The sequence below is a fragment of the Streptomyces sp. NPDC001153 genome (genome assembly GCF_053598315.1).
In genome coordinates this window covers 30399-77431 of record NZ_JBSFJZ010000048.1, presented here as the reverse complement: position 1 = coordinate 77431, position 47033 = coordinate 30399, and the positions used below count along the sequence as shown (strand labels likewise).

At 71.8% G+C, this 47033-nt stretch carries 44 protein-coding genes; 13 read left to right on the top strand and 31 right to left on the bottom strand.

Going from position 1 to position 47033, the window contains the following annotated elements; all coding sequences use genetic code 11:
* Nucleotides 1–50: 50 nt before the first annotated feature.
* Nucleotides 51–1772, bottom strand: coding sequence for a 2-isopropylmalate synthase (leuA, locus tag ACWDEN_RS39295; protein ID WP_351608590.1), 1722 nt, complete (start codon nucleotides 1770–1772; stop codon nucleotides 51–53).
* Between the two features lie 339 nt (nucleotides 1773–2111).
* Between leuA and ACWDEN_RS39290 the strand changes: the two genes are divergently transcribed.
* Genes ACWDEN_RS39290 through ACWDEN_RS39275 form a run of 4 tightly spaced genes read left to right on the top strand, consistent with a single transcriptional unit; the run spans nucleotide 2112 to nucleotide 6111 of the window.
* The gene (locus tag ACWDEN_RS39290) at nucleotides 2112–3182 is read left to right on the top strand and encodes a M4 family metallopeptidase (RefSeq protein WP_450862714.1); all 1071 of its coding nucleotides are present in this window, start codon (nucleotides 2112–2114) and stop codon (nucleotides 3180–3182) included.
* Between the two features lie 18 nt (nucleotides 3183–3200).
* Entirely contained in the window at nucleotides 3201–3467 is a 267-nt protein-coding gene (locus ACWDEN_RS39285) for a protealysin inhibitor emfourin (RefSeq protein WP_450862712.1), read from the top strand.
* Nucleotides 3468–3524: 57 nt separating this feature from the next.
* On the top strand, nucleotides 3525–4847 hold the full coding sequence (locus ACWDEN_RS39280; protein WP_351608582.1) for a GH1 family beta-glucosidase: 1323 nt from the start codon (nucleotides 3525–3527) through the stop codon (nucleotides 4845–4847).
* A gap of 10 nt (nucleotides 4848–4857) precedes the next feature.
* Entirely contained in the window at nucleotides 4858–6111 is a 1254-nt protein-coding gene (locus tag ACWDEN_RS39275) for an MFS transporter (RefSeq protein ID WP_450862710.1), read from the top strand.
* Between the two features lie 22 nt (nucleotides 6112–6133).
* Here ACWDEN_RS39275 and ACWDEN_RS39270 read toward each other — a convergent pair whose 3' ends face one another.
* Nucleotides 6134–6988 (bottom strand): NAD-dependent epimerase/dehydratase family protein, encoded by an 855-nt coding sequence (locus ACWDEN_RS39270; RefSeq protein WP_450862708.1) that lies wholly within the window; start codon nucleotides 6986–6988, stop codon nucleotides 6134–6136.
* Between the two features lie 123 nt (nucleotides 6989–7111).
* Here ACWDEN_RS39270 and ACWDEN_RS39265 point away from each other — a divergent pair, with 123 nt between their 5' ends.
* Nucleotides 7112–7966, top strand: a complete 855-nt coding sequence (locus tag ACWDEN_RS39265) for a helix-turn-helix transcriptional regulator (protein ID WP_351608576.1) — start codon at nucleotides 7112–7114, stop codon at nucleotides 7964–7966.
* Here the strand turns inward: ACWDEN_RS39265 and era are convergent.
* On the bottom strand, nucleotides 7963–8916 hold the full coding sequence (gene era, locus ACWDEN_RS39260; protein WP_351608573.1) for a GTPase Era: 954 nt from the start codon (nucleotides 8914–8916) through the stop codon (nucleotides 7963–7965). The genes ACWDEN_RS39265 and era overlap by 4 nt on opposite strands.
* A 175-nt stretch (nucleotides 8917–9091) precedes the next feature.
* Here era and ACWDEN_RS39255 point away from each other — a divergent pair, with 175 nt between their 5' ends.
* Nucleotides 9092–10408 carry an ammonium transporter gene (locus ACWDEN_RS39255; protein ID WP_351608570.1) on the top strand — a complete coding sequence of 439 codons (1317 nt, stop codon included), beginning with the start codon at nucleotides 9092–9094 and terminating at the stop codon, nucleotides 10406–10408.
* Nucleotides 10405–10743, top strand: coding sequence for a P-II family nitrogen regulator (locus tag ACWDEN_RS39250; protein ID WP_351608567.1), 339 nt, complete (start codon nucleotides 10405–10407; stop codon nucleotides 10741–10743). The genes ACWDEN_RS39255 and ACWDEN_RS39250 overlap by 4 nt, the downstream gene beginning before the upstream one ends.
* On the opposite strand, the gene ACWDEN_RS39245 is transcribed toward ACWDEN_RS39250, so the two are convergent.
* The 5 genes from ACWDEN_RS39245 to ACWDEN_RS39225 form a co-directional block, all read right to left on the bottom strand.
* On the bottom strand, nucleotides 10637–11647 hold the full coding sequence (locus ACWDEN_RS39245) for a WxL protein peptidoglycan domain-containing protein (protein ID WP_351608565.1): 1011 nt from the start codon (nucleotides 11645–11647) through the stop codon (nucleotides 10637–10639). The two genes, ACWDEN_RS39250 and ACWDEN_RS39245, sit on opposite strands and share 107 nt — an antisense overlap.
* 59 nt (nucleotides 11648–11706) lie before the next feature.
* Complete coding sequence (locus ACWDEN_RS39240; RefSeq protein ID WP_450862704.1) at nucleotides 11707–13044, bottom strand: beta-xylosidase; 1338 nt, start codon at nucleotides 13042–13044, stop codon at nucleotides 11707–11709.
* Between the two features lie 152 nt (nucleotides 13045–13196).
* Entirely contained in the window at nucleotides 13197–13673 is a 477-nt protein-coding gene (locus ACWDEN_RS39235; RefSeq protein WP_351608560.1) for a hypothetical protein, read from the bottom strand.
* A gap of 205 nt (nucleotides 13674–13878) precedes the next feature.
* On the bottom strand, nucleotides 13879–14232 hold the full coding sequence (locus ACWDEN_RS39230; RefSeq protein WP_351608557.1) for a cytidine deaminase: 354 nt from the start codon (nucleotides 14230–14232) through the stop codon (nucleotides 13879–13881).
* Between the two features lie 28 nt (nucleotides 14233–14260).
* Entirely contained in the window at nucleotides 14261–15121 is an 861-nt protein-coding gene (locus ACWDEN_RS39225; protein ID WP_351608608.1) for a helix-turn-helix transcriptional regulator, read from the bottom strand.
* A gap of 124 nt (nucleotides 15122–15245) precedes the next feature.
* Between ACWDEN_RS39225 and ACWDEN_RS39220 the strand changes: the two genes are divergently transcribed.
* On the top strand, nucleotides 15246–16676 hold the full coding sequence (locus ACWDEN_RS39220; protein WP_450862702.1) for an MFS transporter: 1431 nt from the start codon (nucleotides 15246–15248) through the stop codon (nucleotides 16674–16676).
* A 78-nt stretch (nucleotides 16677–16754) separates the two neighbouring features.
* Here the strand turns inward: ACWDEN_RS39220 and ACWDEN_RS39215 are convergent, their stop codons facing one another.
* The 7 genes from ACWDEN_RS39215 to ACWDEN_RS39185 all read right to left on the bottom strand — a co-directional run bounded on the left by ACWDEN_RS39215 (nucleotide 16755) and on the right by ACWDEN_RS39185 (nucleotide 23562).
* A complete protein-coding gene (locus tag ACWDEN_RS39215) occupies nucleotides 16755–17114 on the bottom strand; it encodes an MmcQ/YjbR family DNA-binding protein (RefSeq protein WP_351608551.1) in 360 nt (119 codons plus the stop codon).
* A complete protein-coding gene (locus ACWDEN_RS39210) occupies nucleotides 17111–18412 on the bottom strand; it encodes a hemolysin family protein (protein WP_450862700.1) in 1302 nt (433 codons plus the stop codon). Before ACWDEN_RS39210 ends, ACWDEN_RS39215 begins: the two co-directional genes overlap by 4 nt.
* Before the next feature lie 9 nt (nucleotides 18413–18421).
* Complete coding sequence (gene ybeY, locus ACWDEN_RS39205; RefSeq protein ID WP_351608546.1) at nucleotides 18422–18919, bottom strand: rRNA maturation RNase YbeY; 498 nt, start codon at nucleotides 18917–18919, stop codon at nucleotides 18422–18424.
* A gap of 12 nt (nucleotides 18920–18931) precedes the next feature.
* Nucleotides 18932–20014, bottom strand: a complete 1083-nt coding sequence (locus tag ACWDEN_RS39200) for a PhoH family protein (protein ID WP_351608543.1) — start codon at nucleotides 20012–20014, stop codon at nucleotides 18932–18934.
* A gap of 143 nt (nucleotides 20015–20157) precedes the next feature.
* The gene (locus ACWDEN_RS39195; RefSeq protein WP_351608540.1) at nucleotides 20158–21315 is read right to left on the bottom strand and encodes a carbohydrate kinase family protein; all 1158 of its coding nucleotides are present in this window, start codon (nucleotides 21313–21315) and stop codon (nucleotides 20158–20160) included.
* Nucleotides 21316–21379: 64 nt separating this feature from the next.
* Nucleotides 21380–22669 (bottom strand): glucarate dehydratase family protein, encoded by a 1290-nt coding sequence (locus ACWDEN_RS39190; protein ID WP_351608538.1) that lies wholly within the window; start codon nucleotides 22667–22669, stop codon nucleotides 21380–21382.
* The gene (locus ACWDEN_RS39185; protein WP_450862724.1) at nucleotides 22666–23562 is read right to left on the bottom strand and encodes a 5-dehydro-4-deoxyglucarate dehydratase; all 897 of its coding nucleotides are present in this window, start codon (nucleotides 23560–23562) and stop codon (nucleotides 22666–22668) included. The genes ACWDEN_RS39190 and ACWDEN_RS39185 overlap by 4 nt, the downstream gene beginning before the upstream one ends.
* A gap of 274 nt (nucleotides 23563–23836) precedes the next feature.
* Here ACWDEN_RS39185 and ACWDEN_RS39180 point away from each other — a divergent pair, with 274 nt between their 5' ends.
* The gene (locus tag ACWDEN_RS39180; RefSeq protein ID WP_450862697.1) at nucleotides 23837–25066 is read left to right on the top strand and encodes an MFS transporter; all 1230 of its coding nucleotides are present in this window, start codon (nucleotides 23837–23839) and stop codon (nucleotides 25064–25066) included.
* On the opposite strand, the gene ACWDEN_RS39175 is transcribed toward ACWDEN_RS39180, so the two are convergent.
* The 5 genes from ACWDEN_RS39175 to ACWDEN_RS39155 form a co-directional block, all read right to left on the bottom strand.
* A complete protein-coding gene (locus ACWDEN_RS39175) occupies nucleotides 25018–26022 on the bottom strand; it encodes an adenosine deaminase (RefSeq protein ID WP_450862696.1) in 1005 nt (334 codons plus the stop codon). The two genes, ACWDEN_RS39180 and ACWDEN_RS39175, sit on opposite strands and share 49 nt — an antisense overlap.
* A gap of 20 nt (nucleotides 26023–26042) precedes the next feature.
* Entirely contained in the window at nucleotides 26043–26948 is a 906-nt protein-coding gene (locus ACWDEN_RS39170; protein ID WP_450862695.1) for a ribonuclease Z, read from the bottom strand.
* 6 nt (nucleotides 26949–26954) lie between these two features.
* Complete coding sequence (locus ACWDEN_RS39165; RefSeq protein WP_351608529.1) at nucleotides 26955–27308, bottom strand: histidine triad nucleotide-binding protein; 354 nt, start codon at nucleotides 27306–27308, stop codon at nucleotides 26955–26957.
* Nucleotides 27309–27357: 49 nt separating this feature from the next.
* Nucleotides 27358–30504 (bottom strand): S41 family peptidase, encoded by a 3147-nt coding sequence (locus ACWDEN_RS39160; RefSeq protein ID WP_450862722.1) that lies wholly within the window; start codon nucleotides 30502–30504, stop codon nucleotides 27358–27360.
* A 94-nt stretch (nucleotides 30505–30598) separates the two neighbouring features.
* Nucleotides 30599–31111: a hypothetical protein gene (locus tag ACWDEN_RS39155; RefSeq protein ID WP_351608523.1), complete on the bottom strand. Its 513-nt coding sequence runs from the start codon at nucleotides 31109–31111 to the stop codon at nucleotides 30599–30601.
* A gap of 134 nt (nucleotides 31112–31245) precedes the next feature.
* Here ACWDEN_RS39155 and ACWDEN_RS39150 point away from each other — a divergent pair, with 134 nt between their 5' ends.
* On the top strand, nucleotides 31246–31623 hold the full coding sequence (locus ACWDEN_RS39150; protein WP_450862694.1) for a hypothetical protein: 378 nt from the start codon (nucleotides 31246–31248) through the stop codon (nucleotides 31621–31623).
* Here ACWDEN_RS39150 and ACWDEN_RS39145 read toward each other — a convergent pair.
* From ACWDEN_RS39145 to hrcA, 5 genes are all read right to left on the bottom strand, one after another.
* A complete protein-coding gene (locus ACWDEN_RS39145) occupies nucleotides 31565–31957 on the bottom strand; it encodes a VOC family protein (protein WP_351608521.1) in 393 nt (130 codons plus the stop codon). The genes ACWDEN_RS39150 and ACWDEN_RS39145 overlap by 59 nt on opposite strands.
* 15 nt (nucleotides 31958–31972) lie before the next feature.
* A complete protein-coding gene (locus ACWDEN_RS39140) occupies nucleotides 31973–32725 on the bottom strand; it encodes a 16S rRNA (uracil(1498)-N(3))-methyltransferase (RefSeq protein ID WP_450862693.1) in 753 nt (250 codons plus the stop codon).
* Nucleotides 32722–33798, bottom strand: a complete 1077-nt coding sequence (locus ACWDEN_RS39135) for a nitronate monooxygenase (RefSeq protein ID WP_450862690.1) — start codon at nucleotides 33796–33798, stop codon at nucleotides 32722–32724. Before ACWDEN_RS39135 ends, ACWDEN_RS39140 begins: the two co-directional genes overlap by 4 nt.
* A gap of 99 nt (nucleotides 33799–33897) precedes the next feature.
* Entirely contained in the window at nucleotides 33898–35034 is a 1137-nt protein-coding gene (gene dnaJ, locus ACWDEN_RS39130; protein ID WP_351608513.1) for a molecular chaperone DnaJ, read from the bottom strand.
* Nucleotides 35035–36051, bottom strand: a complete 1017-nt coding sequence (gene hrcA, locus ACWDEN_RS39125) for a heat-inducible transcriptional repressor HrcA (RefSeq protein ID WP_351608510.1) — start codon at nucleotides 36049–36051, stop codon at nucleotides 35035–35037.
* 171 nt (nucleotides 36052–36222) lie between these two features.
* Here hrcA and ACWDEN_RS39120 point away from each other — a divergent pair, with 171 nt between their 5' ends.
* Nucleotides 36223–36945: an MBL fold metallo-hydrolase gene (locus tag ACWDEN_RS39120; RefSeq protein WP_351608508.1), complete on the top strand. Its 723-nt coding sequence runs from the start codon at nucleotides 36223–36225 to the stop codon at nucleotides 36943–36945.
* 34 nt (nucleotides 36946–36979) lie between these two features.
* Nucleotides 36980–37798, top strand: coding sequence for a DUF3097 domain-containing protein (locus tag ACWDEN_RS39115; protein ID WP_450862688.1), 819 nt, complete (start codon nucleotides 36980–36982; stop codon nucleotides 37796–37798).
* On the opposite strand, the gene ACWDEN_RS39110 is transcribed toward ACWDEN_RS39115, so the two are convergent.
* The 5 genes from ACWDEN_RS39110 to lepA all read right to left on the bottom strand — a co-directional run bounded on the left by ACWDEN_RS39110 (nucleotide 37776) and on the right by lepA (nucleotide 45748).
* Nucleotides 37776–38354, bottom strand: coding sequence for a Uma2 family endonuclease (locus ACWDEN_RS39110; RefSeq protein ID WP_351608504.1), 579 nt, complete (start codon nucleotides 38352–38354; stop codon nucleotides 37776–37778). The two genes, ACWDEN_RS39115 and ACWDEN_RS39110, sit on opposite strands and share 23 nt — an antisense overlap.
* A 100-nt stretch (nucleotides 38355–38454) precedes the next feature.
* Nucleotides 38455–39687 carry a radical SAM family heme chaperone HemW gene (hemW, locus tag ACWDEN_RS39105; protein ID WP_450862685.1) on the bottom strand — a complete coding sequence of 411 codons (1233 nt, stop codon included), beginning with the start codon at nucleotides 39685–39687 and terminating at the stop codon, nucleotides 38455–38457.
* Nucleotides 39688–39714: 27 nt separating this feature from the next.
* Complete coding sequence (locus tag ACWDEN_RS39100; protein WP_351608603.1) at nucleotides 39715–41544, bottom strand: ATP-binding SpoIIE family protein phosphatase; 1830 nt, start codon at nucleotides 41542–41544, stop codon at nucleotides 39715–39717.
* A gap of 182 nt (nucleotides 41545–41726) precedes the next feature.
* Nucleotides 41727–43601 (bottom strand): AMP-dependent synthetase/ligase, encoded by a 1875-nt coding sequence (locus ACWDEN_RS39095; protein WP_351608501.1) that lies wholly within the window; start codon nucleotides 43599–43601, stop codon nucleotides 41727–41729.
* 272 nt (nucleotides 43602–43873) lie between these two features.
* Nucleotides 43874–45748, bottom strand: coding sequence for a translation elongation factor 4 (gene lepA / locus ACWDEN_RS39090; protein ID WP_351608498.1), 1875 nt, complete (start codon nucleotides 45746–45748; stop codon nucleotides 43874–43876).
* A gap of 226 nt (nucleotides 45749–45974) precedes the next feature.
* Between lepA and rpsT the strand changes: the two genes are divergently transcribed.
* Nucleotides 45975–46241 carry a 30S ribosomal protein S20 gene (gene rpsT / locus ACWDEN_RS39085; protein ID WP_067006864.1) on the top strand — a complete coding sequence of 89 codons (267 nt, stop codon included), beginning with the start codon at nucleotides 45975–45977 and terminating at the stop codon, nucleotides 46239–46241.
* Between the two features lie 192 nt (nucleotides 46242–46433).
* Here rpsT and ACWDEN_RS39080 read toward each other — a convergent pair whose 3' ends face one another.
* Nucleotides 46434–46628, bottom strand: coding sequence for a hypothetical protein (locus tag ACWDEN_RS39080; RefSeq protein ID WP_450862683.1), 195 nt, complete (start codon nucleotides 46626–46628; stop codon nucleotides 46434–46436).
* Nucleotides 46629–47033: the final 405 nt, after the last annotated feature.

Sequence of the window (47033 nt, the reverse complement as noted above, 5' to 3'; positions counted from 1 at the left end):
CCGGCCGCCGTATACGGCGGCCGGGGCCCCGAAACTCCCGGTCAGAGCGGTCAGCGGGCGGCGCGGTTGACGGCCGAGACGACCGCCTTCAGCGACGCACGCGTCGTGTTCGCGTCGATGCCGATCCCCCACAGGACCTTGCCGTCGATCGCGCATTCGATGTAGGAGGCGGCCTGCGCGGAGGCACCCTCGCTCATCGTGTGCTCCTGGTAGTCCAGCAGGCGTACGTCGATGCCGATGGACTCCAGGGCGTCGAAGAAGGCCGAGATCGGACCGTTGCCGGTACCGGTCAGGACCGTGTCCTCGCCGTCCACCGTCGCCTCGACCGTCAGGGTGTCGACCCCGTCGGTGTCCGTCGTCGACTGGCCCGTCCGGACCTGGATGCGGCCCCAGGGGTTGTCCGGGTTCGGCAGGTACTCGTCCTGGAAGACCGCCCAGATCTCCTTCGGCGTGATCTCGCCGCCCTCGGCGTCCGTCTTGGCCTGGATCAGCTTCGAGAACTCGATCTGCATCCGGCGCGGCAGGTCCAGCTTGTGGTCGTTCTTCAGGACGTAGGAGATACCGCCCTTGCCGGACTGCGAGTTGACGCGGATGACGGCCTCGTAGGAGCGGCCGACGTCCTTGGGGTCGATCGGCAGGTACGGCACCGCCCACTCGATGTCGTCGACCGTGACGCCCTTGGCCTTCGCCTCGGCCTCCATGGCGTCGAAGCCCTTCTTGATGGCGTCCTGGTGGGAGCCGGAGAAGGACGTGTAGACCAGGTCGCCCACGTACGGGTGGCGCGGGTGGACCTCCATCTGGTTGCAGTACTCCCACGTACGACGGATCTCGTCGATGTCGGAGAAGTCGATCTGCGGGTCGACGCCCTGGGAGAACAGGTTCATGCCCAGGGTGACCAGGTCGACGTTGCCGGTGCGCTCGCCCTGCCCGAACAGGCAGCCCTCGACGCGGTCGGCGCCGGCCATCACCGCCAGCTCGGCCGCCGCCACGGCCGTACCGCGGTCGTTGTGCGGGTGGACGGACAGGCAGACGTACTCGCGGCGGGAGAGGTTGCGGTGCATCCACTCGAAGCGGTCCGCGTGCGTGGACGGGGTCGAACGCTCCACGGTGGCGGGCAGGTTGAGGATGATCTCGCGGCCCGGGCCCGGCTGGTAGACGTCCATCACCGCCTCGCAGACCTCCAGCGCGAAGTCCAGCTCGGTGTCGGTGAAGATCTCGGGGCTGTACTGGTAGCCGAACTCGGTCTCCGGGCCCAGCAGCTTCTCCGCGTACTCCATCACCAGGCGGGTGCCGTCGACGGCGATCTGCTTGATGTCGTCCTTGGAGCCGCGGAAGACGACCCGGCGGAACACGGGAGCCGTCGCGTTGTAGAGGTGGACGGTGGCCCGCTTGGCGCCCTTCAGGGACTCCACGGTCCGCTCGATCAGGTCCTCGCGGGCCTGGGTCAGCACGGAGATCGTGACGTCGTCGGGGATCGCGCCCTCTTCCTCGATGATCGAGCGCACGAAGTCGAAGTCGGTCTGGCCGGAGGCGGGGAAGCCGACCTCGATCTCCTTGTAGCCCATCTTCACCAGCTGGTCGAACATCCGGCGCTTGCGCTCGGGTGACATCGGGTCGATCAGGGCCTGGTTGCCGTCGCGCAGGTCGGTGGAGAGCCAGCGGGGGGCGACGGTGATGCGCTGCTCCGGCCAGGTGCGGTCCGGGATGTCGACCTGCTCGTAGCGGCCGTACTTGTGGATCGGCATGGAACTGGGCTGCTGGCGGTTGGCCATGGTGGCGTGGGCTCCTCAGGGTGTCCGGAGATTCCGGATGTCCGGGTGGACGGCCGACGACGCAACGCCAAGCTCCGCGGGGAGGGAGTCGGCCTCGTGTCTACAGGCCCTCGCCGCGGCAGCTAAGAAGAAGCAGCCCGAAACGCATGATGCGTCGCAGCCTAGCCGAGCCGCCCCGGGCGCGGGGACGCGTTCCAGTATGCGGGACCAGGGCCACAAAAGGGACAAAAAGTGCGCCGTACCACATCGTCACGGAGCGTGGCGTTCCCTGTCCCGGTATTTCACCAATCATGGTGGCAGCTAGTGACATAGACATCACGGAGTGCGATGGTGCGGGGCATGACGACCAACGGGGGCTTCGAGCCCGTCTTCTGCACGATCGTGCCGCCGCACATCCTCGACCAGCTCGCGCAGGCCGAGGACGCCGCGCTCTCCGGTCCGGCCCGCCGGTCCCTGGAGCACGACGCCTACCAGCGCACCAAGCGCCGCCTGACCACGGTCATCGGTGCGCCGTCCGTCGCCGCGCCCGCGGGTGCCGCCGCCGACCAGCCGCACCGCACGATCTACGACGCCCACCACACCCAGGACCTGCCCGGCACCCAGGTCCGCGCGGAGGGTTCCGACCCGGTCTCGGACGCCACCGTCAACCGCGCCTACGCGGGCCTCGGCGCCACCTTCGAGCTGTACCTGAAGGCGTACGGCCGGCACTCCATCGACGACCACGGGCTGCCGCTGGACGCCACCGTCCACTACGACCAGAACTACGACAACGCCTTCTGGAACGGCGAGCAGATGGTGTTCGGCGACGGCGACGGCCAGATCTTCCTCGACTTCACCATCCCGGTCGACGTCATCGGCCACGAGCTGACCCACGGCGTCACCCAGCACACCGCGAACCTGGAGTACTTCGGCCAGTCCGGCGCGCTCAACGAGTCGGTCTCGGACGTCTTCGGCTCGCTGATCAAGCAGTACACCCTCGGCCAGACCGCCGCCGAGGCCGACTGGCTGATCGGCGCCGGCCTGCTCGCCCCGCACGTCCACGGCACCGCGCTGCGCTCGATGAAGGCCCCGGGCACGGCGTACGACGACCCGAACCTCGGCAAGGACCCGCAGCCGGCGACCATGGACCACTATGTCCGCACCGGCCGCGACAACGGCGGCGTGCACATCAACTCGGGCATCCCCAACCACGCCTTCTACCTGGTCGCCACGGCCATCGGCGGCAACGCCTGGGAGAAGGCCGGGCAGATCTGGTACGACGTGCTCACCGGCGGCGGGCTGAAGCAGGGCGCGCAGTTCGCCGACTTCGCCACGCTCACGGTGAAGGCGGCGCGGGAGCGGTACGGCGCCGGGGACGAGCTCCAGGCCGTGCAGAAGGCGTGGGAACAGGTCGGGGTGCGGACGCTGTAGCACTGCGACACTGAGCCCATGCGGATTCGAGTACGGCGCACGGGCGGCTTCGCGGGCATCGAGCGCCGGGCCGAGGTGGACACCTCGGGCCGGCCCGACGCCCCCACGTGGCACGCCCTGGCCGAGCGCGTCCTCGCGTCCGGCCGGGGCACCCCGCCGGCCGGCGTCCCGGACGGCTTCCGGTACGAGATCACGGTGGACGACCGCACGGTCTACGCGGCCGATCCCCGACTCACCGAGGAGATCCGGGAGTTGGTGTCCCGGGTGCTGAACGAAGGGGCGTGAGCGCCGGTTCCCGCCGGGGCGTTGACTTACGTTACCCGGGGTAAGGATGATCCGGGCATGGCGACTGACGCAGGCGGCGCGACGCCCCCGCTACCCCGTTTCCCGGACGGCTTCCTGTGGGGTGTCTCGACCTCGGCCCACCAGATCGAGGGGGCGGCCGAGGAGCGCGAGCAATCCGTGTGGGACGTGTTCACGGCCGAACCGGGGCGGGTGAAGGACGCTTCGACGGCGGCGGTCGCCTGCGACCACTACCACCGCCACCAGGAGGACGTGGCCCTCCTCGCCGGCCTCGGCGTGGACGCGTACCGCTTCTCCGTCTCCTGGCCCCGCGTCAACTCCCCCGGCGGCCTGGACTTCTACGACCGCCTGGTGGACGAGCTGTGCGCGGCGGGCGTACGGCCCGTGCCCACCCTCTTCCACTGGGACCTGCCCGCCTGGCTGGACTGGCTGGAGCGGGACACGGCGGAACGGTTCGCCGAGTACGTCTGCGTGGTGGCCGAACGGCTCGGCGACCGCGTCACCCAGTGGATCACCCTCAACGAGCCCGCCGAGCACACCCTCCTGGGCCACGCCCTCGGCGCCCACGCCCCCGGCAGGAAGCTCCTCTTCGACGCGCTCCCGGTCGCCCACCACCAGCTCCTCGCCCACGGACTCGCGGTGCGGGCGCTGCGCGCCGCCGGGGCGACGGACATCGGCATCGCCAACTCCCACGGCCCCACCTGGCCCGCCTCCGCCGCACCGGCGGACGTGGAGGCGGCCGGCTTCTACGACGTCCTGCTCAACCGCCTGTTCGCGGAGCCGGTCATCCTCGGCGAATACCCGGACGGCATGGGCGAGTTGATGCCGGGGGACGTGGCGGCGGACCTGAAGGTCATCGCCGAACCGGTCGACTGGTACGGGATCAACTACTACGCGCCGACCCGGGTGGGGGCACCCGGCGGCGCCGACAGCGAGTACGGCGGTCTGTCACTCCCCGCCGAACTGCCCTTCTCCGTCCGGGAGATCGAGGGCCGCCCGGTGACCGACTTCGGCTGGCCGGTCGTCCCGGAGGGCCTCACCGAGCTGCTGTGCGGCTTCGGCGAGACCTACGGCGACAAGCTCCCGCCGATCGTCATCACCGAGAACGGCTGCTCCTACGACGGCCTCGACGACCAGGACCGCATCGCCTACCTGGACGCCCACATCCGCGCCCTGCACACCGCCATGGAGGCCGGTGTGGACGTGCGCGGCTACTTCGTGTGGTCCCTGATGGACAACTTCGAGTGGGCCGAGGGCTATCGGCGCCGCTTCGGCCTGGTGCACGTCGATTACGAGACGCTGAAGCGCACGCCCAAGGCCTCCTACCACTGGTTCCGGGACGTGCTCCGGGCGCAGAGATGACGGCGCGGAGATGACCACCGTCAGCGCCTCGGCAGCCCTGGCCGAGCCCGTCGAACCGGTCGGCCGGGGCTGGACGGCGGCGCTCTCGCTGGCCAACGGGGCGATCTGGGTCGGCTGGTTCGGCCCGTTGCAGATCCTGCTCGCCTCCCAGGCGAAGGACTTCGCGCCCGGCTCCGGGATGTCCAAGGAGACCATGCTGGCCTGGGTGACCGGGGTCGGCGCGGTGGTCTCCCTGCTCGCCAACCCGCTCTTCGGCGCCCTGTCCGACCGTACGACCGCCCGCCCGGGCCGCCGTACGCCGTGGATCGTGGCCGGGGCGGCGGGCGGGGCGCTGTCCCTGCTGCTGCTCGCGCGGGCGGGCGGGGTGTGGTCCATGGCCATGGGCTGGTGCCTGGTGCAGCTCACGCTGAACGCGGCGTTCGCGGCGGTGACGGCGGCCGTGCCGGACCGGGTGCCCCGGCTCCAGCGGGGCGCGGTGGGCGGCTGGCTGGGGGCGGCGCAGATCCTGGGCGTGGTCGGCGGCACGGGACTTGCGACCGTGGCGGGCGGGACCGGGGCCGGGTATGCGGCGTGCGCGGTGTTCACGGTGGTGGGGGTGCTGCCGTACGTGCTGCGCTACGACGACCTGCGGCTGCCGCCGGAGGACCGCCCGCCGTGGGCCTGGCGAAGCTTCGTCGCGGGTTTCTGGCTGAGCCCGCGCCGGTATCCCGACCTCGGCTGGGCCTGGCTCACCCGGTTCCTGATCAACCTCAGCAATGCGCTGGTGCTGCTGTACCTGCTGTACTACCTCCGCGACCGGCTGCACCGCCCCGACCCGGACCAGGGCGTGCTCGTGCTGACGGCGGTCAACAGCCTGACGCTGATGGCGACGGTCGTGGCGGGCGGCCTCTGGTCGGACCGGGTGGGCCGGCGCAAGCCGTTCGTCGTCTGGTCGGGCGTGCTGATGGCGGTGGCGACGGCGGCCCTGGCCGGCTGGCAGACCTGGCCCGGCGCGGTCGTGGCGGCGGCCGTCCTGGGCGTCGGCTTCGGCGTGTTCACCTCGGTCGACTTCGCGCTGATGACGGACGTCCTGCCGAGGGCGCTGGACCGGGGCAAGGACCTGGGTGTCATCAACGTGGCCAACGCCCTGCCCCAGGTGGCCGCCCCCGCGCTGGCCGCGCCGATCGTGACCTACCTGGGCGGCTACCGGGTGCTGTACCTGGTGGCGGCGGTGATCGGGCTGGCGGGGGCGGTGCTGGTGGGGCGGATCAGGGGAGTCGACTAGGCGGCCCGGGCCGACCGGAGGCTCAGAGGGCTCCGGCGTCGCGGGCGGCCCAGACACTCGGGTGGAGGGGCCGGAATCCGAGGTCCCGGCGGATCCTCTGCGTGGACATGATCCCCAGCCACGGGTCGGGGTCGGTCCGGGTGTGCAGGTCGGCGGGCGGCTCGACGCCGTTGAGCTGGTGCAGTTCGACCGCCGTGACGGGGGCGTCGTCGGCGATGTTGTAGACCGGGCCGCTCACCGCCGGTGCGTACAGCAGGCGCAGCAGTCCCTGGGCGACGTCGGCGTGGTGGCCCATGTGCAGCCGCTGGGTGGACGCCCAGTGCGCGGCCCAGCGCAGGGACTGGGCGAGGTGCGGGTCGCCCTCGCCGTAGACGAAGGGCAGCCGGGCCACCCGGACCTCCATGCCCTCCAGCGCGAGCAGTTCCCGTTCGGCCGCCGCCTTGGCCTCGGGATAGGCGCCCCACATCGCGCCGCCGGGCCGGGTCTCGTCGTCCTCGGTCAGCGGGCGCCCCCGCCCGACGCCGTACACCAGCCCCGTGCTGACCTGCACGAAGCGCCGCACGCCCGAGGCGAGTGCGGCGCGGCCCAGCGACACGGCCGCGTCCCGGTTGACGGCCCACGCCTCCTCGTCCGGCACCCCGCGGAAGGACGCCGCGATGTTCACGACCGCGTCCACCCCGGCGAGCGCCTTGCCGAGCGTCTCGTCGTCCCGCAGATCGCCGACCGCGACCTGGGCGCCCAGCTCCGCGAAGGCCTCGCCGCGCGGCGCGTCCCGCACCAGGACCCGTACCTGCTCGCCGGGCTGCAGCTGCGCCAGCAGCCTCGGCACGAAGCGCCGGCCGACCTGTCCCGTGGTGCCCGTCACCAATGTCAGCATCTTCTGCTCCTCTCGACCTGGTGCCACCACTGTCGGACCGTGTCGCGCCGGCTGGGAGAGACCTCCCGATCAGGGGACCGGCACTCCCTGGATAACTCCTGCGCGCTGCCCCACCCTGAAGAGGTGAACCGAGCCGAACTCGCCGACTTCCTGCGCCGTGGCCGTGCCCGCCTGGACCCGGCCGACGTGGGCCTCCCGCCCGGCGCCCGCCGCCGTACCCCGGGCCTGCGGCGGGAGGAGGTGGCGTCGCTGGCCGGCATGTCGGCCGACTACTACACCCGGCTGGAACAGTGCCGGGGCCCGCGCCCGTCCCGGCAGATGCTCACGGCACTGGCCCGGGCGCTGCGCCTGACCGACGACGAGCGGGACCACCTCTTCCACCTGGCGGGCGAGGAGCCGCCCCGCCGGGAGGCGGTCTCCACCCACGTCCGGCCCGGGCTGCTGCTGGTCCTGGACCGGCTGCACGACGCGCCGGCGCTGGTGGTGACGGACTGCGGGGAGGTTCTGGCGCAGAACGCGATGTCCAGGGCTCTCTCAGGCGACGCGCTGGCCCGCCCGCCGCGCGCACGCAACCTGGTCCGCCGCTTCTTCCTGGACCCCGCGGGGCGCGACCTCTTCCCACCGGAGGACGTGCCGGACCACGCCCGCCAGCACGTGGCGAACCTGCGCGCGGTGGCCGCCGCCCGCCCCGACGACCCCGAGCCGGCCGCCCTGGTGGCCGAACTCCGCGCCGGCAGCGAGGAGTTCGCCCGCCTCTGGGAGCAGCACGAGGTGGCGGTACGACGCAGCACGACGAAGCGTTTCCGGCACCCGGTGGTCGGCCTCCTCGAACTCGACTGCGAGGTCCTCCTGACCGACGACCACCGCCACCACCTCATCCTCCACACGGCCCGCCCGGGCACGGAGTCGTACGAGCGGCTGCAGTTGCTGCGGGTGGTGGGGCTGCAGGACATGACCCCGCGGGGTGCCGTCGGTTAGAACCCGAGCCTGCGCAGCTGCTTCGGGTCGCGCTGCCAGTCCTTCGCCACCTTCACATGCAGGTCCAGGAAGACCGGTGTCCCGAGGAGTGCCTCGATGTGCTTGCGGGACTTGATGCCGACCTCCTTCAGGCGCTTGCCCTTGGGGCCGATGATGATGCCCTTCTGGCTGGGGCGCTCGATGTAGACGTTGGCGTGGATGTCCAGCAGGGGACGGTCCGCGGGGCGGTCCTCACGCGGGAGCATCTCCTCCACGACCACGGCGATGGAGTGCGGCAGTTCGTCGCGGACGCCCTCCAGCGCCGCCTCGCGGATGAGTTCCGCGATCATGACCTGCTCGGGCTCGTCCGTGAGGTCGCCCTCGGGGTAGAGGGCCGGGCCCTCGGGGAGGAGGGGGATGAGGAGGTCGGCCAGGAGATCCACCTGCTTGGCGCCGACCGCCGACACCGGCACGATCTCCGCCCACTCGATGCCCAGGTCCTTGCCCAGCTGGTCGATGGCGATCAGCTGCTCGGCGAGGGTCTTGGAGTCGACCAGGTCCGTCTTGGTGACGATCGCGACCTTCGGGGTCTTCCTGATCCCGGCCAGCTCCTTGGCGATGAAGCGGTCACCGGGTCCGATCTTCTCGTTCGCCGGCAGGCAGAAGCCGATCACGTCGACCTCGGCCCAGGTCGTACGGACCACGTCGTTCAGGCGCTCGCCGAGCAGCGTGCGCGGCTTGTGGAGCCCCGGGGTGTCCACCAGGATCAGCTGGGCGTCGGGCCGGTGCACGATCCCCCGTACCGTGTGCCGCGTGGTCTGCGGCTGGTTCGCGGTGATCGCCACCTTCTGCCCGACCAGAGCGTTCGTGAGGGTGGACTTGCCCGCGTTGGGACGGCCCACGAAGCAGGCGAAGCCGGCGCGGTGGACGGTCTCGGCCGGCTCTTCGGATGACGGGGTACGAACGCTCATGGCGTTCATTGTCCCTGATCCACAGGACCCCGCCGTACCAGCGGTGCGCACCGCCCCTCCCGGTGAGGTTCCGGAAACCCGCACGCAACGAAACGTCACGGAAACACACCCGTACGCAACCGGAAACGCGCACCGGTGACCCTCTGACGAGCCCGCAGACCCGTTGGAGACGCCCGTGACCCTCGCCGCCGCGCACGTCGACACCGGCGACACCGCCTGGCTGCTCGCCGCGACCGCCCTCGTCCTGCTGATGACCCCGGGCCTGGCCCTGTTCTACGGCGGCATGGTCCGCACGAAGAGCGTCCTCAACATGCTGATGATGAGCTTCGTGTCGATCGCCCTGGTCACGGTGGTCTGGCTGGTGGCCGGCTACTCCCTCGCCTTCGGCGACGACGCGTTCGGCGGGCTCATCGGCGGGCTCCACCACGCCGGCATGGCGCACATCACCCCGGGCAGCGTGCACGGCACCGTCCCCACCGCCCTGTTCGCCACCTTCCAGCTCACCTTCGCGATCATCACGGCCGCCCTGATCAGCGGCGCGGTCGCCGACCGTACGAAATTCTCGGCGTGGCTGGTCTTCGTCCCGGTGTGGACCCTGCTCGTATACGTTCCGGTCACCCACTGGGTGTGGGGCCCCGGCGGCTGGATCGCCGGCAGGCTCGGCGCGCTCGACTTCGCGGGCGGTCTGCCCGTCGAGATCACCTCCGGCGCCTCCGGTCTCGCCCTGTGCCTGGTCCTCGGGCCCCGGCTGGGCTTCAAGAAGGACGCCATGCGCCCGCACAACCTGCCCATGGTGATCCTCGGCGCCGGTCTGCTCTGGTTCGGCTGGTTCGGCTTCAACGCGGGCTCCGCGCTCGGCGCGAACGGCCTCGCCGCGGCGGCCTTCCTCAACACCCTCGCCGCCGGCTGCACCGGCCTGCTCGGCTGGCTCTTCGTCGAACAGAAGCGGGACGGACATCCCACCACCCTCGGCGCCGCCTCCGGCGCGGTGGCCGGTCTCGTCGCGATCACGCCCTCCTGCGGCACGGTCTCCCTGCTCGGCGCGCTGATCGTCGGCCTCGCCGCCGGTGTCGTCTGCTCCTACGCGGTCAGCTGGAAGTTCAGACTGAACTACGACGACTCCCTGGACGTCGTCGGCGTCCACCTGGTCGGCGGCATCATCGGCACCCTGCTGATCGGCCTGTTCGCCGAGAAGGCGATGACCGGCGCCGCGGAGGGACTGTTCTACGGCGGCGGACTCGCCCCGCTCGGCAGGCAGCTGCTCGCCGTGGTGGTCGTGGCCGGCTACGCCTTCGCGGTGACGTACGGCCTCGGCAAACTGCTCGACAGGGCGATGGGCCTGCGCGCGAGCGAGGAACAGGAGCACACCGGCCTGGACCTTACGGTGCACGCCGAGACGGCCTACGATCACGGGGTCCTGGGCCACGGCGCCCCGGTAACCCACTCCGTCCTCACCGGCACCAGCACGCAGAAGGTCGACACCCAGGCATGAAGCTCATCACCGCGATCGTCAAGCCGTACCGTCTGGACGCGGTCAAGACCGCCCTGCAGGAGCTGGGGGTGCACGGTCTGACCGTGACCGAGGCGAGCGGCTACGGCCGTCAGCGCGGCCACACCGAGGTGTACCGGGGCGCCGAGTACCGCGTCGACCTGGTGCCGAAGGTGCGCATCGAGGTCGTCGTGGAGGACGCCGACGCCGACCCCGTGATCGACGCGATCGTCAGGGCCGCGCAGACGGGGAAGATCGGGGACGGGAAGGTGTGGGCCGTACCCGTGGAGACGGTCGTACGCGTGCGGACCGGCGAACGCGGCCCCGACGCGCTCTGACCAGCAGCATCCCGACCGCCGCGCCCGCGGCGAACACCAGCGCCGCGACCAGCCACGGCAGCGCGAGGAAGGAGGCGCTCGCCGACTGCCGGGTGCCGGGCGCGCTCGCGGTCAAGGTCACGTCGGCCCGGTCGAGTTGGGGAGCGCCGGACCAGGTCTCGGTGAGCCGGACCCGCTGTCCCGGCAGCAGCTCGGACGGCACCCGGGTCAGCTCGCGGTCGAGCAGCGTACGGCCGAACAGCCCGCGTGCCTTCAGCTCCACCTTCGGGTCGAGGGTGACGTTCCCGGTGTTGTGCAGGGTGTAGGAGACGGTCGCCGTGCCGGTGCCGAGCCCCGGGATCAGGGGCTGGTGGTGGCTGATGTGCAGCTGCCCGACGGAGAGCGCGGGCAGCGTGGGCCCGCTCACCCGGAGGTAGACGCGGGCGCCGACGGCCCGCTGCACCCCGAGGGCCAAGGAGCCGCTGCCGGGGTCGACCCGCTCGTCGAGGGCGACGATCGCGCCGGGGTGGTCACCGGGCTCGGCCCCGTCCGGGACGTGCAGCGTGAACGGCACGGTGACGGTCCCGTGTCCCGGTACGGTGATCCGCGACCTCGCGGGCTTCGCCCAGGCGCCCACCCCGAGCATCCGCTCCGTCAGCGTGCGTACGGCGAAACCGCCGTCCCGGGCGGTGTTGTAGGCGTCGGCCGCGTAGAGGCGGAAGGTGAGCGGCCCGCCGGTCCTGTTCTGGACGGCGACCTGGTCGGTGAGGGTCTGGCCGGGGTCGGCTGAGAGGTAGAAGTAGGGCCGCGCGGCGATCTTCGAGGCGACCGGGTAGACGGACCAGCTGCCGTTGTCGGCGGCGTGGGCGGGCGTGGCCTGCCATGCCAGCATCAGGCCCAGGAGGAGGACGTACAGCTTGCGCATGGGTGCGGACCCCCGCGGAGGAGTGACGAAGGAACGGGCGGGTGCGGACGCCCGCACGCTCAGCTGAGCGTCAGCGTGAGCACGCCGGAGTACGCGCCCGGAGGCGTGAACGCCGGTACGTCCAGGGAGAGTCCGGCGTCGACGGTGAACTGACCGCCGGTGAGCGTGCCGTCGGGGGTCTGTGCCAGGGTCGCCCCCGAGGAGCCCACGGCGCCCGCCGAGCCGACCTTGCAGGTGCTGGGGCTGCCCGCCTTGGTCGCGCACGCGGGCGTCCAGCTCAGCTTCCCGGCGTCGATCTTGCCGCCGGGACCGGTGAAGTCGGTGACCTTGCCGGTCAGGGACCAGCCCGCGGGCCCGCCGCGGAAGTCCTGCACGGTCACGGTCTGGAGCTTGCCGGCCGAGGCCCCGCCCTTGCCGAAGTCGACCGCCGACAGTGCGACGGAGTCCCCGGCCTGGGACATGGACAGCGTGCCCGCCTTGACGGTGGTCGTCAGCTTCTGACTCCCCGGCGGGACGGGCGAGTTGTCGTTGACGGCGTAGGCCGCGGGGCCGGCGCCCTTGTCCGCGCTCCAGGAGGCGCCCTCGTAGGCCACGATCCCGGTCGTCGCCTTGTCCTTGACGACGAGGGAACCGCTGAAGGAACCCTGCGCGTCGGCCGTGACCGTGGCGGTGTCCGCGGTCTGGGTGGCCCCGGACCGCCCGGCCAGGGTCACGGTGGCGCCCGGCGTGAAGTTGCTGCCGGTGACGGTAACACCGGCGCCCGGGTCACCCGAGGCCGAACTCAGCGAGATGGCCCGGGTGTTGGCCGGGGTCCCGTCGGTCGCCGTGACGGTCTGCGACACCGGTGCGGGCGGGTTGGTGACCGTGCAGGGGGTGTCCAGCTCGAGGACGTAGCTGGTGTGGATGTTGTAGTCGCCGGGCGAGAGGGTGATCTGCCCGGCCTTGGTGACGGTGAACGTGCCGGTCATGGAGAAGGACGGGAAGGCGGCCTTCCCCGGCACCGGCGGGTTCTTCTTCGGCCCGGCGACGGTCACGTCCCCCGTCTGGGCGCCGCCGAGGGTCACCTTCCCGGTCGGGGTCATGATGTCGGCGGGCAGGGCGAGGTCGGTGGGGTTACTGGCGGCGGCGGTGACCACCGTGTACGTGACGGTGACGGTGTCGCCGACCTTGGGGGTGGCGTTGTCCACCGACACGTTGGCGGTCGTGGTGCCGTCGATCGGCGGGATGCCCGCGACGGCGGGCGGGATGCAGTGCGTGGCGAAGTCCACGTTCGTGCCGGCGGCACCGGCCGGACAGGCCAGCGCGCCGCCCGCGGTGACCGCGAGCGCGGTCGCCCCGAACAGGGACGCCCAGCGCCACCGTCGGGATCTTCGTGGTCTTGGGGGTGTCGAACCCATGGGGCCCCCTCCTGAGGGTTGCGGGCGCAGCGGCTCATCTGCGCCGACAGGGGGCATTGATGTGGAGCCGGGGTGAGAAGTCAATGGAGATGCCGCAGAAATCTGACGGATCATCAGTTTCTGCGGCATCCGGAACACAACGCTCAGTTCAGTCAGTCGAAGACGAAGGGGCCGGGCGCCTGCGGACCGTTCGCCGTACAGGTCACGGTGACCCCGAAGATCACCATCTTCAGCGAGCCGCCGTAGGCGTCCAGGCTGTCACCGGAGGCGACGGTGCCGGGGAGCGGGCCGACGCTGACGGCGTCGCCGGTGTTCATGGCGGGGTTCTTGGTCCCGCTGAACACCACTGATCCGCCGCCGGCCTTGGCCAGGGTGAGGGTGGAGGAGATGGAGTCCTGCGCGACCGCGACCGGCGCGGTGATCGCGGAGGAGGTGAGGGTGATGGTGGCCGAGGTGCCGCTCTGGGTGGCGGTGAGCGTGGCCGCTCCGCCGCCGAAGATGCCGCAGCTCGCGGTGATGGTCGCCGACTGTGGGGTGACGGCGGCCGCGGAGGGCGCGAAGGCGAGACCGGTGACCGCGAGGGCCCCGGCGGCCAGTGCCGCACCCATTGCCGTGCGCTTGCCTCTCATGGGGATCCGCTTCCCTTCCCTGTGGGGAGTGCGATGTGGGGGGACACCGACGGGCGGGAGGCCTGCGCAGGAGGTACGGCACACTGCGTCGGCGGTGCGGATCTGACGGCCCGTCGGAAACGTACGGCTCCATTGATGCGCGAGTGCAGGACGACGACAAGGTTGAATTCCGGCCGACCTTTCGTTCGGCCGGTCCTTCGGTGCGTCAGCCGGCGGAAACGGTCACCCGCACCACACCGTCGACCCCGGCCAGCAACACCGGCGTCCCCGCACCCCCGAGGTCGGCGACCGCGGCCAGGTCCTCGCCCGGCACGGACTCCGCCTCACTCACCACAGCCGCCGCCTCCAGCGATGTCGCACCGGACGCCACCGCCATGGCGACGGCCGTCCGCAGCGCGCTCAGCCGCAGCGAGGGCAGCGCGACCGACCCGGCGACATAGGTGCGCCCGGTCTCGTCCCGTACGGCCGCCCCCTCCGGCACACCGTTGCGGGCCCGCGCGGAACGGGCCAGGGTCACGATCTTGCGGTCCTCGGGGTCAAGCGCGTTGCTCTCGGTCATGCCCAGAGCATACGAAGGCCGGGCGTGTTCACCCCGCCACGGGGTACATCGCGCCCCGCCGCCCCTCGGGAGAGGCCAGCCACTCCAGCTTCGCCGCGGTGTTCGCCTCGTCCAGCGGAGTGTGCAGCACGATCATCAGATCGGGCCGGACCGGCACCTTCATCACCGTCGACTCCACCACCAGCAGCCCGACCAGCGGATGCTCCAGCTCCTTGCGGATCTGCCCCTGGTCCTCGATGTCCCGCTCGGCCCACATCGCCCGGAACTCGGCGCTGGCCTCGCTCACCTCGGCGAGCACCGCCCGGAACCCCTCGTCGTCCGGCCGCGCCGCACACGCCGCCCGGAACTGCGCCACGACCGTCCGCGCGTTCTGCTCCCAGCTGTGGCTGCGCGACCGGTACAGCGGGTCGACGAAGAAGTCGACGAGACAGTTCTGCGTGATGTCCGGCCGCATGCCGAGCACGATCGCGGCCGCGTCGTTGTACATCACGCAGTTGTAGTACACGTCCATGATGTGCGCCGGATACGGCATCCAGGTGTCGATCAGCCGCCGCAGCCCGTCGCACATGTCCCGCTTCTCCGGGGCGACTTCGGGCGCCGGCGGGTTCATCCCGGCCAGCAGGTACAGATGCCGGCGCTCGGCGTCGCTCAGCCGCAGCACCCGGGCGACCGCGTCGAGCACCTGCGGGGAGACGGAGATCTCCCGCCCCTGCTCCAGCCACTGGTACCAGGAGGCGCCCACACCGGCGAGCACCGCGACCTCCTCCCGGCGCAGTCCGGGCGTACGGCGCCGGCCGCCGCCCACGGGCAGCCCGGCCTCCTCGGGGCTGACCCGGGCCCGCCGGCTCATCAGGAACTCACGCAGCTCGTTGCGCCGTTCACTCCTCATCGCCTCAGCAGCAGGCACGTACCGCTCCTCCCCCGTCGGGCTGGTCCCCGTCGTGTCTGGTGGTGCCACCACCACCATAAGTTCCGACTCCCCACCGGTATTCCGCTCGCCCGAAGCTCTTGCCATGGCGATCGACACCACCACCCAGACCACCACCTCCACGGGCACACCGCTCGACACCCCCCGGCCACCCCGGTTGTCGACGCGTGACAAGCTCGTCCTGTTCGTCCTGTGCGCCGCCCAGTTCATGGTCGCGCTGGACTTCTCCGTCCTGAACGTGGCCCTTCCCGAACTCGGCACCGACCTCGGCATGAGCCGCTCGGCCCTGCAATGGGCGGTCACCGCGTTCGCGCTCCCCTCCGGCGGCTTCCTGCTCCTCTTCGGCCGCATCGGCGACCTGTACGGCCGCCGGAAGCTGTTCCTCACCGGCCTCGCCCTGTTCGGCGCGGCCTCGCTGCTGGCCACCCTGGCCTGGGACCCGGCGTCCTTCCTGGCCGGACGGGCGCTGCAGGGCCTCGGCGCGGCGGCGATCGTCCCGACGGCCATGTCCCTGCTGACCACCACGTTCCCGGAGGGCCCGGCGCGCGACCGCGCCCTCGGTATCGCCGGCACGGTGATGTCGCTGGGCTACACGGTCGGCATGGTCGCCGGCGGGATGCTGACCGACGCGCTCGGCTGGCGCTCCACGATGGCCCTGCTCACCGTGTCCGCGCTGATCGTGCTGCCGCTGGCCCCGGGCCTGCTGCCGGAGTCGCGCACCCCGGAGCGTCCGCGCCTGGACGTGCCCGGCGCGGTCACCGTCACCACCGGCCTGCTGTCCCTGATCTACGCCCTGTCCACGGCCGCCGACCACGGCTTCGGCCGCGCCGACGTCGTCACGGGCCTGATCGCCGGCGTGCTCCTGCTGACCGCGTTCACGGTCGTCGAGTCCCGTACGGCCGCCCCGCTCGTCTCCCTGCCGATGCTGCGCCGCCGCACGGTGGCCTGGGGGAACCTGGGCGGCCTGGTCACCTTCTCGATGATGTCCACCGTCATCTTCGTCCTGACCCTGTACCTCCAGGAGATCCTGCGCCTGTCGGCCTTCGAGACCGGCCTGGTCTTCGGCGTCCAGGGCGTGCTGTCGGCCATCGCCGGCACCCTCGCCCCGAAGGTGATCGGCCGCGTCGGCGCCCGCCGCACCCTGGTCGGCTCGCTGACCGGCCAGGGCGCGCTGATCGCGACGCTGCTCCTGCTGAACTCCCACGTCTGGTCGGTCTGGCTCGCCACGGCGGCCGTCTCCGTGGCCAGCATGTTCCACCTGGGCGCGATCATCTCGTACGGCCTGACCGTCACCTCCGGTGTCCCGGACCAGGAGCAGGGCCTGGCCACCGGTCTGGTGACCTCCACCCAGCAGGTCGGCATCACGGTCGGCATCCCGCTGCTGGGCGTCCTGGCCACCACCTCCGGCGACCTGCTGACCGGCGTCCACACGGTCCTCGCCCTGGACGCCGCGATCGTCCTCGCCGCCGCCGTCCTGGTCGGACTGGGCCTGCGCGGGCGTCGGTCCAGGGCCTGAACGATCCCGCTCCGCGCGGCCGTGCACACCACACGGCCGCGCGCGGCGTACGGGGTCACGGCCACGGATGCACGGCTCCTACGGCCGGTCCAGCCGCAGCCGCTCCGCCCTCGGCAGCCCCGCGACGACAAGGTCGTACGAGTCCTCGATCAGCTCTTTCACCAGCCGCTCGGGCAGCCCGCCGTCCACCGTCACGGTGTTCCAGTGCCGTTTGTTCATGTGGTACCCGGGGACGATCAGCCCCTCGTGCTCGGCGCGCAGCCGGACCGCGTCCTCCGGATCGCACTTGAGGTTGACCGTCAGGGGCCGCGCACCCAGGTTCGTCAGGGCGAACAGCTTGCCCAGCACCTTGAAGACCGAGGTGTCCGGGTTGAACGGGAAGTCCTCCTCGGTGGCGTCGAAGGACAGACAGAAGGCGCGCAGTTCCTCGGGCGTCACTCGGGTTGCGCCTCCTCGGCGGCCGGCACGGGGACGGGTTCCACCAGGACCGTCACGATCTTGTTCCGGCGGCCGGCCGCGGCCTCCGCGGTCAGCTTCAGCCGGCGCTCGTCGGGCAGCTCGACCTCGGCGGACGCGCCCGCGATGGGCACCCGGCCGAGGGCCTTGGCGAGCAGTCCGCCGACGGTCTCCACGTCCTCGTCGTCGTACTCCTCCAGGCCGTACAGCTCGCCGAGGTCGGTGATGTCCAGGCGGGCGGTGACCCGGTAACGGTCGTCGCCGAGTTCGACGACGGGCGGGAGTTCGCGGTCGTACTCGTCGGTGATCTCGCCGACGATCTCCTCGAGGATGTCCTCGATGGTGACGATGCCGGCGGTGCCGCCGTACTCGTCGATGACGACGGCCACGTGGTTGCGTTCCTTCTGCATCTCGCGCAGCAGGTCACCGGCGTTCTTGGTGTCCGGCACGAAGGCGGCGGGCCGCATGGCGGTGGAGACCAGGTCGCTCTCCGCCTCCCGGCTGATGTGCGTCTTGCGGACCAGGTCCTTCAGATACACGATCCCGACGATGTCGTCCTCGCTCTCACCCGTGACCGGGATCCGGGAGAACCCGGAGCGCAGGGCCAGGGTGAGGGCCTGCCGGATGGTCTTGAAGCGCTCGATGGTGACCAGGTCGGTGCGCGGCACCATGACCTCGCGGACGAGCGTGTCGCCCAGTTCGAAGACCGAGTGCACCATGCGGCGCTCCTCGTCCTCGATCAGCGACTCCTTCTCGGCGAGGTCGACCAGCGCGCGCAGCTCGGCCTCGGAGGCGAACGGGCCGCGCCGGAAGCCCTTGCCCGGGGTGAGGGCGTTACCGATGAGGATGAGCAGGGAGGGGATCGGCCCCATGATCCGGGCCAGCGGCAGCAGCACGTACGCCGCCACGGTCGAGGTGTTGAGGGGGTGCTGGCGGCCGATGGTCCGCGGGGACACCCCCACGGCGACGTACGACACCAGGACCATGACCCCGATGGCGACCAGCAGGGCCTGCCAGGTGGCGCTGAACGCCTCCAGGCACGCGTAGGTCACCAGGGTCGCGGCCGCCATCTCGCAGGCGACGCGGACCAGCAGGGCCACGTTCAGATAGCGGGTGGGGTCCGCGGCGACCTGGGCCAGCTTCGCGCTGCCGCGGCGGCCGGACTTGACGGCCTCCTCGGCGCGGAAACTGGACATCCGGGCGAGGCCCGCCTCCGCACAGGCGGCGAGCCAGGCGACGACGACCAGCGCGATCGCGCCGACCACGATCTGCGGAGACATACGGCCCGCTTACGAGACGGTCGGCGCCGGGGACGGCCCGGTCAGCCCGCGCTCGGCCCGCCAGCCGTCCACGATGGCGGCCTGGAGCCCGAACATCTCCGCCTTCTCGTCCGGCTCCTCGTGGTCGTAGCCGAGCAGGTGCAGCACCCCGTGGACGGTGAGCAGCTGGAGCTCCTCGTCCATGGAGTGCTGCGTCGCGGCTTCCGCGCCCTGCTTGGCGGCGACCTCCGGGCACAGCACGATGTCGCCGAGCAGCCCCTGCGGCGGCTCCTCGTCGTCCTTGGACGGCGGCCGGAGCTCGTCCATCGGGAACGACATGACATCGGTGGGACCCGGCAGATCCATCCACTGGATGTGCAGCTGCTCCATGGCGTCGGCGTCCACGACGATCACCGAGAGCTCGGACAGCGGGTGGATGCGCATCCGCGCGAGCGCGTAGCGGGCGATGTCGAGGATCGCCTGCTCGTCGACCTCGGTACCGGACTCGTTGTTGACGTCGATCGACATGGTCGTGCTGGTCTACTTCCCCTTGGAGCCCTTGGCACCGGACTTGCCGCGGCCGCCCTTGTGGGTGCCGTTCTCGGTGCCGTACTTGCTGTCGTACAACTCGTACGCGTCGACGATACGGCCCACCAGCTTGTGCCGTACGACATCGTGGGACGACAGCCGGGAGAAGTGGACGTCCTCGACGCCCTCCAGGATCTCCTGCACCTGCCGCAGACCGCTCTTGGTGCCGTTCGGCAGGTCGACCTGCGTCACGTCACCGGTGATCACGATCTTCGAGTCGAAACCGAGGCGGGTGAGGAACATCTTCATCTGCTCGGGGCTCGTGTTCTGGGCCTCGTCCAGGATGATGAAGGCGTCGTTGAGCGTGCGGCCACGCATGTACGCGAGCGGCGCGACCTCGATCGTCCCCGCCGCCATCAGCCGCGGGATGGAGTCCGGGTCGAGCATGTCGTGCAGCGCGTCGTACAGCGGGCGCAGATAGGGGTCGATCTTCTCGTAGAGCGTGCCCGGCAGGAACCCGAGCCGCTCCCCCGCCTCCACCGCCGGCCGGGTGAGGATGATCCGGTTGACCTGCTTGGACTGCAGGGCCTGCACGGCCTTGGCCATGGCCAGGTAGGTCTTGCCGGTACCGGCGGGCCCGATGCCGAACACGATGGTGTGCTTGTCTATCGCGTCGACGTACCGCTTCTGGTTGAGGGTCTTCGGGCGGATCGTCCGGCCTCGCGAGGACAGGATGTTCTGCGTCAGCACCTGAGCCGGGGTCTCGGGGCCGTCGCTCGTCCCGTTCTCGCTCGCCTTGAGCATGGCGATCGAGCGTTCCACTGCGTCCTCCGTCATCGGCTGCCCGGTGCGGAGCACCAGCATCATCTCGTCGAACACGCGCGAGATCAGAGCGACGTCGGCCGGGTCGCCGACCGCGCTGATCTCGTTGCCCCGGACATGTATGTCGGCCCCCGGGAAGGCCTTCTCGATCACACGCAGGAGGGAGTCGCCGGAACCCAGCACGGTCACCATGGGGTGCTGGGCGGGGACGGTGAACTGCGCTCTCGCCTGCTCCTGCGCGGGGGTGGTGTGAGCTGTGGGTGTCTGTGTCATGGGCCGGCTCTGAAGGCCTGCGGTTCCTCCTCATCACGGCCGCGTAGCTGAGGGCGGCCTCGCGCTTCCAGAGTACGACGGTGCACAGACAAGCCCGTAGGACTTTTCACCGGGCCGCTTCTCAGCCGGTCGGCCGCTGATCGTCAGCTGGACCGGCGGAACCCGATGGTGGGCACGGCACGGCGCAACGGCCACGGCCGGTCCAGTTCCTCCGGAACCAGCGCGTCCAGGAAGCCGTACCTGCGAAGCGCCGCGGGGTCCTGCCCCGGCACCGACTGCACCCGCCGCCACCACGCCCCGATCTCCGACCACCCCGGCGCCGACAGCGACCCCCCGAACTCCTGCACCGACAGCGCCGCCGTGAGCCCGGCGAAGGCCAGCCGGTCCGCCAGCGGCCACCCCGCCAGCGACCCCGTCACGAACCCGGCGACGAACACGTCCCCCGCCCCCGTCGGGTCCAGCGCCTCCACGGCGATGGCCGGCACCTCCGCCGCCTCCCCCGTCCGCCGGTCCACGGCGTACGCCCCCTCCGCCCCCAGGGTCACCACGGCCACCGGCACATGCTCGGTCAGGGCGTGCGCGGCCAGCCGCGGACAGTCGGTGCCCGTGTACCGCTTCGCCTCCTCCGCGTTCGGCAGGAACGCCTCGCAGTGCTCCAGATCGGTGAGTCCGGCGAGATCCCACGCCCCGGTGTCGTCCCAGCCGACGTCGGCGAAGATCCGGGTCCCGTTCCGCGCGGCCTGCGCGATCCACGGCGCGCGCGTACCCGGCGTCAGTGAGGCCACGGCGGCACGCGCGCGGGGCGGGCAGGCCCGGGCCCCCTCCTGGATGAGCACGGCTTCCGGCGGCGGCTCGTGCCCGTGGGACACCATCGTCCGCTCGCCCTCGTACGCCATGGACACCGTCACCGGCGAGTGCCAGCCGGGCACGGTCCGCGAGGCCGACAGATCGATGCCCTCGCCCTGTGCGAGCGCGTCCCAGCAGTACTCGCCGTAGTGGTCGTCCCCGAAGGCCGCCGCCAGGGAGGTCCTCAGACCGAGCCGGGCCAGGGCCGTGGCCATGTTGGCGACCCCGCCGGGGCTGGACCCCATGCCCCGGGCCCAGGACTCGGTGCCGCGCACGGGCGCCGAGTCCAGACCGGTGAAGATGATGTCGAGGAAGACCGTGCCCGTCAGATGGACGTCCCAGGGCGGGTCGCCGGGCCGGCGCAGCGCGGCGAGCGGGTCGACCTGGGCCCGGCGGCGCGCGGCCTGGGTGAGGTGCTCCGGTTCCTCTCCGGTGATCGTGTGCGACGGGCTCACGGTGCGCTCCCTGGCGTGGTGCGGATCTGGCCAGTGTGCACCAATCAGCCCGTCGCGCAGGGGGTTACCAGCGGGGCATCACCGGTTGCCGCCAGCCCGGTTCGGCCACCCGCATCGCGGCCGCGTCGTCGCGGTCGCGCAGCGAGCCGTCGTCGTCGGCCCACCGCCGGTGCAGCCGGGCCAGTTCGTCCCGGTCGAGCTCGACCCCGAGACCGGGGGCGTCGGAGACCTCGGCCTTCCCGCCGCGGAAGGTGAGCCGCTCGGTCAGGACGTCCTCTGCCTGCCAGGGATAGTGCGAGTCGCACGCGTGGTGAAGTCCGGGGACGGTGGCCGCGACCTGGGTCATCGCGGCGAGGCTGATCCCCAGATGGGTGTTGGAGTGCATCGACACCCCGACCCCGAAGGCGGCGCAGATCGCGGCGAGCCGCTGGGTGTTGCGCAGTCCGCCCCAGTAGTGGTGGTCGGAGAGCACGACCTGCACGGCATCCCGCGTGAAGGCCTCCTTGATCTCCCCGAAGGTGGTCACGCACATGTTGGTGGCGAGCGGGACGTCTGTTCCCGCCGACACCTCGGCCATCGCCGGCGTGCCCAGCGTCGGGTCCTCCAGGTACTCCAGGACGTCCCCGAGTTCCTTCGCCACCTTCAGCGAGGTCTCCACCGACCAGGCGCCGTTGGGGTCGAGGCGCAGCGGATGCCCGGGGAAGGCCTCGGCGAGGGCCCGTACGGCCGCGATCTCCTCGTCGGGCGGGAAGACACCGCCCTTGAGCTTGAAGGACGTGAACCCGTGCCGCTCCTTGAACTTCCGCGCCTGCTCCACGACCCCGGCCGGATCGAGCGCGGCACCCCAGTCGTCCCGCTCGCGGGCCACGCCCTCGGGGTGGTCGGCCCACTTGTAGAACAGGTAGGCGCTGTACTCCACGGTGTCCCGCAGCCTGCCGCCGAGCAGCGCGTGCACGGGCAGCCCGAGCGCCTTGCCCTGGGCGTCCAGGCAGGCGACCTCGAAGGCGGACAGCACCGACAGCCGCAGCTTGTCGGCGCTCTGCACCCCGCGCAGCCCGCCGGCGTCCACCTCGCCCTGGACGCGGGACTCGTCCACGCCGAGGTCGATCGCGAACAGTCCGTTCACATCCATGACCGAGCGCCCGGTGAGCCGGTCGGCCAGCGGACGGGCCAGTTCCAGGTACTTGGTGTCGCCGTAGGTCTCGCCGAGGCCGGTGATCCCGTCGGCGGTGACGAGCTCCACGATCAACCGCGGGGTGTACGGCTGGTGCACGCCCTGGGTGTTGAGCAGCGGCGGGTCGGCGACCAGGATCGGCGTCAGCCGTACCTCGGCGATGGTCAGGTCACGGGTCACAGGGAGGCTCCTACGAGGTCGAGTCCGGCGGCGAGCAGAGCCTTGAGGTCGGCGAGGTCGGCGGGTGCGGGGTCGGTGAGCGGGGCGCGCACGGGTCCGACGCGCTGCCCGCGCAGCCGGGCCGCCGCCTTCACCAGGGACACGGCGTATCCGGGGGCGCGGTCGCGGAGTTCCACGAACGGGACGTAGAAGTCGCGCAGCAGCTTGTCGGCGGTCCCGTGGTCGGCGTCCCGCAGGGCGGCGAAGAAGGCGCCGGCGATCTCGGGGGCGAAGGCGTGCACGGCGGAGGAGTAGGCGGGGACGCCGACGGTGGCGTAGGCGCGGGCCTGGATCTCGGCGGTGGCGGCGCCGTTGAAGAAGAGGAAGCCGTCGGGGGCGGCGAGGGTGAGGCGCTGGAGCCGGTCGAGGTCGCTGTGGCCGTCCTTGAGGCCGATGACGTGCGGGATGCGCGCGATCTGCCTCAACGCGTCGGCGGAATAGGCGACTTGGCCGCGCTGGTAGGCGATCAGCGGCAGCCGGGTGCGTTCGGCGAGCCGCTCCAGCTGGGCGGCGAGGCCGTCCTGCGGGGCGTCGACCAGGTAGTGCGGCAGTACGAGCAGGGCGTCGGCGCCGGCCTCCTCGGCGATCCGCGCGAACCGGGCGGCCTGCGCCCAGCCGTACCCGGTCCCGGCCACGACCGGCACCCGGCCGGCGGCCTCCTCGACGGTGACGGCGACGACGGTCCGGTACTCCTCCTCGTCCAGCGAGAAGAACTCCCCGGTGCCGCAGGCCGGGAAGACGGCGCCGGGCCCGGCGGCGAGCCGGCCGGCGACATGGGCGCGCAAGCCGCCGGGATCGAGGGAGCCGTCGTCGTGGAACGCGGTGAGCGGGAAGGACAGCACCCCGCGCGCCATCCCCTCCCGCAGCCGCCGCGCCACACCCTCGGGACTCGGATCGCCGCCCACCTGATCATCTCCCCTTGTGAATGACGTCTACATATGAGAACGAGTGTAGCCCCGTCTACCCGGGCCCACGCTCAGCAAACCGAAAAGTGACACAGATCGCACCGCCCGCCCTTCTTGCGGAAACCGCGTGCTTGATACAACTTGCTCGCGGGTTCCTGTCCGTCGACGGTCGCCGCCCCTCCCCCTTCTTCGAGCCCTTCCTTCCGCCTGCCTGGGAACGCCCGTGTCCGCCCCCCGCCGCCCCCTGCCCTGGCCCCTCGTCGCCCTTTTCACGGCCGGGTATCTCGCGCCCTATCTGCTGCCGACCACCGTCGGCCGGCTCGATTCCGCGCTTCCGCTCACCCCCACCCAGGCCGGGGCCATCGGCAGCGCCCTGCTGCTGAGTTCGGCGGCGGCGGGCTTCCTGCTGGCCTCCCGGGTCGACCGCATCGGCCCCCGCACGCTCGCCCGGCTCGGCCTCGCGCTCGCCGTCCTCGGCTACGGCGGTGCCGCCCTCACCGCCTTCGTACCGGCCGTCGTCGCGGGCGCGGTCATCGGCGGATTCGGGTCCGGCACGGTCAGCGCGGTCGCCGCGAGCGGCATCGCCGCCCACCGGGACCCGCACCGGGTCACCACCCACGGCCTGCTCGGCGTCTCCGCCCTCGCCGGTGCCCTGTACCTGACGATCCCCCACCTCGGCCCCGGCCACGGCCTGCCGCTGCTCGCCATCGCGCTGACGGCACTCGCGGTGCTCCCGCTCACCGGCCGCCTGTCCGGTCGTAGTGCACCGGCCCGTACGACCGTCGCGCACGGCCGGCTTCCCCACCTCCGCGCCGGGCTGCTGCTGGCCGCCGCCATGCCCTGCTGGTCCCTCGCCCAGAACGCCCTGTGGGGGGTCAGCGGCCGGATCGGACTCGACCAGTCCCACCTCACCGAGGTCACCGTCGGCGCGGTGTTCGCGGTCGCGCTCGGCGCCGGGCTCGTCGGGGTCGTCGGCGCGGGCGCGCTCGGCCCCCGGCTGGGCCAGGCGGTGCCCATCGGCGCCGGTACGGCCCTGATCGCGGGCTGTATCGCGCTCAGCGCGTCCGCGACCGACCTCACGGCCTTCGCGGCGGGCGAGATCTCCTGGAACCTGCTCTACCCGGTCGTCCTGTCGTACGTCATCGGCCTCGCCGCCTCCCTCGACCCGCGCGGCCGCTGGGCGGTCCTGGTCGGCTCGGCGGCGTCACTGGGGACGGCGGCGGGACCGCTGACGGGGAGTGTGCTGGCGGCGGGAGCGGGCTTCCCGGTGATGGGGAAGGTGCTCGGCGCCGGGCTGCTGCTGATCGCCGTGCCGATGACCGTGGTGGCGCTGCGGGCGGGCAGGCGGCCCCTTCCGGTGGTGGAAGTCCCGGTGGAGGCGCCCGCCGTGCCCGCCCGGAGCGCCTACGACATGGCGTCGCCGAACTCGTACGCGTCGACCTCGGCGATGTAGCGGGCCCGCAGCTCCTCGTCGTCCTCCAGGAAGGAGGCGAGGAAGGAGTTGCGGGCCAGCTCGCGCAGCCGGTCCTCGCTCAGGCCCAGGGTCCGGTGGACGGCCGCGAAGTTGTCGCCGGCGTACCCGCCGAAGTACGCGGGGTCGTCGGAGTTGACCGTGCACAGCAGGCCGGCGTCCAGCATGGCCGGCAGCGGGTGGTCGGCCAGTGTGTCGACCGTGCGCAGGCGGACGTTGGACAGCGGGCACAGGGTGAGCGGGATCCGCTCCCGCACCAGCCGCTCGACCAGCGCCGGGTCCTCCACGCAGCGCAGCCCGTGGTCGACGCGCTCGACGCCGAGCACGTCCAGGGCCTCGGTGATGTACTCCGGCGGCCCCTCCTCACCGGCGTGCGCGACCCGGCGCAGCCCGAGCGCGGCCGCCGCCTCGTACACCTCCCGGAACTTCGCCGGCGGATGCCCGACCTCGGCGGAGTCCAGACCGACCCCGGTGATCCGGTCCAGGTACGGCCGGGCCGCCCGCAGGGTCTCCATGGCCGACTCGGCGGACTCGTCCCGCAGGAAGCAGAGGATGAGCCTGGTGGAGATCCCGTGGTTGCGCTCGCTGCTGCCGAGCGCCCGCCACAGCCCCTCCACGACCGTGCCCATGGACACGCCCCGCGCGAGGTGGGCCTGCGGGTCGAAGAAGATCTCCGCGTGCCGCACGCCCTGCGCGGCCGCGCGGGCCAGGTAGGCGTTCGCCAGGTCGGCGAAGTCCTGCTCGGTGCGCAGGACGGCCATCAGCTCGTAGTACAGGTTCAGGAAGGACTGGAGGTCCTCGAACTGGTAGGCCTTGCGAAGGGCGTCCGTGTCGGCGTACGGCAGCTCGACTCCGTTGCGGGCGGCCAGCTGGAACGCCAGCTCCGGCTCCAGGGTGCCTTCGATGTGGAGGTGCAGTTCTGCTTTCGGGAGGGGCATCAAAGCATCGTACGGATGCTTCAGCGCCGTTTCGGAACCGGCACTCGCAGCAGATCGTGCGCCACGGTCAGCTCGCCCTCGAAACCGGCCGCCCGCGCCTGCCGCTCGAACTCCTCCGGTTCGGTGTAGCGCTGGCTGAAGTGGGTGAGGACGAGATGCCGTACGCCCGCGTCCCGGGCGACGGCGGCGGCCTGCCCGGCGGTCAGGTGACCGTGTTCCACGGCCAGTTCGACGTCCTCGTCCAGGAAGGTCGACTCGATGACCAGCAGGTCGCAGCCCTCGGCGAGCGCGCGGACGCCGTCGCAGAGCCGGGTGTCCATGACGAACGCGAACCGCTGCCCGCGCCGCACCTCGCTGACGTCCTCCAGCGTGACGTCCCCCAGCCGGCCCTCGCGCTGCAGCCGGCCGACGTCCGGGCCCGTGATCCCGTGCGCGGCGAGCCGGTCGGGCAGCATGCGGCGGCCGTCGGGTTCGATCAGCCGGTACCCGTAGGACTCGACCGGATGCGACAGCCTGCGGGCCTCCAGCGTGTACGACGGGGACACCGCGAGGATGCCGTCGGCGGCGACCGGCGCCTCGGTGATGCCGACCGTCTCCCGGTAGGCCGTGGCATACCGCAGGCGGTCGAAGAAGCGCTGGCCGGAGCGTGGGTAGTGCGCGGTGACCTCGTGCGGCACCTGGTCGAGGTTGATGCGCTGGATGACACCGGCGAGGCCGAGGGAGTGGTCGCCGTGGAAGTGGGTGACGCAGATCCGGTTCAGGTCGTGGGCGGCGACCCCGGCGCGCACCATCTGCCGCTGCGTGCCCTCGCCGGGGTCGAACAGGATGCCCTCGCCGTCCCACCGCAGCAGATAGCCGTTGTGGTTGCGGTGCCGGGTGGGGACCTGGCTGGCGGTGCCGAGGATCACCAACTCACGTACGGACACGGCTGGTTACCCGGGCGGCCACTGCAGTCCACGGCCGCCGAGGACGTGCGCGTGGGCGTGCCAGACGGTCTGGCCCGCGCCGGAGCCGGTGTTGAAGACGATGCGGTAGCTCTCGAGCTTCTCCTCGTCGGCCACGGCCTGGGTCTCGGCGAGGACATCGGCGGCGAGCTGCGGTGCTTCGGCGCCGAGGACGGCAGCGTTCTTGTAGTGGGCCTTGGGAATCACCAGGATGTGGGTCGGGGCCTGGGGGTTTATGTCCCGGAAGGCGACGGTGGTGTCTGTCTCACGGACGATCGTCGCCGGGATCGTGCCCGCGACGATCTTGCAGAACAGGCAGTCGTCCTGCGGTTCTCCCGCCATGCGGGTGCCTCCTCACGCTGGTGATCAATACCGGGGCATCGTAGTCGTATCAGGTCGGCATGCCCGGCGGGGTTTTCGCGGGCCGTTCCTCCAGTGCCTCCAGCGCGAGCCGGATCGCCTCGTCGAGCTGGGTGTCGCGGCCCTCCGCCCAGTCCTGAGGCCGCTGGACGACCTCCACGTCGGGGTCCACCCCGTGGTTCTCCACGTCCCACCCCACCCCCTCCAGCCACATCGCGTACTTCGGCTGGGTGACCAGGGTGCCGTCGACCAGGTGGTAGCGGCTGTCGATGCCGATGACGCCGCCCCAGGTGCGGGTGCCGACGACCGGGCCGATGCCGAGGGCCTTGATCGCCGCGTTGACGATGTCGCCGTCCGAGCCGGAGAACTCGTTGGCGACGGCGACGACCGGGCCGCGCGGGGCGTCGAGGGGATAGCTGGTGGGGCGCATGCCGCGCGGGAGGTCCCAGCCGATGATGCGGCGGGCCAGTTTCTCCACGACCAGCTGGGAGGTGTGGCCGCCGCGGTTCTCGCGGACGTCGACCACGAGCCCCTCGCGGGCCACCTCCACGCGCAGGTCCCGGTGGATCTGCGCCCAGCCGGGGGCCTGCATGTCGGGGACGTGGAGGTAGCCGAGCCGGCCGTCGGAGGCGGCGTGGACGTGGGCGCGGCGGCCGGCGACCCAGGCGTGGTAGCGCAGGGGTTCCTCGTCGGCGATCGGGATGACGACGGTGTGCCGGGGCTCGCCGCCGCCCGCCGGGGAGACCGTCAGCTCCACCGGATGGCCGGCCGTGCCGACGAGCAGGGGACCCGGGCCCGGCACCGGGTCGACCGGGTGGCCGGCGACCGCGATGATCGCGTCGCCGGGGCGGACGGCGACGCCGGGCGCGGCGAGCGGGGAACGGGCGTCCGGGTCGGAGGTCTCCGAGGGCAGGATGCGGTCGATGCGCCAACTGCCGTCCGGGTGGCGGGAGATGTCGGCGCCGAGCAGACCGTGCCGGGGGCCGCCGCCCCGGCCGCCGGAGGGGATGACGTAGGCGTGCGAGGTGCCGAGTTCGCCGTGCAGCTCCCACAGCAGGTCGACGAGGTCGCTGTGGGTGGCGAGGCGGGCCAGCAGGGGGCGGTAGCGGGCGAGGACGCCGGTCCAGTCGACGCCGCCGAGGTCGGGCCGCCAGAAGTGGTCGCGCATCAGCCGGCCGGTCTCGTCGAACATCTGCCGCCACTCGGCCGCCGGATCGAGGGTCTGCCGGATGCGGGCGAGGTCGACGGTGACGCTGGTGTCGCCGTCGTCGTCGGTGCCGGTACGGCGGTCGCTGGGGACGACCCGGAGCCGGTCGTCGGTCCACAGCAGCACGCGTTTGCCGTCGCCGCTGACCTCGAAGTGGTCGGCATTGGAGGCCAGGTGTTCCAGGCGCCGCTGGGCGAGGTCGTAGCGCTCCAGCTCGGTGTGCGGGCCGGGGTCCTCGGGGTGGGCGCGGGCGGTGCCGAGGACGCCGTGCACGGGGTGACGCAGCCAGAGCACGCCGTCCTTGGCGGCGCGCAGGGTGGAGTAGCGGCCGGCCTCGACCGGGAAGGGGACGATCCGGTCGGCGAGGCCTTCGAGGTCGATGCGGGTGGCGGGCGTGCCCTCGCTGTCGGGGGTCTCGTCCTTGTCCGGGGACTCGAAGGGGCGGCCGTGGCGCTGCGGGCCGAAGGGCGAGGGGGTGGTGGCGGCGAGGGTGATCAGGTGCGGGCGGGCGCCGACCACGAAGGCGAGGTCGAAGACGTGCTCGTCGTAGACCGGGTCGAAGGCGCGGTTGGAGAGGAACGCGAGGTGTTTGCCGTCGAGGGTGAAGGCGGGGGCGTAGTCCTGGAAGCGGAGCGGGGTCGCCTCGGTGACCGACAGGTCGGTGGTGTGGGCGATGCGCAGCTGCGAGAGCGGGCGCGGGCCGGGGTGGGCCCAGGCGAGCCAGGCGGAGTCGGGTGAGAAGGCGAGGCCGGAGACCTCGCCGTCGTCGCTGCTGTCGACCTCGCGGACCTCTCCGGTCTCGCGTTCGACGAGCAGCAGCCGTCCGTCGTGCGCGGCCACGGCGGCCCGGCTGCCGTCGGGGGCCATGGCCAGCTCCAGCACCCGGCCGAGCTGTCCGGCGGCCAGCCGGCGGGGCGGGGCGCCCGGTACCGTCCCGGTCGCGGGGGCGAACTCCAGGGCGTCGTCGCCCTCGGCGTCCGTCACCCACACCACCCACTCCTCGCCCTCGGCACGGAAGGCGCGCGGCATCCGGGCGCGGACCCCCGGGGTGGCGGCGAGGGCGCGGGCGGGCCCGGAGCGGTGGGTGACCCAGTGGATCCCGCCGCGCACGCAGACGGCGCTGCCGCGCCCGGTGTGGTCGGGGGCCGCCTCCCCGAACCAGCGGGCGGCGTCCACCGGACGGGGGCGCAGATCGATCCGGGGACCGCCGAGGCGCACGTCCAGCCGGCGCGGCTCGGCGCCCTCCAGGTCGTCCAGCAGCCACAGTTCACCGGCCGAGCCGTAGACGACCCGGCTGCCGTCGCCGGAAGCGTGCCGGGCGTAGAAGCCGTCGAGGGGGGTGTGGCGGCGCAGGTCGGAGCCGTCGGCGAGGGAGGAGTAGAGGGCGCCGGTGCCCTCGTGGTCGCAGAGGAAGGCGATGCGGTCCCCCGCCCACACCGGACGCTCGATGTTGCCGTCGACGTCCTCGAGCAGCCGGACGAACTCCCCGTCCCCCTCCCGGTCGATCCACAGCTTGCCCGCCGTGCCGCCCCGGTAGCGCTTCCAGTGGGCGGCCTCGCGGCCCATCGGCGCGGACAGCAGCACGGTGGCGGGGCCGAAGGCCACGTCGCCGACCGGGCCGTACGGCAGGGTCTCGGCGGGGCCGCCGTCCAGCGGGACGGCGTACGCCCAGCTGTGGCGGAAGCTGTGCCGGCCGTGCGCGCCGAGCGCGAGCACCCGCCCGTCGGCGGTCCAGCCGAGCACCTCGGTACGGCGGTTGCCCCAGTGGGTCAGCCGGTCGGCGGGGCCGCCGTCGACGGGGGCGACATGCACCTCGGGTGCGCCGTCACGGGTGGAGGTCCAGGCCAGGTGCCGTCCGTCCGGCGATATCCGGGGCGAGGTCACCGGCATGTTGTCGGCGCTGACCCGCCAGGCCCGGCCGCCGTCGAGAGGCGCGAGCCATACGTCGTCCTCGGCGACGAAGGTCACCAGATCGCCATGCACGTGGGGGAATCGGAGATAGGCGGCACCCTGAGTCACCCCGTCACTGTACGCAGCGAGGGGTGCACCGCGCCCGGTGTTCGGATCACTTCCCCTCTACGGGCCAACAGGTGGGGTCGCCCTTGCACCAGAGGGTCCTCGTGACGGTGACGGTCACGGTCGGTCTCCCGCCTCCCGGCTGAGAGGTGGGCGGCCTGTACGTCGGTCCGTGCGGGGCGCCGCAGTCCCCGAGCCCGCTGACGTGGAACACCTGTCTGCCCCCGACCCTGGCGGTCAGGTCCCCGCGCACACAGGCGCCGTCGACGGCCTTGGTCACCTTCCCGGTGACGGTGATCTTCCGCCCGTCCTTGGTCTCGCCCTGGCAGTCGACGGAGACCACGGCGGTCTCGCTCGCCGAGGGCGCCTTCGCGCCCGGCCCGCCTCCCTTGCCGTGGTCACCGGTACAGGTGAGCCAACTGACGTCGACCTGCTGGTGCTTGAGCCGGGCCGTCGCGGTGGTGGCGGTGGTGTAGGCGACGGACGTGGTGCTGAGGTCGTCCGGCTGACAGGCGACCAGGGCGCCGCCCGCCGCCACGACAAGTCCCGCGACAGCCACCACCGGTGTTCCGCGCGGCCCGCACCGAATCCACCTCAAAGCCCCCATGCAGGGCAGACTGCCACCGCCCCGCACACCACGGAAGGCCACATACGGCCACTCACCCCTAGGGGGAGCGGGTCCCCTAATCTGGCGGGATGCGCAGTGAACGCAGGCTCAGGCGGCTCGTCCTGCCGGACGGGACCGTCTGCCGCTGGACCGTGCGGCACCGGCACAGCCACCGTGAGGACGGCCCCTGCGCGGAGGTGCTGACGCTGTACCGGGACGGGTCCCGCACCCGGATCGTGTTCCCGGGGACCGGTGGCGCCTACGGGCACTCCGGCCTGGTCGGCGACGGCCGCGGTCACACCGTCAATCTCCACGAGCCCGGCGTGGTGCGGGCGTTCGCGGACGCGGTACGACGACTGCGGGCGGCCGGTGACGTGGACGGGTGGGCCTTGCTGCCCGCGGTCGCCGTCAGCCGCGCAGCAGCAGCCACTGCTGGAGTTCGACCAGGTTGCCCTCCGGGTCCTTGAGGTGGGCGACGCGCATGCGGTCGGTCATGGGGGCCGGGCCGTGGAGGAGGGTGGCGCCGCGGGAGGTGATCTCGGCGCAGTAGGCGTCCAGGTCGTCCACGCGCAGCACCACCAGCGAACGGTGACCGGTGGCGGTGTCCCCCAGCTCCTCCAGCACCTCGGCCATCATCGCCCGGTCCTGCAGCGCGATCCCGGCCGAGCCGGCGTGCGGGCTGAACTTCTCGTACGGCCCCTCCGCCGCCCCGGACTGCGGCTTGAGGCCGAGAACGTCGGCGTAGAAGCGGTAGCAGGCGGCGAAGTCGGTGACCAGGAGCCGTACTTGGGCGAGTTCCACGGTGTCCCCCGGGTATCAGGACCAGCGGCCGGTGCGGCCCATCAGCAGGGCCACGGCGGCGGTGCCGGCGGTTGATGTACGCAACACGGTAGGACCGAGGACGTACGCCTTCGCGCCCGCCCCCTCGAAGAGCGCCAACTCGTCGCGCGCGACGCCCCCTTCGGGGCCGACGACCAGCACGATCTCGCCCTCGGTGGGCAGTTCGGCGGTGGCCAGCGGCCGGCTCTCGTGCTCGAAGTCGGAGTGCAGCACGGCCGCGAAGTCGGCTTTGGCGAGAAGTGCGGCAACCTGCTTGGTGGTCGCCACGTCCGCGACCTCCGGGAACCGCAGCCGGCGGGACTGCTTGCCGGCCTCGCGCGCGGTGGCCCGCCACTTGGCGAGCGCCTTGTGACCCCGGTCGCCCTTCCACTGGGTGATGCACCGGGCGGCCTGCCAGGGCACGATCGCGTCGACGCCGGTCTCCGTCATCGTCTCGACGGCGAGTTCGCCGCGGTCACCCTTGGGGAGCGCCTGTACGACGGTGACACGGGGGCTGGGCTCCGGCTCCACCGGGAACTCGAACGGCTCGACCACCAGGTGGTCCTTGCCCGACACGCTGACGACGACCCCGGCGGCCCCGCGCCCCTTGCCGTCCGTCAGCACCACGTTCTCCCCGGGCTGCAGCCGCCGTACCGAGACCGCGTGCCGCCCCTCGGGACCCGTGACGTCGACGAGTGAGCCGGGGCCCACGCCCTCGAGCGAGTCGACGACGAACACCGGCGCGGTCATCGCAGGCCCCCCTTGGCCGACAACGCTGTCCGGGCGGCGTCGAGTTCGGCGGCCAGCACCTCCACGAGCTCTCCGGCGGGCAGCTCGCGGGCCAGCCGATGCCCCTGCCCGGCCCACAGCGCCATGCCCTGCGCGTCCCCGGCCTTGGCGGCGGCCTTGCGCAGCGGCGAGGTGAGGTGGTGGATCTCCGGGTAGGCGGCGGGGGCGTACGGGCCGTGCTCGCGCAGGAAGCGGTTGACCAGGCCGCGCGCCGGGCGGCCGGAGAAGGCGCGGGTCAACTCGGTGTGCGTGAACAGGGGGTTGGTCAGCGCCTGCTTGTGCACGGCCTGCGCGCCGGACTCGGGGGTGGCGAGGAAGGCGGTGCCGAGCTGGGCCGCGCTCGCGCCGGCGGCGAGGACGGCGGCGATCTGGCTGCCGCGCATGATGCCGCCGGCGGCGACGACCGGGATGCTCACGGCCTCACGGATCTGCGCGACCAGCGACAGCAGTCCGATGCCGGCGCCGTCGTTCTCGGGAAGGTCCCGGTGGGTGCCCTGGTGGCCGCCCGCCTCCACACCCTGCGCGATCACCGCGTCCGCCCCGGCCCGCTCCACGGCGCCGGCCTCCTCGGCGGTGGTGGCGGTGACCAGGGTGAAGGTCCCGGCACGGCGGAAGGTGTCGAGGACGTCCCGGCCCGGCACGCCGAAGTGGAACGAGACCACGGGCACCGGGTTGTCGAGGAGGACGGCGAGCTTGGCGTCGTAGCCGTCGTCCCGGCCGCTGTCCGGGTCGCCCAGCTCGGTCTTGTACCAGGTGGCCTCGCCGGCCAGCTGGTGGGCGTAGACCTCGACGGCGCCGGACTCGGCATACTCGGGCTGGGGCATGAACACGTTCACACCGAAGGGGCGGCTCGTGAGCCCCCGCAGCTGCTTGATCTCCTGGTACATGCCGTCGGCGGTCTTGTACCCCGCGGCGAGGAACCCGAGGCCCCCGGCCTCGGAGACGGCGGCGACGAGCTGAGGGACGGAGACACCGCCCGCCATGGGGGCCTGCACGATCGGGTGGGGGAAGAGATCGGTCAGCGCGGAGGACATGACCGCATGTTGTCACGTCCTCCGAAAGAGTCCGAATCGGGGCTTCCCACGGCATAGGACAAGGGCATACGGGGTGCCGAAGCACCCCGTACGCAGCGCTCAGCGTCCGTTGAACGCGTCCTTCAACCGCGAGAACAACCCCTGCTGCCCCGGCTGGAACTGTCCCTGCGGACGCTCCTCGCCGCGCAGCTTGGCCAGCTCGCGCAGCAGCCGCTCCTGCTCGGGGTCCAGCTTGGTCGGGGTCTGCACCTCGACGTGCACGATCAGGTCACCCCGGCCGCCGCCGCGCAGATGCGTGACACCCCGGTTGTGCAGCGGGATCGACTGGCCGGACTGGGTGCCGGGCCGGATGTCGACCTCCTCCATGCCGTCCAGGGTCTCCAGCGGCACCTTGGTGCCGAGGGCGGCCGCGGTCATCGGGATGGTGACCGTGCAGTGCAGGTCGTCGCCGCGCCGCTGGAAGGTCTGGTGCGGCAGCTCGTGGATCTCGACGTACAGGTCACCGGCGGGACCGCCGCCCGGCCCGACCTCGCCCTCACCGGCGAGCTGGATCCGCGTGCCGTTGTCGACACCGGCCGGGATCTTCACGGTCAGGGTCCGCCGCGAGCGGACCCGGCCGTCGCCGGCGCACTCCGGGCACGGAGTGGGCACGACGGTGCCGAAGCCCTGGCACTGGGGGCAGGGCCGGGAGGTCATGACCTGGCCCAGGAAGGACCGGGTGACCTGCGAGACCTCACCGCGGCCCCGGCACATGTCACACGTCTGGGCGGTCGTGCCGGGCGCCGCGCCCTCACCGTTGCAGGTGTTGCAGACGACCGCGGTGTCGACCTGGATGTCCTTGGTGGTCCCGAAGGCCGCCTCGTCCAGCTCGACCTCGATGCGGATCATCGCGTCCTGGCCGCGCCGGGTGCGCGAGCGCGGCCCGCGCTGCGACGCCGTGCCGAAGAACGCGTCCATGATGTCGGAGAAGTTGCCGAAGCCACCGGCGCCGAAGCCGCCCGCGCCGGCCCCGCCCGACTGGGAGAGCGGGTCGCCGCCGAGGTCGTAGACCTGCTTCTTCTGCGGGTCCGACAGCACCTCGTAAGCGGCGTTGATCTCCTTGAACCGCTCCTGGGTCTTCGGGTCGGGGTTGACGTCCGGGTGCAGCTCGCGCGCGAGCCGGCGGAACGCCTTCTTGATCTCATCCTGCGACGCGTCGCGGCGCACGCCGAGAACGGCGTAGTAGTCCGTGGCCACTTACGACTCCGCCAGGATCTGTCCGACGTACCGTGCCACTGCGCGTACCGCTCCCATCGTTCCCGGGTAATCCATGCGGGTCGGTCCGACCACGCCGAGCTTGGCAACCGCCTCGCCGCCCGAACCGTAGCCGACCGACACCACTGAGGTGGAGTTGAGTCCCTCGTGGGCGTTCTCGTGCCCGATGCGCACCGTCACGCCCGGATCCTTCGCCTCGCCGAGGAGCTTGAGGAGCACGACCTGCTCCTCGAGCGCCTCGAGCACCGGCCGGATCGTGAGGGGAAAGTCATGCCCGAAGCGGGTGAGATTGGCGGTCCCGCCGATCATCAGCCGCTCCTCGTTCTCCTCGACGAGCGTCTCCAGGAGAGTGGAGAGCACCGTCGAGACCGTACCGCGGTCCTCGGGATCGAAGGCCTCCGGCAGGTCCTCGACCAGCGTCGGCACGTCCGTGAACCGGCGGCCCGCGACCCGGCTGTTCAGCCGCGCGCGCAGATCGGCGAGGGAGCTCTCGCCGAAGGGCGCCGGGCAGTCGACCATCCGCTGCTCGACCCGGCCGGTGTCCGTGATCAGCACGAGCATCACGCGCGCGGGGGCGAGCGAGAGCAGCTCCACGTGCCGCACGGTGGACCGGGTCAGGGACGGGTACTGCACGACGGCGACCTGCCGGGTGAGCTGCGCGAGCAGCCGTACCGTCCGCGCCACGACGTCGTCGAGGTCGACGGCGCCCTCCAGGAAGTTCTGGATCGCCCGCCGCTCGGGCGCGGTCATCGGCTTGACGCCCGCCAGCTTGTCCACGAACAGCCGGTAGCCCTTGTCGGTGGGGATACGCCCCGCGCTGGTGTGCGGCTGCGCGATGTACCCCTCGTCCTCCAGGGCCGCCATGTCGTTACGGACCGTCGCCGGGGACACGCCGAGGCTGTGCCGCTCGGTCAGGGCCTTCGACCCGACCGGCTCCTCGGTGCCGACGTAGTCCTGGACGATGGCGCGCAGTACCTGCAGCCTGCGTTCACTCAGCATCCGCGCGCACCTCCAGCACGTGTCCCCTCGGTTCCACTCGGTCCTGCGGTTCGTCCGCCTGGCACTCTTCGCACGCGAGTGCCAGCGTTCCCGGGCCCAGTGTACGGCTGTCGGGTACACCGAGGGCAAGGTCGGTGCGGTCCCGGCGGCTCCTGCGGCTAGCGTCGCGGTATGACGGTGACTTGGGAAGAGCTGGGGTGGGAGCGGCTGGCCGCGGGGGTCGGCCGGTGCCGGCTGCCCGGCTGGGACTGCACGGCCGGACTGGTCCTCGCAGAGGGTACGGCGTTGTTGGTGGACGCCGGCTCGAGCGTGGCCGAAGGCGCGCGGCTGCGGGCACAGGCCGAGCGACTGGCCGACGGCCGTGTGACCCATCTCGCGCTGACCCACCCCCACTTCGACCATGTCTTCGGGGTGCCGGCCTTCGCGGGGGCGGAGGTGTACGGGGCGGTGGGCCTGGACGCGGTCTTCGCGTACGAGCGGGAGGAGCTGCGCCTGGACGCGGTCAGGAACGGGTTGCCGGTCGCCGACGCCGACGAGGCGGTGGACGCGCTCGCCCCGCCCCGGCATCTGGTGTCCGGCGAGTGGACGCTGGACCTCGGGGGCGGCCGTCAGGCCTTGCTGGCGAACGTGGGCCCCGGCCACACCGCGCACGATCTGGCCGTGCTGGTCCCGGGGGATCCGGAGGTGGTCTTCTGCGGGGACCTGGTCGAGGAGTCCGGCGAGCCCCAGGCGGGGCCGGACGCGGTCCCGGCCCGCTGGCCGGACGCGCTCGACCGGCTGCTCGCGCTGGGCGGTGAGGACGCCGCGTACGTGCCCGGTCACGGAGCGGTGGTGGACGCGGCGTTCGTCCGCCGGCAACGCGACGAGCTGGCGGCCCGTTTCGGCGTGTCGTGAGCGCGGGTCCGCGGCTTCTCCTATCGTCACTCGAATGCGCCAGTACTCCGCCGACCTGACCCCACCGTGGAAGAAGCCGAAGCCCGCGCCGGAGGTACCGGCGGAGCCGGGTCTGGTGGTGGAGGAGCCCGGCACCGGGTTCTGCGGGGCGGTGATCCGCTGCGAGGCGGGCACGGTGACGCTGGAGGACCGCTTCGGCAGGCACCGGGTGTTCCCGCTGGAGCCGCGGGGCTTTCTGCTGGAGGGGCGTGTGGTGACGCTCGTACGGCCGTCCTCGGCCCCGGCTCCGGTACGGCCCGCCCGTACGGCCTCCGGTTCGGTCGCCGTCCCCGGCGCCCGCGCCCGCGTGGCCCGCGCCGGCCGCATCTACGTCGAGGGCCGGCACGACGCCGAGCTGGTCGAGAAGGTGTGGGGCGACGACCTGCGCATCGAGGGCGTGGTGGTGGAGTACCTGGAGGGCGTGGACGACCTGCCGTCGATCGTCGCCTCCTTCGCACCGGGCCCGGACGCCCGCCTGGGTGTCCTGGTGGACCACCTGGTGCCGGGCACGAAGGAGTGGCGGATCGCGCAGTCGGTGACGAGTGAACACGCGCTGGTGGTCGGCCACCCGTACATCGACATCTGGGAGGCCGTGAAGCCGTCGTCCCTGGGCATCGAGGCCTGGCCCACGGTTCCGCGGGGGCAGGACTGGAAGACGGGGGTGTGCCGGGCGCTGGGCTGGCCGTCGGAGAACACCGGCGCGGTGTGGCAGGCGATCCTGAAGCGGGTGGGGTCCTATAAGGACCTGGAGCCGGAGCTGCTGGGGCGGGTGGAGGAGCTGATCGACTTCGTCACGGGTAGCGGTGGGGCCTGACCTGCTTGTAGGTGCCGAACTCGGTGGTGTCGAGCTCGATGCCGAGCGATTCCAGCGGGAGGGAAGCGCCGAATTTGGTGATGCGCTGGGCCCGGTAGTCGGCCTCGTCCCCTTCACCGATGGGCTCCGTCAGCAAAACGCAATGTGCCATGATCGGGTCGATGATCAGGTAGGCGGGGATTTCGCCTGCTGCGTAGATGGAGCGCTTGACGCCGTAGTCCCGGTCGACACTCGTCTTGGAGACCACCTCGACCACCAGCGTGATCAACTGCGACGCCAGCAGACGGCCAGAGTCCGGGGCGACACCGCGCTGAATGACCACCAGGTCCGGAATGGGCTCGCTGGCCTCGTTGATGATGTGCACGTCCGTCGTCTGCAGCCGTTCCCAGCGCCTGCGCGGGATCTGGTCCTGCACCTCCTCCACAATCCGGTTGTGCACGAGATCTGGAGCGACCATCATCACGATTTCCCCCCGGAGAAGCTCGACCTTGATGCCCTCCGGAGGCTCGAACTCCTCGAAGAACCTGGTCATCCCACGCTCGTCCACAGCGGTCATCTCCGTGGCCCTCCACATCCGCCGCGTCCTTTTGGCGGCAGCCTAGGAACCAGGTTAGGGACCGAACCGGCGTTCCGGAGGGATTCACTCGCGGGAGTGATCAGTCCACCAGGTCCCGCACCACCGCGTCCGCCAGCAACCGCCCCCGCAGCGTCAGCACGGCCCGCCCCTCCTCGTACGGCCCCTCCTTCAGGAGCCCCTCCCCCAGCGCCCGCCGGGACGCCGCGAGCCCCTGCTCCTTCAGCAAGGACAGCGGAACCCCCTCCCGCAGCCGCAGTTCCAGCAGGATCCGCTCCACCCGCCGGTCCTCGCCCGACAGCAGCTCCCGGCCCGCCCCCGGGGAGCGGCCGGAGGCGAGGGCCGCCGCGTACGCCCCCGGATGCTTGACGTTCCACCAGCGCACCCCGCCCACGTGCGAGTGCGCCCCGGGTCCCGCGCCCCACCAGTCGGCGCCGCGCCAGTACAGCTCGTTGTGCAGGCAGCGGCCCGCCGGGGAGGTGGCCCAGTTGGAGACCTCGTACCAGTCGAAGCCCGCCCCGGACAGCACCTCCTCGGCGATCAGATACCGGTCGGCGTGCACGTCGTCGTCGGTCATCGGGACCTCGCCCCGGCGGATCCGGCGGGCCAGCTGCGTGCCCTCCTCCACGATCAGCGCGTACGCGCTGACGTGGTCCGGCCCGGCTCCGATCGCCGCGTCCAGCGAGGCCCGCCAGTCGTCGTCGCTCTCGCCGGGAGTGCCGTAGATCAGGTCCAGGTTCACGTGCTCGAAGCCCGCCGCCCGCGCCTCCGCGACGCAGGCCTCGGGGCGGCCCGGGGTGTGGGTGCGGTCGAGCACGCGCAGCACATGCTGCTTCGCGCTCTGCATGCCGAAGGAGATCCGGTTGAAGCCGCCCTCCCGGAGGGTGGCCAGGTACGCCGGGTCCACCGACTCCGGGTTCGCCTCCGTCGTGATCTCCGCGTCCGGGGCCAGGCCGAACTCGTCGCGGATGGCGCCCAGCATCCGTACGAGATCACCGGCGGCCAGCAGGGTGGGCGTGCCGCCGCCGACGAAGACCGTGCGGACCTGGCGCGGGTCGTCGCCGAGCACCTTCCGGGCGAGCCGGATCTCGTCCGTCAGCGTGTCCGCGTAGTTGTCGCGGGAGGCCAGCACCCCGCCCGTGCCGCGCAGCTCGGTCGCGGTGTAGGTGTTGAAGTCGCAGTAGCCGCAGCGGGTCGCGCAGTACGGGACGTGCAGGTAGAAGCCGAGCGGGCGGTCGGCCGCCCCGGCGAGCGCGTGCGCGGGCAGCGCGCCGTCGGCGGGGACGGGCTCGCCGTCGGGGAGTGCGGAAGGCATGTACTCCATTGTCCCGTACGACGGCGGTCACTCCGCCTGGAGCACCAGCAGGGCCAGGTCGTCCTCGAGCGGGCCCCCGCCGAAGTCGTCCACCAGGCGGCGGATCCTTTCCGCGATCAGTTCGGCGCCGAGGCCGGCACAGCCGGACAGGGCGCGGGCGAGGCCGTCGCCGTCGTCGAACTGGCGGGAGCCGGAGCGCCGCTCGGTCACCCCGTCGGTGACACACAGCAGGCTGTCTCCGGGCCGCAGGTCCAGCGTCTCGCTGGTGTACGTCTCGTCCTCGACCACGCCGAGCAGGGTCTGCGGGCCGGCGGCGGTGCGCACGGTGCCGTCGGGGCTCAGGACGAGCGGAAGCGGGTGGCCGGCGGAGGCGAGGGTGCAGCGGACCCCGCCGTCGTACGGGGTCAGCTCGCCGTAGAGCAGGGACAGGAAGCGGGTCTGCGGGCCGTCCCCGGTGGACACCGGCCGGCCGCCGGCGGCGACGAGGGCGCGGGCGGCGGCGTCCGCGGCCTCGGTGGCGTCGTCCAGGAGGAGCTGGTTGAGGCGGTCGAGGACGTCGGCGACGCGGTAGCCCTCGCGGGCGAGCAGGCGCAGCCAGGGGCGGGCGAGGCCGATCACGACCGCCGCTTCGGGGCCCTTGCCCTGGACGTCGCCGACGGCGAAGCACCAGCGGCCGTCGCCGGCCGGGAACAGGTCGTAGAAGTCGCCGCTGGGGCCGCCCTTGTCGCAGGGCTCGTGGACGAGCGCGCTGCTCACACCGGGGATCTCGGCGACCGCGCCGGGCAGCAGGCCGCGCTGCAGTACGGCGCTGATGGTGGCCTGGCGGGCGTACTGGCGGGCGGCGCCGATCGCCAGGGCGACGCGGCGGCCGAGGTCCTCCACGAGCCCGGTGACCTCGTCGGGGAAGCCGAGCAGCCCGCACCGGCCGAGGACCAGCGTGCCGAGCGGCCGGCCGCCCGCGATCAGCCGGTACGACAGCGCCGTGCCGTCGGCGCCCTGCGGACCGAGCGCGTGGCCGGGCCACGGATACGGCTCGGGGCCGGAGCGCAGTCCCTCGCGCGGGCAGGGCGGCTCCTTCTCCAGGGCGCAGCGCAGTTCCTCGATGTGGTTCTCGCTGGCGTGCCAGACCCGGTCGGGACCGGAGGCGGCGCCGCCGCGCACGGTCGCCTCGTCCTCCAGCCACACCGCGCACCAGTCGGCGAGCCGGGGCACGATGAGCTGGCCGGTGAGGGCGGTGACCAGGTTCTCGTCCAGCTGTCCGGCGAGCAGGTCGGAGGCCTCGGCGAGGAAGGACAGCGCGCCCCGGCCGAGCCAGTCCCGGTCGCCGTCGGCGCGGTGCGGCTGCGGGGCCAGGTCCTCGGCGACCTCCAGGGCGGCGTCCGGGGCGGGGGCGCCCGGTTCCTCGACACCGCCCGGGGGCAGCCGCGCCCAGACGGTCTTGGCGCCGGCGCGGTAGGTGACGCCCCAGGACTCGGCGAGCGTGGTGACCAGCCGCAGGCCGCGCCCGTACTCGGGGGTGTCGTACGGCCCCTCGGCGCCGAGCGGGTCGCGTGGCGCGCGGGAGGGATGCCGGTCGCCCACCTCCACGACGAACGCGCCGGTCTGCTCCAGCAGCCAGTCGACCACCACGTCGGTACCGGCGTGCACGACGGCGTTGGTGACCAGCTCGCTGACGACGGCCATGGCGTCGTCGACGAGCCGCGCCGGTATCCCGGACACCTCCGACGCCTCGGCGAGGGCGGACCGCACCAGTGCACGGGCCGCCCCGGGCGCGAGAGGACTTCCGGGCAGCGTGGCCCGCCCCCGCACCTCCCGGGCCCGGGGCTCACTCTCCCGCTGTGTGGGTATGGCCGCCATGTCCATGCGGCCAGGGTGACAGACCGGGGGCGGCTATAAGCGCTGAGTCACCGAAGTGGACAGAAGACGGCCACTTTCGAACGCCGGTGAGCGCAACTTACCCAGGGGCGGGGGAACCGCACGAGCGACTGCGGAGGATCCGCGGCCGCCGGCGGTCCCCCGCCACCCCCGGCGAAAGCGCCCTACTTCTCCCTCGTCCCGGCGTACATCTCGTCGATGAGGTGCTTGTACTCGCGCTCCACCACCGGCCGCTTCAGCTTCAGGCTCGGCGTGATCTCCCCGTGCTCGACGTCGAGATCCCGCGGCAGCAGCCGGAACTTCTTGATCGTCTGCCACTTCTGGAGCCCCGCGTTGAGCTGCTGCACATACCCGTCGACCATCTCCACCGTCTGCGGCGCGGCGACGACCTCCGCGTACGGCCTGCCCTCCAGGCCGTTCTCCTTCGCCCAGTCCAGGATCGCGATCTCGTCCAGGGCGATGAGGGCGGTGCAGTAGTTCCGGTCGGCGCCGTGCACCAGGATGTTGGAGACGTACGGGCACACCGCCTTGAACTGGCCCTCGACCTCGGCCGGGGCGACGTACTTGCCGCCGGAGGTCTTGATGAGGTCCTTCTTGCGGTCGGTGATGCGCAGATAGCCGTCGGGCGAGAGCTCGCCGATGTCGCCGGTGTGGAACCAGCCGTCGGACTCCAGCACCTCGTCGGTCTTCTCGGGCAGCCCGTGGTAGCCCTCCATGATGCCGGGGCCGCGCAGCAGGATCTCGCCGTCGTCGGCGATGCGCACCTCGGTGCCGGGCAGCGGCTTGCCGACCGTGCCGGTGCGGTAGGCCTCGCCGGGGTTGACGAAGGAGGCCGCGGAGGACTCGGTGAGGCCGTAGCCCTCCAGGATGTGGATGCCGGCGCCGGCGAAGAAGTAGCCGATCTCGGGCGCGAGCGCGGAGGCGCCGGAGACACAGGCGCGCAGCCGGCCGCCGAAGGCCTCGCGAAGCTTGCCGTAGACGAGGGTGTCGGCGACCTTGTGCTTGGCGGCGAGGCCGAAGGGCACGGCGTGGTTGCCGGTGCGGCGGAAGTTGTCCTGGCTGACCTTGGCGTACTCGCGGGCGACCTCGGCGGCCCACTGGAAGATCTTGTACTTGGCCGGGCCGCCCTCGCGGGCCTTGGCGGCGACGCCGTTGTAGACCTTCTCGAAGATGCGCGGCACGGCCGCCATGTACGTCGGCTGCACCACCGGAAGATTCTCGATGATCTTGTCGACCCGGCCGTCGACGGCGGTGACGTGCCCGACCTCGATCTGGCCGGAGGTGAGGACCTTGCCGAAGACGTGCGCGAGCGGCAGCCACAGGTACTGCACGTCGTCCATGGTGACGAGGCCGGTCGCGGCGATCGCCTTCGCCATGTACGCCCAGTTGTCGTGCGGGAGCCTGACTCCCTTGGGGCGGCCGGTGGTGCCGGAGGTGTAGATGAGGGTGGCGAGCTGTTCCTTCTTGATCGCGCCGACCCGCTCCTTGATCAGCGACGGGTGGGTCTCCAGGTAGGCCGCTCCGCGCCGCTCCAGCTCCGCGAGCGTGATCACCCAGTCGCTCGTCTCCGCGCCCGCCGCGTCGATGACGACGACCTTGGTCAGCTCGGGCAGCTCGGCGCGCTTCTCGAGCGCCTTGGCGACCTGGGCCGCGTCCTCGGCGATCAGCACCCGGCTCTCGGAGTCGGAGAGGATGAAGGCGGACTCGTCCGCGTTGGTCTGCGGGTAGACGGTGGTCGTGGCGCCGCCGGCGCACATGATGCCGAGGTCGGCGAGGATCCACTCGACCCGGGTGGAGGAGGCGAGCGCCACCCGCTGCTCGGGCTGCACGCCCAGCTCGATGAGGCCGGCCGCGATCGCGTACACCCGCTCGGCCGCCTGCGCCCAGCTGAGCGACTTCCAGTCGTCGGGGCCCTGGCCGGACGCGGGCGGCACCGGGTATCGGTAGGCCTCGGCGTCCGGTGTGGCCGCCACGCGCTCCAGGAAGAGGGCCGCCACGGACGGCGGACGGTTCTCGATCAAGGTCTGTGTGTCGCTCACGACATCCTCCGGGGGCCCGCGACGGTGCGGCTGACTCGGTGCGGCTGGGTTAACTCACGGTGGGGGTTCGTGCTGTTGCTGCGCAGTTGTTTAACTCGCGAGTAACTATCGAGCAGGCATCAGAGTAAGGCGCGACCGGCCGCTGCGTAAGGGGCATCGGCCTGTCACTTTCCACGCAGAGCGACGCTACGCACGCGTAGGGGCCCGCCGCACTTTCGCACGACGGGCCCCTTTGTGTCCCGTTTATGGACGTAACCCGTTGTTACCGCTGGTTACTTCTTGCCCTTGGCCGACCCCGCGCTGTCATCGCTGGACAGGACGGCGATGAAGGCCTCCTGCGGAACCTCCACGGAACCCACCATCTTCATCCGCTTCTTGCCTTCCTTCTGCTTCTCCAGCAGCTTCCGCTTACGGGAGATGTCACCGCCGTAGCACTTGGCGAGGACGTCCTTGCGGATGGCGCGGATGGTCTCGCGGGCGATGACCCGGGAGCCGATGGCGGCCTGCACCGGCACCTCGAAGGCCTGCCGCGGGATCAGCTCCTTGAGCTTGGCGACGAGCCGCACGCCGTACGCGTACGCCTGGTCCTTGTGGGTGATCGCGGAGAACGCGTCCACCTTGTCGCCGTGCAGCAGGATGTCGACCTTGACCAGGGAGCTGGTCTGCTCGCCGGTGGGTTCGTAGTCCAGCGAGGCGTAGCCGCGGGTCTTGGACTTCAGCTGGTCGAAGAAGTCGAAGACGATCTCCGCGAGCGGCAGCGTGTAGCGGATCTCGACGCGGTCCTCCGAGAGGTAGTCCATGCCGAGCAGGGTGCCGCGCCGGGTCTGGCACAGCTCCATGATCGAGCCGATGAACTCGGTGGGCGCGAGGATGGTGGCCCGCACGACCGGCTCGAAGACCTCGTTGATCTTGCCCTCGGGGAACTCGCTCGGGTTGGTGACCGTGTGCTCGCTGCCGTCCTCCATGACCACGCGGTAGACCACGTTGGGGGCGGTGGCGATCAGGTCGAGGCCGAACTCGCGCTCCAGCCGCTCCCGGATCACGTCCAGGTGCAGCAGGCCGAGGAAGCCGACGCGGAAACCGAAGCCGAGGGCGGCGGAGGTCTCCGGCTCGTAGACCAGCGCGGCGTCGTTGAGCTGCAGCTTGTCCAGGGCCTCGCGCAGCTCGGGGTAGTCGGAACCGTCGAGCGGATACAGACCGGAGAAGACCATGGGCTTCGGGTCCTTGTACCCGCCGAGCGCCTCCGTCGCCCCCTTGCTCTGGCTGGTGACGGTGTCACCGACCTTGGACTGCCGGACGTCCTTCACACCGGTGATGAGATAGCCCACCTCGCCGACGCCGAGGCCGTCGGCCGGCAGCATCTCGGGCGAGTTGACGCCGATCTCCAGCAGCTCGTGCGTGGCGCCGGTCGACATCATTTTGATGCGCTCGCGCTTGTTGAGCTGGCCGTCGATGACACGGACGTACGTCACGACGCCGCGGTAGGAGTCGTAGACCGAGTCGAAGATCATCGCGCGGGCGGGGGCGTCGGCGACCCCGACCGGCGCCGGGATCTCCTTGACGACCTTGTTCAGCAGCGCGTCGACGCCGAGACCGGTCTTCGCGGAGACCTTGAGGACGTCCTCCGGGTCGCAGCCGACCAGGTTCGCCAGCTCCTCGGCGAACTTCTCCGGCTGGGCGGCCGGCAGGTCGATCTTGTTCAGTACGGGGATGATCGTGAGGTCGTTCTCCATCGCCAGGTAGAGGTTGGCGAGGGTCTGCGCCTCGATGCCCTGGGCGGCGTCGACGAGGAGGATGGTCCCCTCACAGGCGGCGAGCGACCGCGAGACCTCGTAGGTGAAGTCGACGTGACCCGGGGTGTCGATCATGTTGAGGATGTGGGTCGTGCCCTGGTCGGGGCCCTCGGTGGGGGCCCAGGGCAGACGCACCGCCTGGGACTTGATCGTGATGCCGCGCTCGCGCTCGATGTCCATCCGGTCGAGGTACTGAGCACGCATCTGCCGCTGCTCGACCACACCGGTCAGCTGGAGCATCCGGTCGGCGAGCGTGGACTTGCCGTGGTCGATGTGCGCGATGATGCAGAAATTGCGGATCAGAGCCGGGGCGGTACGGCTCGGCTCGGGCACATGGTTAGGGGTCGCGGGCACGCAGGGTCCTGTCTCTTGAGGCGCCTTATGCCTCGGGTCGGATCGATACGTAGTCTCCATGGTCCCACGCGGAGGGACCGGGCACCGTTTTGGGCCGCTCGCAGGGCCACTGGTACTGTAGATGGCTGTGCCTCATGCCCTCTCAGCACGAGGCACGTCCGAGAAATTTTGGATCACCGGTACGGGACCCTCGCGGCCCCGCACCAGAACCTGAAAAGGCTCCTTCGTGGCGAACATCAAGTCCCAGATCAAGCGGATCAAGACCAACGAGAAGGCTCGGCTGCGCAACAAGGCCGTCAAGTCCTCCCTGAAGACCGCGATCCGCAAGGCCCGCGAGGCCGCTGCCGCGGGTGACGTCGAGAAGGCCACCGAGCTGCAGCGCGCTGCCGCGCGTGCCCTCGACAAGGCTGTCTCGAAGGGCGTCATCCACAAGAACCAGGCCGCCAACAAGAAGTCGGCGCTTGCTTCCAAGGTCACGTCCCTCAAGGGCTGAACCCCCTCTTTGATCTGACCGCCGGAAGGACCCAGAGCGGGCCCTCTCTCATCCGCTCCCGCCCGGCACCCCGGATTCGCACGCGGCCTGCGTTCGCCACGCGGGTGCGAGTCCATCCAGCTTGATCCGAAGGCCCCGGCACCCTCCCTTCCCCAGGGCGGACACCGGGGCCTTCGGCATGCGCCGGCGAAGTCAACGGCAGCGGGTGGCTCCCGGCCACGTGATGCCCGGCATCCGCCGCCGACGGTCGCCCCTCGCGGTCTCTGTGTCCCGGTGGGAGAAGGCGTCGTAGCCCTTGCGGACGAGAGTGCGGACGACAGTTGCCCACGGGGATTCCGCCGCGTCCATCGCCGTCTTCCCTACGTCGGTGATGCGGCCGACACCCATGAGACGTCGGTGATGCCAGCGGACGCCCACCGGTCTCTGTGGCTGCCGCTCCCGGGCGACGGGGGCTGCCACCGAGTCGGCTGCGGAGTCGGCTGCGGATCCACCGGGGCGGCACCGAGTACGTCTAGGGGGCACCGGATCAGCCCGGCGCGGCACCGGACCAGCCCGGCGCGGCACCGGACCAGCCCACCTCGGCAGCGAGTTCGCCCTGCGGCATCCGCGGGGCAGCTCTCCGGGCCGAAACCGAATCCACCCCAGGCGGCGGCCGATCAGCCCCCGGTCGGTGCACAATCCCGCCCTGGGACGACACCGGACCAGCCCGGCGCGGCACCGGACCAGCCCACCTCGGCAGCGAGTTCGCCCTGCGGCATCCGCGGGGCAGCTCTCCGGGCCGAAACCGAATCC

What these genes read in the sequence shown, in the direction of transcription:
- ACWDEN_RS39150 (WP_450862694.1), top strand. Translation starts at nt 31,246, where the DNA reads ATGCGCAGTGAACGCAGGCTCAGGCGGCTCGTCCTGCCGGACGGGACC.
- ACWDEN_RS39225 (WP_351608608.1), bottom strand. Translation starts at nt 15,121, where the DNA reads ATGAGGAGTGAACGGCGCAACGAGCTGCGTGAGTTCCTGATGAGCCGG.
- ACWDEN_RS39100 (WP_351608603.1), bottom strand. Translation starts at nt 41,544, where the DNA reads ATGGCGGCCATACCCACACAGCGGGAGAGTGAGCCCCGGGCCCGGGAG.
- ACWDEN_RS39285 (WP_450862712.1), top strand. Translation starts at nt 3,201, where the DNA reads ATGCGGATTCGAGTACGGCGCACGGGCGGCTTCGCGGGCATCGAGCGC.
- ACWDEN_RS39235 (WP_351608560.1), bottom strand. Translation starts at nt 13,673, where the DNA reads ATGAGAGGCAAGCGCACGGCAATGGGTGCGGCACTGGCCGCCGGGGCC.
- ACWDEN_RS39220 (WP_450862702.1), top strand. Translation starts at nt 15,246, where the DNA reads ATGGCGATCGACACCACCACCCAGACCACCACCTCCACGGGCACACCG.
- ACWDEN_RS39280 (WP_351608582.1), top strand. Translation starts at nt 3,525, where the DNA reads ATGGCGACTGACGCAGGCGGCGCGACGCCCCCGCTACCCCGTTTCCCG.
- era (WP_351608573.1), bottom strand. Translation starts at nt 8,916, where the DNA reads ATGAGCGTTCGTACCCCGTCATCCGAAGAGCCGGCCGAGACCGTCCAC.
- ACWDEN_RS39240 (WP_450862704.1), bottom strand. Translation starts at nt 13,044, where the DNA reads ATGGGTTCGACACCCCCAAGACCACGAAGATCCCGACGGTGGCGCTGG.
- ACWDEN_RS39275 (WP_450862710.1), top strand. Translation starts at nt 4,858, where the DNA reads ATGACCACCGTCAGCGCCTCGGCAGCCCTGGCCGAGCCCGTCGAACCG.
- ACWDEN_RS39120 (WP_351608508.1), top strand. Translation starts at nt 36,223, where the DNA reads ATGACGGTGACTTGGGAAGAGCTGGGGTGGGAGCGGCTGGCCGCGGGG.
- ybeY (WP_351608546.1), bottom strand. Translation starts at nt 18,919, where the DNA reads ATGTCGATCGACGTCAACAACGAGTCCGGTACCGAGGTCGACGAGCAG.
- hrcA (WP_351608510.1), bottom strand. Translation starts at nt 36,051, where the DNA reads ATGCTGAGTGAACGCAGGCTGCAGGTACTGCGCGCCATCGTCCAGGAC.
- ACWDEN_RS39135 (WP_450862690.1), bottom strand. Translation starts at nt 33,798, where the DNA reads ATGTCCTCCGCGCTGACCGATCTCTTCCCCCACCCGATCGTGCAGGCC.
- ACWDEN_RS39080 (WP_450862683.1), bottom strand. Translation starts at nt 46,628, where the DNA reads ATGGGTGTCGGCCGCATCACCGACGTAGGGAAGACGGCGATGGACGCG.
- ACWDEN_RS39210 (WP_450862700.1), bottom strand. Translation starts at nt 18,412, where the DNA reads ATGTCTCCGCAGATCGTGGTCGGCGCGATCGCGCTGGTCGTCGTCGCC.
- ACWDEN_RS39250 (WP_351608567.1), top strand. Translation starts at nt 10,405, where the DNA reads ATGAAGCTCATCACCGCGATCGTCAAGCCGTACCGTCTGGACGCGGTC.
- ACWDEN_RS39140 (WP_450862693.1), bottom strand. Translation starts at nt 32,725, where the DNA reads ATGACCGCGCCGGTGTTCGTCGTCGACTCGCTCGAGGGCGTGGGCCCC.
- ACWDEN_RS39270 (WP_450862708.1), bottom strand. Translation starts at nt 6,988, where the DNA reads ATGCTGACATTGGTGACGGGCACCACGGGACAGGTCGGCCGGCGCTTC.
- ACWDEN_RS39115 (WP_450862688.1), top strand. Translation starts at nt 36,980, where the DNA reads ATGCGCCAGTACTCCGCCGACCTGACCCCACCGTGGAAGAAGCCGAAG.
- ACWDEN_RS39165 (WP_351608529.1), bottom strand. Translation starts at nt 27,308, where the DNA reads ATGGCGGGAGAACCGCAGGACGACTGCCTGTTCTGCAAGATCGTCGCG.
- ACWDEN_RS39200 (WP_351608543.1), bottom strand. Translation starts at nt 20,014, where the DNA reads ATGACACAGACACCCACAGCTCACACCACCCCCGCGCAGGAGCAGGCG.
- ACWDEN_RS39185 (WP_450862724.1), bottom strand. Translation starts at nt 23,562, where the DNA reads ATGGCGCGCGGGGTGCTGTCCTTCCCGCTCACCGCGTTCCACGACGAC.
- ACWDEN_RS39175 (WP_450862696.1), bottom strand. Translation starts at nt 26,022, where the DNA reads ATGCCCCTCCCGAAAGCAGAACTGCACCTCCACATCGAAGGCACCCTG.
- hemW (WP_450862685.1), bottom strand. Translation starts at nt 39,687, where the DNA reads ATGCCTTCCGCACTCCCCGACGGCGAGCCCGTCCCCGCCGACGGCGCG.
- ACWDEN_RS39290 (WP_450862714.1), top strand. Translation starts at nt 2,112, where the DNA reads ATGACGACCAACGGGGGCTTCGAGCCCGTCTTCTGCACGATCGTGCCG.
- ACWDEN_RS39245 (WP_351608565.1), bottom strand. Translation starts at nt 11,647, where the DNA reads ATGCGCAAGCTGTACGTCCTCCTCCTGGGCCTGATGCTGGCATGGCAG.
- ACWDEN_RS39110 (WP_351608504.1), bottom strand. Translation starts at nt 38,354, where the DNA reads ATGACCGCTGTGGACGAGCGTGGGATGACCAGGTTCTTCGAGGAGTTC.
- ACWDEN_RS39230 (WP_351608557.1), bottom strand. Translation starts at nt 14,232, where the DNA reads ATGACCGAGAGCAACGCGCTTGACCCCGAGGACCGCAAGATCGTGACC.
- leuA (WP_351608590.1), bottom strand. Translation starts at nt 1,772, where the DNA reads ATGGCCAACCGCCAGCAGCCCAGTTCCATGCCGATCCACAAGTACGGC.